The sequence below is a fragment of the Paracidovorax wautersii genome, assembly GCF_900113035.1.
Lineage (GTDB): Bacteria > Pseudomonadota > Gammaproteobacteria > Burkholderiales > Burkholderiaceae_C > Paracidovorax > Paracidovorax wautersii.
Genome location: NZ_FONX01000002.1, coordinates 224,511 through 280,495, shown reverse-complemented (window position 1 = coordinate 280,495; position 55,985 = coordinate 224,511). Strand labels below are relative to the sequence as shown.

Genomic DNA, 55,985 nt, shown 5'->3' with positions numbered 1-55,985 from the left:
GGCGGCGATGAAGCCGTAGAGCATGGTGGCGCCGACGCTGGTCTTGAGCGTGGCGATGGCGGTGAGCGGGCCCGGATGCGGCGGCACCATGCCGTGCATGGCGGCCAGCGCGGCGATGACGGGCACGCCGATATAGACATAGGCCGATCCGCCGCCGCGCTGCTCGGCCTCCAGCTTGCGGGCTACGCCGAAGATCAGCGGCAGCAGCACGACCAGCCCCACCTCGAAGAACATCGGAATGCCGACGATGAAGGCCACGCCGGTCATGGCCCAGGGCAGGAGCTTGCGCGAAGCCCGCTCCAGGATAGCGCTGGCCAGGCTGTCGGTGACGCCGGAATCCGCCAGGATCTTGCCCAGCATGGCGCCCAGCGCCACGACCAGGCCCACCGCCCCCAGCGTCTTGCCCGCGCCGCCCGAGATGGCGTGGACCAGCTTGTCCAGCGGCATGCCGGTGAGCAGGCCGGTGGCGACGGAGACGAGCAGCAGTGCCAGCAACGGGTGCAGCCTGGGCCGCGACACGATGAGCGCGACCAGCCCCAGCACGCTGGCCAGCGCGGTCGCCAGCAATTGGATGTCTTGGGAGTTCATGGGAGTCGTTGAAAGAAAAGCGATGAACGCAGCGCTGCACGGCCCGCCCGCCGCGGGGCGGGCCCGGGCCGGTCAGGCCGCCATTTCCAGCTGCATGACGATCATGCTGACCAGCGTGCTCACGGTGGGCCGGCCGGTTTCGATGGTGAAGTGGGCGGCCTCGCGGTAGAGCGGGTCGCGCTGGGCGTGGAGCTCGCGCAGGCGCTCCAGCGGGTTGGCCACCTGCAGCAGCGGGCGGGCCTTGTCGTGGCGCACGCGCTTGAAGATCTCGTCGGGCGTGGCGCGCAGGTACAGCACGTGGCCGAAGTCGCGCAGCGCGGCGCGGTTGGCCGGCCGCAGCACCACGCCGCCGCCGGTGGAGAGCACCATGTCGCCCGGCTGCGCGGCCACTTCGGCCAGCAGGGCGGACTCGCGCTCGCGGAAGCTGTCTTCGCCGTGCTGCTCGAAGTACGCGCGGATGCTGGTGCCCAGCACCTGCTCCAGCCGGTGGTCCAGGTCCAGAAAGGGCACCTCCAGCCGGCGGGCCAGCTGGCGGCCGACGGTCGATTTGCCGGAGCCTGGCATGCCGACCAGTGCGCAGCGCGTGTGCATTCTTTCTTTCCTGTTTGTCTCGGGTGGATGGGGCTTCGTGGCAGCCGTCGAGTGTACGGCCCGCCGGGCGCCGCCGGCCCCTGCCGCGCTGGGGGCCGCAAGCATGCCCGCAGTGCCGGTGCTGTCGGCATCTGCTGACAGTCGCTGCCCGACGGCAGGGCGACAATCCCCGGCATGACGACCTCCCTCAAGGACCGGCTGGCCGATCGCGCCCAGCGCCTGCTGCGCCCCGTGGCGCCGTTGATCCGTGCCGCCAATCTGTGGATGGACGTGGACGGGCCGCGCATGAGCGCCGCCATGTCGTTCTACGGCATGCTCAGCCTGGCCCCCCTGCTCCTGCTGCTGGTGGGCGTGCTGGGCTGGTGGATCGACAAGTCCTACCTGGAGACCAACCTGATCACCCAGGTGCAGAGCGTGGTGGGCGACCGGGGTGCGGACGTGATCCGCGCCGCGCTGGCGAGCGCGCAGGCGCCGTCCGAAGGGCGGCTGGCCTCCATCTTCGGCTTCGTGCTGCTGCTCTCGGGCGCCACAGGGGTGTTCGTGGAGCTGCAGTCCGCGCTGGAACGCCTCTGGACGGGCGGGCAGCCGGTGCCGCAGGTCAAGGCCGCCTGGTGGCGCATGGCCTCGCTGCGCCTGCGCGGCCTGGGCTACGTGATGGCGATCGGCTTCCTGCTGCTCATCTCGCTGGTGGTCTCGACCGGCATCAACATGGTGAGCCACTGGGCCACCGGCACCCTGCCCGAGGGTGCGGGCACGCTGCTGCTGGTGGTCAACGAACTGGTGGCCTTCGGCATCGCGGTGGGCCTTTTCGTGGGGCTGATGCGCATCGGCGGCGGCCCCAAGCCGTCGATGACCTGCCTGGTGTTCGGCGCGGTGGTGGGCGCCATCCTGTTCACGGTGGGCAAGCAGCTGCTGGCGTTCTATCTCTCGACGGCGGCCGTGGTCTCGGCCTACGGCGCGGCGGGCTCGCTGGTGGTGCTGCTGATGTGGATCTTCTTCTCGTCGGCGGTGCTGCTCTTCGCCGCCGCCTGCGCACGCGCGCTGCAGGAAACGCGCGAGGAATACGCCAGGCACGCCGGCCTGCAGAAGCGCCAGGGCGAGGAGCGACAAGCCGCAGAGCAGGCACGCACGGCCTGAACGGCCGAGGCCGCATCCGTCGATGTGGCCTGCCTGCGACATGCGGTGCGCGGGCGAGGCGCCGGCCTACAGCGCTGCCACGCGCTCTTACGGCGGTTACAAATAGACCCGGCTTGTAAAGCATCCCTGGCGGTACGCTGCGGCGACAACTCCAAGGAGGACTTCATCATGAGTCTGATCGTTCAATCTCCCAATTCGGCTTCTTCTTCGTCCACGCCCGGCGCCACCGGCCCGGGGGGCGCATCAGCCAAATGGATGTGGGCGGCCATCGGCGCGCTGGGCGCCAGCGTGCTGGCCCTGGGCGCCACGCTGATCGTGCAGCAGACCCACCGCGATGCCGTGCCGGCCCAGCCCGTGGCTGCGCTCGCAGCACCGGCCGCGGCCGACACGCGCGTCGCCCAGGCTGAGGCAGCCACGGCACAGAATGCCCCCGCAGCCCAGGTGCAGCGCCCGCAGGCGGCTATCCATCAAGGAGCGACCCGCGTGCGCAGCGGCTCGGGCCGCGAGGATTACGCCCAGGGCGGCTATGGATCGCCTTCGTATTCCCGCCCGGTCTCGGCCCAGCCGGTGGCCCGTGCGCCCGTGTGCGCCAGCTGCGGCCGCGTGGAATCGGTGCAGGCCGTGCAGGAGGCCGCTCCGGCCACGGGCGTCGGCGCGATCGCCGGCGGCGTGCTCGGCGGCGTGCTGGGCAACCAGGTGGGCAAGGGCAACGGCCGTACCGCAGCCACGCTGATCGGCGCCCTGGGCGGCGGCTATCTGGGCCACACGGTGGAGCAGCGCACCCGCACCACCACGGCCTACCAGATCCGCGTGCGCATGGATGACGGCTCGATCCGCACCTTCACCCGTTCGCAGCCGGTGGCCCAGGGCACGCCGGTGCGCGTGGATGGCGGCTCCTTCCAGGTCTACCAGGGTGGCAGCGACGCCGGCTACTACGGCAACAACCAGCCGATGCGCGTGGTGAACAACACCTACTGACCCGCCGAAGCCGCCCCGGTGGCGGCAGGCAACGCAAAAGGCCGGCCCGGAAGCGATTCCGGGCCGGCCTTTTTCTTTTCTCGTGCGGCTGCGCGGCAGAAGGCTGCCTGCCGCACGCCGCGCGTGCCTTGCGGGCTGGGAGGGCTTATTTCTCGACGAAGGCGCGCTCGACGACGAAGTCGCCCGGCGTGCTGGTGTTGCCTTCGTTGAAGCCGCGCTTTTCCAGCATCTCCTTCAGGTCGGCCAGCATGGCGGGGCTGCCGCAGAGCATGACGCGGTCGTTGGCCGGGTCCAGCGCGGGCAGGCCGATGTTGGCGGGGAAGGTGCCGTCTTCGATCAGGTCGGTGATGCGGCCCTGGTTGCGGAAGGGCTCGCGGGTGACGGTGGGGTAATAGACCAGCTTGTCCTTGAGGATCTCGCCCAGGAATTCATGCTCGGCGAGGTCCTTCTCGAACAGCTGCTGGTAGGCCAGCTCTTCGACCTGGCGCACGCCGTGCACCACCACGACCTTGTCGAAGCGCTCGTAGGTCTCGGGGTCGCGGGCCACGGCCAGCCAGGGGGCCAGGCCCGTGCCGGTGCCGATCAGATACAGGTTCTTGCCGGGCAGCAGGTAGTCGATCAGCAGCGTGCCGGTGGGCTTCTTGCCGACGATGATGGTGTCGCCCACCTGGATGTTCTGCAGGCGCGAGGTCAGCGGGCCTTCGGGCACCTTGATCGACAGGAACTCGAGGTGTTCCTCGTAGTTGGGGCTGGCGATGGAATAGGCGCGCAGCAGGGGCTTGCCGTCCACCTTCAGGCCGATCATGGTGAAGTGGCCGTTGGAGAAACGCAGGGCCGGGTCCCGCGTGGTGGTGAAGGAGAACAGGCGGTCGGTCCAGTGGTGAACGGTCAGGACGCGTTCTTCGAGAAAAGCGCTCATGGAATGGCTGTATCCGGGTAGAAAGAGGAGATCGGGAAGATCAGGGGCGGCGGCGAACCCGTATCGGGGCAGGGCCGGTGGCCGGAAGGGACCGAAGGGCCGCGCGCCATAGGCGCCGCCTTCGCCGTTCCTGAAGCTGCCCCCTGCCGTGCGGGCAAACCCCAGCATTGTCGGGCAAACCGGCGGGGCGGGTACATTCCATTTCCGCTGAAGCTCATGCCGTCCTCGACCTAAGACCTCACACCATGCCTTCGACCCGCCGCTCTCACCTGGCCGCCCTGCTGGCCGCATTCGCCTCGTCCGCCCTGCTGCCCGCCGCCCATGCCCAGGCGCAAAGCGTGTACAAGATCGGCGAGATCAACAGCTACAAGGCCCAGCCGGCCTTCCTGGAGCCCTACAAGAAGGGCATGGAGCTGGCGCTGGAGCAGATCAACGCGGGCGGCGGCGTGCAGGGCAAGAAGCTGGAGCTGGTCACGCGCGACGACAACGGCAACCCGGGCGACGCCGTGCGCGCCGCCGAGGAACTGCTGGCCCACGAGAAGGTGGACGTGCTCATGGGCAGCTTCCTCTCGCACGTGGGCCTGGCGCTGACCGACTTCGCGCGGCAGAAGAAGGTGTTCTTCCTCGCGGCCGAGCCGCTCACCGACAAGATCGTGTGGGAGAACGGCAACCGCTACACCTTCCGCCTGCGGCCCTCCACCTACATGCAGGTGGCCATGCTGGTGCCCGAGGCGGTGCAGCTGCGCAAGAAGCGCTGGGCCATCGTCTATCCCAACTACGAATACGGCCAGTCGGCCGTGGCCACCTTCAAGACGCTGATGAAGGCCGCCCAGCCCGACGTGGAGTTCGTCGCCGAGCAGGCCACGCCGCTGGGCAAGGTGGATGCGGGCAGCGTGGTGCAGGCGCTGGCCGATGCCAAGCCCGACGCGATCTTCAACGTGCTGTTCGCCGCCGATCTGGCCAGGTTCGTGCGCGAAGGCAACACGCGGGGCCTGTTCCAGGGCCGCAGCGTGGTGAGCCTGCTCTCGGGCGAGCCCGAGTACCTGGACACCCTCAAGGGCGAGACGCCCAACGGCTGGATCGTCACCGGCTACCCGTGGCAGGGCATCCAGACGCCCGAGCACAAGGCCTTCCTCGCGGCCTACCAGAAGCGCTTCGGCGACTACCCGCGCGCCGGATCGGTCGTGGGCTACAACGCCGTGCTCTCGCTGGCCGCCGGCCTGCAGCGCGCCGGTTCGGCCGACACCGAGCGCCTGATCGCCGCCTTCCGCGGCCTGCAGGTGAACACGCCCTTCGGCCCCATCACCTACCGCGCGCAGGACCACCAATCCACCATGGGCGCCTTCGTCGGCACGACGAAGAACGAGGGCGGCAAGGGCGTGATGGTGGACTTCCGCTACCTGGACGGCGCCAAGTACCAGCCCTCCGACGCGCAGGTGCGCCAGCTGCGGCCTGCCGCCGCGAACTGAGCGGCCCGCCCTTCCCTCCCTTTCGCGCATGGATCTCTCCGGCCTGCTGCTGCAGCTGCTGAACGGGCTGGCGGGCGCTTCCACCCTCTTTCTGGTGGCGGTGGGCCTGTCGCTCATCTTCGGCGTGACGCGCATCGTCAACTTCGCGCATGGCTCGTTCACCATGCTGGGCCTCTACGCGGCCTATTCGCTGGTCGATCGCCTGGCACCCGGCATCGGCTTCTGGCCCGCGCTGCTGCTGGCGCCGCTGGCCGTGGGGCTGCTGGGCGCGCTGGTGGAAGTGGCGCTGCTGCGCCGCATCTACCGCGCGCCCGAACTCTTCCAGCTGCTGGCCACCTTCGCGCTGGTGCTGGTCATCAAGGACGCAGTGCTCTGGGCCTGGGGCCCGGAAGAGCTGTTCGGCCCGCGCGCGCCGGGGCTGGAAGGCGCGGTGCCGCTGCTGGGCCGGCAGTTCCCGGCCTACGACCTGTTCCTGATCTGCGTGGGGCCGCTGGTGCTGGCCCTGCTCTGGCTGCTGCTGCACCGCACGCGCTGGGGCACGCTGGTGCGCGCCGCCACGCAGGACCGCGAGATGGTCGGCGCGCTGGGCGTGAACCAGGCCTGGCTCTTCACCGCCGTGTTCGCGCTGGGCGCGCTGCTGGCCGGCCTGGGCGGCGCGCTGCAGCTGCCGCGCGAGCCGGCGAACCTGGAGATGGACATGGCCACCATCGGCGCCGCCTTCGTGGTGGTGGTGGTGGGCGGCATGGGCTCGCTGCCCGGCGCCTTCGTGGCGGCGCTGCTGATCGCGGAGCTGAAGGCGGTGTGCATCTGGCTGGGCGTGGTGGAAGTGGCGGGCGTGGCCATCGCCTTTCCGTGCCTCACGCTGGTGGTCGAATTCCTGGTGATGGCCGCCGTGCTGGTCTGGCGCCCCTGGGGCCTGCTGGGCCGGCCGCAGGCCGTGCCGCGCCTCGCAGCCCCGGCCGAGGCCCCGCCGTGCCCGGCCAGCCGCGCGGCCCGCTGGGGCGCCGTGGCCGGCGTGGCGGCGCTGGCGCTGCTGCCCGTGGCGGCCAGCGCCTGGCCCTATGCCACGGTGCTGATGCAGGACATGCTGATCGCCGCGCTCTTCGCCGCCAGCCTGCATGCGCTGATGGGGCCGGCCGGCCTGCATTCCTTCGGCCATGCGGCGTATTTCGGCGTGGGCGCCTATGCGGTGGCGCTGCTGGTGCGCACGGCGGGCCTGCCCGTGCCGGCCGCGCTGGCGCTGGCGCCGCTGGCGGGCGGCGCCTTCGCGCTGGCCTACGGCTGGTTCTGCGTGCGCCTCTCGGGCGTGTATCTGGCGATGCTGACGCTGGCCTTCGCGCAGATCACCTGGGCCATCGCATTCCAGTGGGACGCGGTGACCGGCGGCAGCAACGGCATCACCGGCGTGTGGCCCCAGGGCTGGCTGGCCGAGGGCCCCGCCTTCTACTGGCTGGTGCTGGCCTGCGTGGCCGGCGGCATCTGGGCGCTGCGCCGGCTGCTGCAGTCGCCCTTCGGGCTGGCGCTGCGCGCGGCGCGCAATTCGGCCCTGCGGGCGGATGCCATCGGCATCGACGTGCACCGGCTGCGCTGGGCGGGCTTCGTGGCGGCGGGCATGGCCGCCGGGCTGGCCGGGGCGCTCTACGCGCTTTCCAAGGGCGGCGTCTCGCCCGGGGCGCTGTCGGTCGGCCAGTCGGTCGATGGGCTGGTCATGGTGCTGCTGGGCGGCGTGCAGTCGCTGGCCGGCCCGCTGGCGGGCGCGGCGGCCTTCACCTGGCTGCACGACACCATCGCCCGCCACACCGATTACTGGCGCGCCGTGCTGGGCGCGACCATGCTGGTGCTGGTGCTGCTGTTTCCGCAGGGGATTGCGGGCTTTGCGCAATCGCTGCGCGGGCTGCTTGCCATGAAAAACAAAGCGAAGCCGGAGGCGCAGCCATGAGCCTGCTGCAGGTGAGCGGCCTGGCCAAGGCCTTCGGCGGCGTGCAGGCGGTGGACGGCGTGGGCTTTTCCATCGCGCCGGGCGAGCTGCTGGCGCTGATCGGCCCCAACGGCGCGGGCAAATCGACCACCTTCAACCTGGTGGGCGGGCAGCTCAGGCCCGATGCGGGATCGATCCTGCTCGACGGCCGGAGCATCGCCGGCCTGCCGCCGCGCGCCATCTGGCGCCGGGGCGTGGGCCGCACCTTCCAGATCGCGGAGACCTTCTCCTCGCTCACCGTGCTGCAGAACCTGCAGATGGCGCTGCTGGCGGCCGACCGGCGCGTGTTCGACTTCTGGCGTCCGGCCCACACGCACCGCGTGGCGGACGCGCTGGCCCTGCTGGAGCGCGTGGGCATGCGCGCCCAGGCCGCGCGCCCCTGCAGCGAGCTGGCCTACGGCGACGTCAAGCGCGTGGAGCTCGCCATGGCGCTGGCCCATGCGCCGCGCCTCCTGCTGATGGACGAACCCACCGCCGGCATGGCGCCGGCCGAGCGCGTCGCGCTGATGGCCCTCACGCGCGAGCTGGCGCAGGAGCGCCGCATGGGCGTGCTGTTCACCGAGCACAGCATGGACGTGGTCTTCCAGCAGGCCGACCGCGTGATCGTGATGGTGCGCGGCCGCATCCTGGCCGAAGGCGCGCCCGCCGCCATCCAGGCCGATGCGCGGGTGCAGGCGGCCTACCTGGGCACGGGCACGCTGGCGGCCCGGCTGCGGCAGGCCGGGCAGGAGGCCGCGGCATGACGGGGCCGCACGCGAACACGGCTGCGCCGCTGCTGGAGGTCGAAGGCCTGCAGGCTTGGTACGGCGCTGCGCAGATCCTCTTCGGCGTGAGCCTGCAGGTGGGCCGTGGCGAGGTCGTGGCGCTGATGGGGCGCAACGGCGCGGGCAAATCGACCACCTTGAAAAGCATCGCCGCGCTGGTGGCGCGCCGCCAGGGCGCGGTGCGCCTGCTGGGGCAGGACGTGTCGCGCCTGGCGCCGCACCAGATCGCGCGGCGCGGCCTGGGCTACGTGCCGGAGGAGCGCCGCATCTTCACCGACCTGAGCGTGCTGGAGAACCTGGAAGTCGGCCGCCAGCCGCCGCGCCGCTGGCCCGACGGCAGCCCTGCGCCCCTCTGGACGCCCGAGCGGCTCTTCGCGCTCTTTCCCAACCTGGGCGAGATGCCCAGGCGCGCAGGCGGCCGCATGAGCGGCGGCGAGCAGCAGATGCTGACGGTGGCCCGCACCCTGATGGGCCAGCCCCTGGCCGTGCTGCTGGACGAGCCCTCCGAAGGCGTGGCGCCGCTCATCGTGGAGCAGATGGCGCAGACCATCCTGCAGCTCAAGCGCCAGGGCATCGGCATTCTGCTGAGCGAGCAGAACCTGACCCTGGCCGAAGCCGTGGCCGACCGCGCCTACGTGCTGGAAAAGGGCCGCATCGTGCATGCCGCACCCATGGCGGAGCTGGCGGCGGACGGCGCCGTGCGGCGGGCCTACCTGGGGGTGTAGGCCTGCCGGCGGGCAGGCCATGGCAGCCCAATCAGGCTACAGCCCTTGATACATCTGGGTATGCAGCTATCTTTTGAATAGCATCTCAACGGAATGGGAACGGCTGGAAGGTTCTGCCATCCACCGCGCCCTGCACTCGGCCTGCCGGTACCGCCGGGCCGACCGCCTCAGCGCGTCGTGGCGCTGTTGACCGCCTCCAGGATCACCGCCGCCACCTTGGCCGGCGCCGACTGCTGGGGCACGTGGCTGGTCGCCAGCGTGGTCACCTGGGCGCCGATGTCGCGAGCCATGGCCACCTGCTGCTCGGGCTGGATCATGTGGTCCTTGCTGCTCACGATGTACCAGGAGGGCTTGCTCTGCCAGGCCGCCACGCTCACCTTCTGCTCGAAGGCCTTGCCGTTGACGGGCCCCTGCGTCGCAGCCATCACGGCCGTGGTCCTGGCCGGCACGTCCTGCGCGAAGTGGCGCGCGATGCCTTCGGGCGTCATGCGCAGGTAGCCCGAGGCATCGGCCGTGATGAAGGCGAAGCCGGGCGCGGGCGGGTAGGCCTTGATCATCTCGCCGGCCGACTGGTTGGCCTGCGGCGCCAGCGCGGCCACATAGACCAGGCCCGAGACCTTCGGATCGGCACCGGCCTGGGTGATGACCACGCCGCCCCACGAATGGCCCACCAGCACGACCTTGCCGGGCTGCAGCGCCAGGGCGCGCTGGGTGGCGGCCACGTCGTCTTCCAGCGAGGTCAGCGGGTTCTGCACCGCCACCACGTTCACGCCCTTGGCCTGCAGCAGCGGAATGACCTTGGCCCAGTCGGAGCCATCGGCGAAGGCGCCGTGGACGATGACCACGGACGGCCTGGCCGGCTGTTGCTGCTGCGGTTGCGCCTGCGGCGCCGGTGCCTGCGCGAAGGCAGCGGAGCTGGCGGCGGCGGCCACGGCGAAGGCGATGGAGGCGAAGACGGCGGTGCGTTGGAACTTCATGGGGCGACTCACTGGAAAGAGAGAGGGAGGGAAAAGCGGAGGGGGCTCATCGGCATGCGCTGCCGGTGAGCCCGGATATTCACATTTAACCCAATTAAATTGAACACAATCTTTTCTATGGAGGCGTTTGCTGAAAACTTCCAGGCCCGCGCGCAGCCTCTCCCGCCCAGGGGCCCGGCGCACGTCCAGCGACCGCCCCGGGCCCGGGGCGCCCGATGTCAGTGCGCGCCGCGCAGCACCCGCCGGTACTGCACCGCCTCGCCCACATGCGCCACGCCGATGCGCTCGGCGCCGGCCAGGTCGGCGATGGTGCGGGCCACCTTGAGCGCCCGGTGCGTGCTGCGGGCCGACCAGCCCAGGCGCTGCGCGGCGTCCTGCAGAAAGCGCCCGGCGACATCGTCCAGCAGCAGGTGGGCGTCGATCTCGCGGCCCTGCAGCGCCTGGTTGGGCTTGCCCTGGCGGGCCACGGCGCGTTCCCGCGCAGCCTCCACCCGCGCGCGCACGGCGGCGCTGGATTCGCCGGGCGGCGCGCCCAGCAGTTCCTCGGCCGGCACGGCGGGCACTTCCACATGCAGGTCGATGCGGTCCAGCAGCGGGCCGCTGAGCTTGCCCTGGTAGCGCGCCACCTGGTCGGGCGTGCACCGGCAGGCGCGCTGTGGCGAGCCCTGGAAGCCGCAGGGGCACGGGTTCATCGCCGCGATGAGCTGGAACCGCGCCGGAAAGTCCGCCCGCCGCGCGGCCCGCGCGATGGTGATGCGGCCCGTCTCCAGCGGCTCGCGCAGCGCCTCCAGCGCGGTGCGGGCGAACTCGGGAAATTCGTCCAGGAAGAGCACGCCTTCGTGGGCCAGCGAAATCTCGCCCGGGCGCGGGGGCGAGCCGCCGCCCACCAGGGCGATCGCGCTGCAGGTGTGGTGCGGATGGGCCGTGGTTCGCTGCATCCAGCGGCTGGCGTCGAAGCGGCCGGCCAGGCTGGCCACGGCCGCGCTCTCCAGCGCCTCCTGCACCGTCATGGCCGGCAGCAGCGAGGCGAAGCGGTGCGCCAGCATGGACTTGCCCGAGCCGGGCGGCCCCACCAGCAAGAGGCCGTGGCCGCCGGCGGCGGCGATCTCCAGCGCCCGGCGCGCGGCGGCCTGGCCCTTGACGTCGGCCAGGTCGGCTTCGGGCGCCCGCACGGGCGGGGGCGCGGGCAGCACGCGGGCCCAGCCGCCCTCGCCTTCGTCGTCAGGCGCCGCAGCGCCCTGCCCTGCGGGCAGGAAGTGCCGCACCACGTCCAGCAGGTGGCGGGCGCGATAGACCTCGGTGTCCGGCACCAGCGCGGCCTCTTCGGCGCTGCCGGACGGCAGCACCATGCGCGGGGCCTCGCCCAGCGTGCGCAGCGCCAGGCTGGTGGCCAGGGCGCCGCGCACGGCGCGCAGTTCGCCCGAGAGCGACAGCTCGCCCGCGAACTCGTGTCCGGCCAGCCGCGCCGCATCGATCTGGCCGCTGGCCGCGAGGATGCCCAGGGCGATCGGCAGGTCGAAGCGGCCCGAATCCTTGGGCAGGTCGGCAGGCGCCAGGTTGACGGTGATCTTCTTGTTGGCCGGAAACTCCAGCCCCGCGTTCTGCAGCGCCGAGCGCACGCGCTCGCGCGCCTCCTTGACCTCCACCTCGGCCAGGCCCACCAGCGTGAAGCTGGGCAGGCCGTTGGCCAGATGCACTTCGACGGTGACCGCAGGCGCCTGCAGCCCCAGCAGCGCACGGCTTTGCACCAAAGCAAGACTCATATCGACACCCCTCCCCAGACAGGTGCATCGGGGACACATCCCCATGCATGGCTTTCTTGTTTGCACCATTACAGTGCATCACGTTACGGCATGCGTAAAGGGTAACGCGACGGTACAGGCCAGGACTGTAAGCCCGCCGGGCGGGCGGGGACACATTTCCGAGGGCGATGGCACGTTCCATGCTTTGTGCCCCCTATCCTGATACCCACTCACAGCAGGCGCGCCGCGCCCGACCCGGAGGAAACGCAAATGAAAATGGTGACAGCCATCATCAAACCCTTCAAGCTCGACGAGGTGCGCGAAGCCCTGTCGGACATCGGTGTGCAAGGCATCACCGTGACCGAGGTCAAGGGCTTCGGACGCCAGAAGGGCCATACGGAGCTGTACCGCGGCGCCGAGTACGTGGTGGACTTCCTGCCCAAGGTCAAGATCGAGGCCGCCGTGGCGGACGAGCTGGTCGAGCGCGTCATCGAAGCCATCGAAGGCGCAGCGCGCACCGGCAAGATCGGCGACGGCAAGATCTTCGTGGGCCACCTGGAGCAGGTGGTGCGCATCCGCACCGGCGAAACCGGCAAGGAAGCCCTCTAAAAGCCGGCCGCACACGCCCCGTACCCCGATACACATCCCGAGTACCGCCATGAAAAAACTGCTTGCTTCCTGCCTTCTGGGCTTGAGCCTGATGACCGCCGGCACCGCCGTGCTGGCCCAGGCGCCCGCCGCCTCCGAACCCGCCGCCGCGACGGCGCCCGCCGAAGCCGCATCCGCTGCAGCGCCGGCCCCCGCCGCCGCCGCCGAGCCGGCCAAGGCCGACGCAGCGCCCGCTGCCGCCGCACCGGCTGCCGCACCCGCGCCCAAGGTCGATTCCGGCGACACCGCCTGGATGCTGACCTCCACGCTGCTGGTCATCCTGATGACCATCCCCGGCCTGGCACTGTTCTACGGCGGCCTGGGCCGCTCCAAGAACATGCTGTCGGTGCTGATGCAGGTGTTCGTGATCTTCTCGCTGGTGTCGCTGCTCTGGGCCATCTACGGCTACAGCCTGGCGTTCTCGGGCGAGGGCAAGTTCTTCGGCGGCTTCGACAAGCTGTTCCTCAAGGGCGTGACCCAGGAGACCTTCGGCGCGCTGACGACCATCCCTGAATACGTGTTCTTCGCGTTCCAGGGCACCTTCGCCGCCATCACCGTGGCGCTGATCGTGGGTTCGTTCGCCGAGCGCATCAAGTTCGCCGCCGTGCTGATCTTCTCGGTGCTGTGGTTCACCTTCAGCTACGTGCCCATGGCCCACATCGTGTGGGGCGGCGGCCTGCTGGGCGCCGACGGCGCGCTGGACTTTGCCGGCGGCACCGTGGTGCACATCAACGCCGGTATCGCCGGCCTGGTGGGCGCCTACATGGTGGGCAAGCGCCTGGGCTTCGGCAAGGAAGCCTTCACGCCCCACTCGCTGACGCTGACCATGGTGGGCGCCTCGCTGCTGTGGGTGGGCTGGTTCGGCTTCAACGCCGGCTCCGCCGGTGCCGCCAACGCCAACGCGGGCCTGGCCTTCGTGAACACCGTGCTGGCCACCGCTGCCGCCACGCTGTCCTGGATCGGTGCCGAAGCCCTGCACAAGGGCAAGGCCTCCATGCTGGGTGCTGCCTCCGGCGCCGTGGCCGGCCTCGTGGCCGTGACGCCCGCTGCCGGCTTCGTGGGCCCCATGGGCTCCATCGTGATGGGCCTGCTGGCTGGCGTGGTCTGCCTCTGGGGCGTGGGTGGCCTCAAGCGCCTGCTGGGTGCCGATGACGCCTTCGACGTGTTCGGCGTGCACGGCACGGGCGGCATCCTGGGTGCCATCCTGACCGGCGTGTTCGCATCGCAGAGCCTGGGCGGCACGGGTGGCCTGACCCCCGACACGTTCAGCATGGGCGCACAGGTCTGGATCCAGGTCAAGAGCGTGCTGCTGACCCTCGTGTGGTCCGGCGTCGTGGCCTTCATCTCCTACAAGATCGCCGATCTGCTGGTGGGCCTGCGCGTCAGCGAAGAAGCCGAGCGCGAAGGCCTGGACATCACCTCTCATGGCGAAACGGCCTACCACCGTTGATGCCACCCGATCCCGCCCGGTGTCTGGTGGCATCGGGTGGGTGGTAAGCCGAACCCCCGACGGGGTTCATTGACGAGTGACTCCTCTATGGATATTTGGCCCGCCGCCCGGCGGGCCTTTTTTTTGCCCGCGCGGGCCGTTGAGGGAAGCAGGAAGAGGCAGCGACGGGCCGCGGAGCAGCGAAGGGCCGGGGGAATCGGCCGGCGGGATCAGGGACGCCGCTGTAGCCGCGGAGGCGGGCAAGCCGGTCAGGCAGGCTGGAAGCCGTTACCGTCCCGCAGCGGACTGCACCAGCGCCTGGATGCGCTGGCCGAAGACCTGCAGCTCGAAGGGCTTGGTCAGCACCTGCATGCCTGCGGGCAGGTGGCCGTGGCTGAGCACGGCGCTTTCGGCGTAGCCGGTCACGAACAGCACGCGCAGCGCCGGGTCCAGCTCGCGCGCCGCATCGGCCACCTGCCGGCCGTTCATGCCGCCGGGCAGGCCCACGTCGGTGACCAGCAGGGCGACGTCCGCATGGCGCTTGAGCACCTCCAGCGCCCGGGGGCCGTCTTCGGCCTCCAGCACCTGGAAGCCCATCTCGCGCAGCATCTCCACCATCAGCAGCCGCACCGGGGCCTCGTCGTCCACGACCAGGATGGTCTCGCCGCGGCCCACGGGGCCCACCGGCGCCGGCGGCGCGCCGGCGTCTTCCACCGGCAGGTCGGCGCCCTGGTAGCGGGGCAGGTAGATGCACACCGTGGTGCCGGCACCAACTTCCGAATAGATCCGCACCTGCCCGCCCGACTGGCGCGCGAAGCCATAGACCATGGACAGGCCCAGGCCGGTGCCCACGCCCAGGGGCTTGGTCGTGAAGAAGGGGTCGAAGGCCCGCGCCATCACGTCGGCGGGCATGCCGGTGCCGTTGTCGCTCACGGAGATGGAGACGTACTGGCCGGGGGAGATGTCGTCCTCGCTGGGGACGGGCCCGTCGATGGTGCGGTTGGCCGCCTCGATCACCAGCCGCCCGCCGCCCGGCATGGCGTCGCGGGCGTTGATGCAGAGGTTGAGCAGCGCGTTCTCCAGCTGGCCCGGGTCGGCCTGCACGGGCCACACGCGCTCACCGGCGATCACGTCCAGCGCGATCTGCGGGCCGATGGTGCGGCGCACGAGTTCGTCGAAGCCCGCGATCAGCTGGTGGACCTTCAGCACCTTGGGCTCCAGCGTCTGCCGGCGCGAGAAGGCCAGCAGCCGGTGGGTCAGCGCGGCGGCGCGCTTGGCGGCGTTCTGGCCGATGTCCACGTAGCGGATGCCGGGCGATTCCGGGCCCAGGTTGCGCCGCAGCAGTTCGAGCGCGCCGGAGATGGCGCCCAGGATGTTGTTGAAGTCGTGCGCCAGCCCGCCCGTGAGCTGGCCCACGGCTTCCATCTTCTGCGACTGGCGCAGCGCGGCCTCGGACTTCATCAGCTCGGCCGTGCGCTCCTGCACCTTGCGTTCGAGCGAGTTGGCCAGCGCATGCAGCTTCTGCTCGACGCGGCGCCGCTCCACGGCATGCCGCGTGCGGTGGGCCACGTCGCGGATGAGGCTCAGCTCTTCCGCCGTCCAGTGCCGGGCGCTTTCATGGTTGAGGTAGAGCAGGGCGACCAGGCCGCCCTCCTCGCTCACCGGCAGGTTGATGACCGACTGGGCGCTGATGGCGATCAGCGCATCGGCGTTGTCGCGGGTGCGCGGGTCGCGGCGCGCGTCGGCGAAGACCACCGTCTCGCCGCGCTTCAGGTCGTCGATGTAGCTGCCGTAGTCGCGAAAGCTCAGGGTGCCGGCCAGCGTCTGGATGCCGGGCGCGTTCCAGTCGCGTTCGATGGTGATGGTCTCCGACTTGCGATCGACCAGGCCGTAGCCGGCGCGGCTCACGTCCAGCGCGCGCCCCAGCGCCTCGGCGGCGCGGTAGGCGATCTCGCGCGGATCGGGGATGACGCCATAGACCTCGCGGTCCAGGTAGTCCAGCAGCTCGGCGCGGCGCAGCGACAGCATGGTGTCGGTGATCTCCTGCGAGATGCCGGCGATGTTGATCGGGCGGCCCTGGGCGTTCTTCTCGAGCCGGCCCACGACGCGCACCCAGGCCAGCTGCCCGTCGGGCCGCACGATGCGGTATTCGATGCGGTAGTCATCGCCCGAGGCCATGGTGTGCGCCACGGCGGCCAGCATGCGCGGGCGGTCGTCGGGATGGACGGCCTCCAGCAGTTCCTCGTAGGAAAAGGGCCGGTCTTCGTCGCGGCCGAAATGGCGCTTGCAGTGGGCGGACGCGATCAGCTCGTTGCGGACCAGGTCGAGCTGCCAGACGCCCAGGCCGCCCGCATCGGTGGCGGCGCGCAGGCGGGCCTGGCCGGCCTCCACCTCGCGCACGCGCTCGGCCAGCTCGGCCGTGAGGCGCTCGGCCTCGTCCTTGGCCGCGCGCAGTTCGCGCTCGGCGGCGGCGCGGGCCTGGCGCTCGGCCACCTCGCGCAGCGCGCGGTCCAGCACCGAGGCGAGGCGCGAGAGGCGGCCCTTGCTCACGTAGTCCCGGGCGCCGCGCTTGAGCAGCTCGACCGCGTTGTCCTCGCCGATCACGCCCGATACGAAGATGAACGGCACCTCGGGCGCGCGCTCGCGCGCGAGGGCCAGGGCCTCGGTGCCGCTGTAGCCCCCCAGTTCGTGGTCGGACAGGATGATGTCGATGCCGCCGCGCTCCAGCGCGGCCGCGAAGCCCGCGCCGTCGCCCACCAGCTCCAGCCGGGCGCGGGGATAGGCGGCGAGCAGCGCCTCGTGCAGCAGCTCGGCGTCGAAGGCCGAATCCTCCAGAAGGAGGACCTGCAAGGGCTGCTGGGAAGGCACTGGGGAGGCCGCCGCCGGCTCAGTCATAGCGGCGGCTGGCCCGCAGCGAACCCGGCGGCGGCTCGTTGAGCACCGCCCAGAACACGCCCAGGTCGGCGATCGCCGAGACGAACTGCTTGAATTCGACGGGCTTGACCACGTAGGCGTTGACGCCCAGCTCGTAGCTGCGCAGCAGGTCGGACTCTTCCTGCGAGGAGGTCAGCATGACCACCGGGATGCTGCGCAGCGACGGGCTGTTGCGCACGGCCTCCAGCACTTCGAGCCCGTTGACCTTGGGCAGCTTCAGGTCCAGCAGGATGACGGCGGGATTGCCCTCCTCGCGGACCGCATGCTCGCCCTCGCGGCGCAGATAGGCCAGCGCCTCGGCGCCGTCGCGCAGCACCACGACTTCGTTGGCCAGCTGGCTGCGCTCCAGCGCGAGCAGCGTGAGTTCCTGGTCGCGCAGGTCGTCTTCGACCAGCAGAATCGGTTTAAGCATGATCGGCCGAGGCTCCATCGGGGGAATGCATGCCGGCATTTTGCCGGGCTTCGGGCAGAACGAAGCCGAAGCGGGCGCCTTGTCCCGGCTCGCCCCAGGCCCAAACCTGGCCGCCGTGGCGCTCCACGATGCGCTTAACGTTGGCCAGGCCGATGCCCGTGCCCTCGAACTCATCGCTCTGGTGCAGCCGCTGGAAGACGTTGAAGAGCTTGCCCACGTACTGCATCTGGAAGCCCACGCCGTTGTCCTCCACCTCCAGGCCCTCGCCCTCGGGGCGACGCAGGGCGCGCACGGTGATGACGGCCGGGTCGCGGTCGCGGCTGTACTTGACGGCATTGCCCATGAGGTTGCGCACCGCCACCTGCAAGAGCAGCGGGTCGGCGGTCAGCTCGGGCAGGTCGGGCGCGATGCGCCATTCGATGCGGCGCCCGGGCTCGTGGCGCGAGAGCTCGCGCGCCAGGCCCTGCACCAGACCGGCGGTCTCCACCCGCTTGAGCTTGAGCGCGGTGCGCCCCATGCGGGAGAAGTCGAGCAGCGCATCCACCAGCTGCCCGGCGAAGGCCGCGGCGCTCTTGACGTGGCGCATGTAGCGGTGGGCGCGCTCGCTCAGGGCCGCGCCCTCGGTGTCCATCACCAGATCGACATAGCCCGCGATGTGGCGCATGGGCGCGCGCAGGTCGTGCGAGACGGTGTACGAGAACGCCTCCAGCTCCTTGTTGACCCGGCCCAGCTCGTTGGCGATGGCGGCCAGTTCCTCGGCGCGCCGCAGCACGATGCCGATCAGCGCCTGCCGCAGCTCGCCCGCGGCGGACACCTCGGCGCCCGACCAGGGCAGGCAGCGGCCGCCGATCTGCTGGGCCCAGCGCTGGAAGCTCAGGCGCGGGTGGATGCGCCCGCCCGCATCGGGCTGCGACGACTTGCGCGGATCGCCCGCCCAGGTCACGGTCTGCACCACTTCGGGCCGGAACCACAGGATCACGTGGCGGTGCACCTGCGAGATGGAGATGGCCAGCACGCCGGCTGCCGTGCCCTGCCAGCCGGCGGCCGGCGCGTAGTGGGCCGCGAGCTCGTCGCTCTGATAGACCTCGGAGCCCAGCCCCGCGATCCAGCCGGCCAGCTCCAGCAGCGCCGGGGGCGGTGGCGTCTCGCCCGTGGTCCAGGCCTGCTCGTCCAGCACCACGGCGGCGCCGCTGGCGCGGGCCATGCGCAGCAGCACGGCGGGCTCCTCCAGGATGCGGCGCAGGCTGGCGTCGCTGTCCGCGAGGTGGGCGACCAGCTGCAGGGTGAGCTGGCGCAGGTCCAGGCGGGCCTCCACCTCGGCATTGGCCTGCTTGGCCTCGATCTGCATCGACAGCAGCTGGCCCAGGTGGCTGCAGGCGGCGCGCACGCTGGATTCGAGCAGGCGCGGCTCGTGGTGGTGGCAGGACACCAGGCCCCAGAGGCGCCCATCGACCACGATGGACACCGACATGGATGCCAGCGTGCCCATGTTGCGCATGTATTCCAGGTGCACCGGCGAGACGCTGCGCAGGAAGGCCTGCGACAGATCGATCTCCCCAGGGGCGGGGCCGTCCGGCGCGGCCAGCAGCGGCACGGCCTGGTAGTTGGCGTCAGGGATCAGCCGGAAGCGGTTGGACAGGTAGAGCGCGCGCGCCTGCTGGGGAATGTCGGAGGCCGGGAAATGCAGCCCCAGGTAGCTCTCGTAGCCGGGCATCAGCGCCTCGCCCAGCACTTCGCCGTGGCCTTCGGCGTCGAAGCGATAGACCAGCGTGCGGCCGAAGCCCGTCAGGCGCTGCAGCTCCTGCGCGGCCAGATCGACCAGCGCCTGCACCGTGCCTGCGGCCTGCAGCCGGGGCAGGAAGTCGCGCGCCAGGCCGTAGATGGGCGCCTCGGGCCGCGGCACTTCCGCCTGCGGCTCGCATTCCACGATCAGCTGCGTGGCATTGCGGTGCGCCCAGCAGACGTGGCGGCGGCCGGCCAGATCCATCACGCCCACCTGCACCGAAGAGCCGTCCGCCGGGGTGTCGCCCAGCAGCTGGGCATCCAGCACGCTCAGGGCGATGGGCGCGATGTCGGCCCAGTTGGCGCTCCAGGCCTGCAGCGCCTGGGTGGTGCCGTCCAGCACCAGCATGCGGCCGTGCGGCTGGATGGCGCCGGGCACTCGGATGGGCTCGCGGTCGCAGAAATGGAGGTCGGGAATCGGTTTCAAGACGTAAGGCCGATGAAAATCAGCGCGCAGGACAAGGCCGGGGAACGGGGCCGGGAACCAGGCGCCGCCGTCGCTCCGGTGACGCCGCGAAGCGCCGATCATGCCAGCGCCGAGCATGGGAGGTTGGGTTAGATTCCCTCGGCAGGCCCCCTGCCCCCGCCTCAAACCGCTTTCAAGGAACCCCGCCGCATGACCTGGACCGCCGCCACCACCGAGCCTTCCCAACTGGGTGAATCGCCCTTCTGGCACCCCGACGAGCGGCGCCTGTACTGGGTGGACATCTCCGGGCGCCGGGTGTCGCGGCTGGACCCGGCCTCCGGCGCCGTCGAGCACTGGCCCATGCCCACCGAGCCCGGCTGCATCGCCCCGGTGCCCGGCGGCGGCCTGGTGCTGGCGCTGCGTGCCGAGGTCGTTTTGGCCCGGCAGTGGCAGGGCACGCTGGAGCCCATCGCCCGCCTGCCCTTCGACCCGGCCACCCAGCGCGCCAACGACGGCAAGTGCGATGCGCTGGGCCGCTTCTGGGTCGGCTCCATCCACGAACCCCAGGCCGGGCCGCGCCAGCGCGTCGCGGCGCTCTACTGCATCGACGCGCGCGGCACCGGCCCGGCCACGGTGCGCCGCGTTCTGGACGGCGCGGCCACCGCCAACGGCCTGGCCTGGTCGCCCGACGGCGGCACCATGTACTGGTGCGACACGCCCTCGCACACCGTCCATGCCTGGGCCTGCGATGGCGACCTGATGCCCCAGGGCGCGCCCCGCGTGCTGCGCAGCTTCGAGCCCAAGCCGGCCGGCTGGCAGCCCGGCCAGACGGGCTATGGCGGCCGCCCCGATGGCGCGAGCGTCGATGCCGAAGGCGCCTACTGGAGCGCGCTCTACGAAGGCGAGCGCGTGGTGCGCCTCTCGCCCCGGGGCGAGGTGCTGGCCGACCTCGCCCTGCCCCTGCGCTGCCCGACCATGCCCTGCCTGGGCGGCGACGACGGGCGCACGCTGTTCGTCACCTCCGCCAGCCACGGCCGCCCGGCCGACGAGCTGGCCGCGCTGCCGCAGTCGGGCTGCATCGTCTCGACGCGGGTGGAAGTGCCGGGCCTGCCGGTGGCCTTCTTCGACGCCGGCGCGCACTGAGGCTCGCCGCCCTCCGGGCAAACCTCACGCGCCCCGTTCAAAAAATTCAAGCCCGGCCGCCGGCCCCTGCGCGGGGCACTGCCGTACTATCCCCGGCATGGATTCAGCCCTCAGCCAGATCGTGGAGCGCGTGCGAGCCAGCGCCTCCGACCGCCGCCCGCTGCGCTTGCGCGGCGGCGGCACCAAAGACTTTCACGGCGGTGCCGTGCTGGAAGGCGAGGTGCTCGACCTGCGCCCGCTCGCAGGCATCATCAGCTACGAGCACAGCGAGCTGGTCGTCACCGCCCGCGCCGGCACGCCGCTGGCGGAGCTGCAGGCCCTGCTGGCCTCCCAGGGCCAGTGCCTGCCCTTCGAGCCCCCGCATTTCGCGCCCGGCGCCACCGTCGGCGGCATGGTGGCCGCGGGCCTCTCGGGCCCGGCGCGCGCCAGCGTGGGCGCGGTGCGCGACTACGTGCTGGGGCTGGAGATCGTCAACGGCCGCGCCGAGCTGCTGCGCTTCGGCGGCCAGGTGATGAAGAACGTAGCGGGCTACGACGTCTCGCGCCTGATGGTGGGCGCCTGGGGCACGCTGGGCGTCGTCACCGAAGTGAGCCTGAAGGTGCTGCCCGTGCCGCCGGCCGACGCCACCCTGCGCTTTGCCTGCACCCAGGCCCAGGCGCTGGAGCGGCTGCACGCCTGGGGCGGCCAGCCCCTGCCCCTGAACGCCAGCCGCTGGCAGGCCGATGCCCCGGGCAGCGCCGGCTCCGACGGCCCGGGCACGCTGCACCTGCGCCTGCGCGGGGCCACCGCCGCCGTGCAGGCCGCCTGCCGCACGCTGGGCGGCGAGCGCGTGCCCGACGCCGAGGCCGTGCAGGCCTGGGCCGACTGCCGCGACCAGGCCCTGCCCTGGTTCGCCGCCCGCACGCCCGGCCAGGCGCTCTGGCGCCTGTCGGTGCCCGCCACCGCGCCGGTGCTGGCGCTGCCCACCGGGGTCGCGCCGCCGCTGGTCGAATGGCACGGCGCGCTGCGCTGGGTGCAGGCCGCGCCGGAACACGGCGAGGCGCTGCGCTCGGCCGCCCGCGGCATGGGCGGTGACGCTACGCTTTTCATAGCTGCAAGCGCAGACCCAGCAAGCGCAGAAGGCACTTTTGGCCTGCAATCCCCGGCGCTGGCGCAGATCCATGCGCGGCTGCGCCAGGCTTTCGATCCCGCCGGCATCTTCAATCCCGGCCGGCTCGGTTGCTGAGCCCGTCTGTCGCCATGCGGCTGCTGCGCCACCTGACCGGACTCCACCGGACGCACTTCACCAACCGCATGCTGGGCCTGCTGCTGGCCTTCAACGCCGGCGCGGTGAATGCGGGCGGCTTCCTGCTGCTGGCCCGGTACACCTCGCACATGACGGGCTTCACCTCGCAGGTGGCGGACTCGCTGGTGATGGGCGACATGCAGATGCTGCTCGGCGCGCTGGGGGCCATCGTCTCCTTCCTGGCCGGCGCGGCCACCGCCGCCATCCAGATCAACTGGGGCCGGCAGTACCGGCTGCGCCACCTCTACGCCCTGCCCCTGCTGCTGGAGGCCGCGCTGATGCTGCCCTTCGGCCTGATGGGCGCCATCACGCTCGAATGGACCACGCCCTTCGCCGTGCCGCTGACGGTGCTGCTGCTGTCCTTCATGATGGGCGTGCAGAACGCGGTGGCCTCCAAGGTCTCGGGCGGCAAGATCCGCACCACGCACATGACGGGCAACTTCACCGATCTGGGCATCGAGATCGGCAAGGCCCTCTACTGGAACCGCAAGCGCACCCAGGCCAACCGCGTGCAGCCCAACCTGCAGCGCGTGCGGCTCTTCGGCGGGCTGATCCTGGCCTTCGTGCTGGGCGGCGTGGCCGGCGCGGCCGGCTTCAAGTACGTGGGCTTCATCTGCGTGCTGCCGCTGGCCGCGCTGCTGCTGTGGCTGTCGCTGCCCGCCTACCTGGACGACCTGCGCCGCAACCGCGCCCTGCGCGAATGGACCTTCGGCTGGCTGCGCCTGCGGCGCCCGGCCCGGCACGCCTCCGACGACGCCCCGCCGCCGCGCTGACCGCGCCCTCTCCCGCCCGCTCCCCACCCACAAGACCACGATGCAAACCACGCTAGCCCCCCAATACCAGGGCACGCCCGAAGGGCAGGAGGCCGAAGCCATCCTGCGCAAGTGCGTGCATTGCGGCTTCTGCACCGCCACCTGCCCCACCTACCAGCTGCTGGGCGACGAGCTGGATGGCCCGCGCGGCCGCATCTACCTGATCAAGCAGGTGCTCGAAGGCGCCGAGCCCACGCGCAAGACGCAGCAGCACCTGGACCGGTGCCTGACCTGCCGCAACTGCGAGAGCACCTGCCCGAGCGGCGTGCAGTACGGGCACCTGGTGGACATCGGCCGCAAGCTGGTGGACGAGCGGGTGCCGCGCCCGCTGGCCGAGCGCGCCAAGCGCTGGGCGCTCAAGGAAGGGCTGCCCTCGCCCCTCTTCGGCCCCGCCATGAAGGCCGGCCAGGCCGTGCGCAGCCTGCTGCCCGAGTCGCTGCGCGCCAAGGTACCCGCGCCGCAGCAGGCCGGCGCCTGGCCGGTGCGCGAGCACGCCCGCAAGGTGCTGATGCTGGCCGGCTGCGTGCAGCCCGCGATGATGCCCAACATCAACCGCGCCACGGCGCGCGTGCTCGACGCCGCCGGCATCCAGACCGTGATCGCCCCGCAGGCCGGCTGCTGCGGCGCGGTCAGGTTCCACCTGAACGACCAGGCCGGCGGCCTGGACCAGGCGCGCGCCAACATCGATGCCTGGTGGCCCTACGTGGATGCCCAGGGCGGCGTCGAGAGCATCGTGGTCAACGCCTCGGGCTGCGGCGTGATGGTCAAGGACTACGGCCACCTGCTGCGCGGCGATGCGCAGTACGCCGAGCGCGCCGCCCGCATCAGCGCCCTGGCCCGCGACCTGTCGGAGCTGCTGCCCGATCTGCTGCCCGAACTGGCCGAGCGGCTGCAGGGCCGCATCGACCCCGCCCAGGCGCTGCTGGCCTACCACCCGCCCTGCACCCTGCAGCACGGCCAGAAGCTGCGCGGCGGGGTGGAGGCGCACCTCACCGCGCTGGGTTTCCGCGTGCGCACGGCGCGCACCGAATCGCACCTGTGCTGCGGCTCGGCCGGCACCTATTCGGTCCTGCAGCCCGAACTGGCCTACCCGCTGCGCGACCGCAAGCTCGCCGCGCTGGACGACGCCTTCGCCGAAGGCGAGAAACCCGCCGCCATCCTGTCGGCCAATATCGGCTGCATCACCCACCTGCAAAGCGGCACCGACGTGCCCGTGCGCCACTGGGTGGAGGTGCTGGACGAGGCGCTGATCGGCCGCTGACGCCGGGGCCTCTGCGGCTACACCGTCGGCACGGTGCCGCCGTCGATCCGGTACTCCGCTCCGCACAGCGAGCCGGCGCGGGGCGAGACGAGAAAGGCGATCAGGTCGGCCACTTCCTGCGGGGTCGCCGGCCTTCCGATGGGAATGCCGCCCAGCGACTGCATGACGATGCGCCGTCCGCCCTCGTAGTCGGTTCCGGCCTGCGCGGCCAGGCGTTCGGCCAGGGCCACCGAGGCGTCCGTCTCCACCCAGCCGGGGGCGACGCTCAGCACCCGCACGCCTTGCGGCGCCAGTTCCTTCGACAACGCCTTGCTGTAGGTGGTCAAGGCCGCCTTGGCGGCCGCATAGGCCGTCGTGGACTCAGGCAGCGGCAGCAGGCGCTGGATCGAGCTGACATGCACCACCACGCCAGCGCCTCGCGAGCGCATCGTGGGCAGCAGGGCGCGGTCGAGCCGCACCGCGGCCATCAGGTTCTGGTTCAGCGCGTCGGCCCACTGCGCATCGTCCAGCACCGCGAAACCGCCGGGCGGCGCGCCCGATCCGCCCAGCACGTGGACCAGCACGTCGAGCGCGCCCCACCGGTCCAGCACGGCCTGTGCAACGGCTTGCGCACCGTCGGCCGTCGCCAGATCGGCAGCCACATAGGACACGGTGGCGGTCTGGTGCGCGGGGGCCGAGCGCGCGACGGCCATGACTGCGGCGCCGGCCTCCTGCAGGCTCCGCACGACGGCAGCGCCTATGCCCTTGGTTCCGCCGGTGACCAGCGCCCTTAGAACGTGTTTACGATCTCGCAGGGGATCGCGTTGGAACGCAATCGGGATGAGTGGATGCCTCGGATGCGCCGCATGGGCTGGTGCCCATGCAAGCAGCCGGGGCGTTCAATCGCCCGATTTCGCTCCAACCCGAAGGGCAGCTACGTCGGCGGGCGGTCTGCGGCGTTGCCGCGCTTGTGGATAGCCGTGCTATCCACTGCGCACCGCGCCTTGCATCCCATCCCGCAGACGTAGCTGCGCGACCCCGGGGAGATCGTAAACACGTTCTTACGCCCTGCAGTTGGAGGTCCAGGCTCATGGCGCGACCTCCAGCGCGGCGATCAAGCCCTGCTCCAGCTGGAAGCGGTAACGCAGATCGACCGGGCTGCCGGGGAAGCTGCCTTCCACCCGGCTGGTGACGATGCACCAGGCATCGCGGTGTTCCAGCGCCTGGGGCGTGGAGGTGTAGGCGTAGCGGGCCGACGCTTCGGCCTGCCATGCCTGGATGGCCTCGCGGCCCTGGTACGTCCGGCCTTCGTCGCGCACGGTGGCGTCTGCGGCGAAGCAGCGGGCGAAGGCGTCCGGCGCCTTTCCATGGGCTGCGAAAAAAGCGGCCAAGGGTTCGGGGAGCTTCAAGGGATGCATGGCGATGACTCCTGTGGGATGAGGGAAGCCGCCAGGATGCGCCGGCCTCATCCATTAGTGAATCATCTAGAGTTTTAATGGGTTATGTAGAAGGAAATACACAATGCGCGGCGCCGAATTTGCAGAACTGAAAGCCTTTGCCACGGTCGTGGAACGGGGCAGCTTCGCGCGTGCGGCTGCGCAGCTGGGACTGTCGCCCTCCGCCTTGAGCCAAACCATCCGCCACCTGGAGACCAGGCTGGGGGTGCGGCTGCTCAACCGCACCACCCGCAGCGTGGCCCCCACGGCACCGGGGGCGCAGCTGCATGCGCGCCTGGCCCCGCTGATGCAGGAAATGGCCGACGCCGTGGCCCAGGCCAGCGCGGCCACGGGCCAGGCGCGTGGCACGCTGCGGATCAACACCCTGGGCATGGCCGCGCGGCAGGTCGTGATACCGCGGCTGGCCCGTTTCCACCGCGCGCATCCGGAGGTGGTGCTGGACCTGGTGGTGGACGACGGGTTGACCGATATCGTCGCCGGCCGGTTCGATGCCGGCATACGCGTCGGCGGCCGGCTGGAGAAGGACATGGTGGCCGTTCGCCTCACGCCGGATGTGCAGATGGTGGCGGTGGCCTCGCCCGGGTACTTGGCGCGCTGCGGCACGCCCCGCTCACCCGCCGAGCTGCGCGGCCATGCCTGCATCCAGTGGCGCCTGCAGAGCGACGGGTCTGCCTATCGCTGGGAGTTCGAGAACCAGGGGCAGCGGCAGGAGGTCGCCGTGGAAGGCCCCGTCGTCACCAACGATTCGGACGTCGGCGTGGCCGCTGCGCTGCAGGGGCTGGGCATCGCCTATGTGTTCGAGCGGGACAGCGTCCAGGCGCATCTGGCCGAAGGCCGGCTGCTGCCGGTGCTGGAGGCGTGGGCGATCACCCGGCCGGGACTGTTCCTGTACTACCCCCACCGCCGGCATCGCCCTGCCGCATTGGGGGCTTTCATCGACTGCCTGCTCGACCGCGATGGGGCCGCGCCCCCACCGCCAGCGCGCGCCACGGGTGCGGAGTGAACCGCGCGCCTGCGGCCCCGGGCCCCTGCCGCGCAACGCTCCGCCCCACCCAAGATGGCATGATGGCGGGTTTTGACCGTTGCGCAGCCGCGCTTGAACCGCGTTTTCCTTGCCATGACCGACCCCGTGATCGCACCTGAACCACAGAACCCCGCTCCCGTGCCGGCGCCCCATGCGAGCGCCGCCGAGCCTGCGAACGGGGCCGTGGCGGCCCCGCAGCCAGCATCTGCCGACAGCGGCGCGGTGGGCACGGAAGCCGCCGATGGCACCCCAGCCCGCGCGGGCCAGGGCGCCCGCCGAGGTGGCCGCAACCGCCGCGGCGGCAAAGGCCGCCAGCCCGCCACCGCGCAGCCGGCCGGTGCCATCGCAGAGGCTGGCGCAGTGCCGCAGGCGCCGCGCCAGACGGGCGGCCCGCGCCGTACCCACCCGGTGCTGGAACAGCTCGCGGGCTTCTACCCCCACCTCTTCGGCGCACAGTTCCTGCCGCTCAAGCGCGGCATCTTCCAGGACCTGCAGGACGCCCACCCCGGCGCCTTCGAGAAGGAAGACCTGAAGGCCGCGCTCGGCATCCACACCCGCTCCACCCGCTACCTGCAGGTGGTGGCCGAGGGCCGCCAGCGCCACGACCTGCAGGGCCAGGCCGTGGAAGCCATGGCGCCCGAGCACATCCACCACGCGCTGCTGGAAGTCTTCCGCCGCAAGAAGCCGCGCGACGGCGAAGACCTCGTCGCCAAGCTGCGCCGCCGCATCGCCCAGGCCTATGAAACCTCGGGCCTCACGCGCGAGGCCTACGACGCGCTGGTGCGCGGCCGCGACGAGCGCGCCAACGCCCTGCTCGACGAAGCCTTCGCCGAAGTCGCCGAACGCGACGCCAAGGCCGAAGCCCTGCTGCGCGCCTACGAGGCCAGCGGCAGCACGTCGGTGGAGCAGTTCGCCGACATGTACGGCATGGAGCAGCGCAACGTGGGCCAGATGCTGGCCCGCGCGCGCCAGCTGCGCGGCCCGGCCGCGGCCTGATCCGGCCAGGCCCGGGCAGCCCGAGAGCAGCCGTGCCCACCGCCACCGCCCAGCGGCCCTTCGGCCGCCAGATCGACATCAACATCGCGGTCGCCGTCGCGGCCCTGGTGATCGCGCCCCTGGTCAATCCGCAGGGCGCCAGCCTGGGCGGCCCCGTGCATGCCGCGCTGCTGGCGCTGGTGCTGCTGTCGTGGTGGTCGCTGCGGCGCACCCGCAGCCCGCGGGCGCTGCTCTGGTGGAGCCAGCTCTCGGTGCTGGGCTGCGCGCTGGGCCTGCGCCTGCAGCTCGACGCCTTCGGGCCGGTGAGCGCCTACTGGCGCGCCTTCGCGGCGGTGCAGACGCTCATCACCATGGCCATCCTGTTCCCCCGCGCGCGGGACTATGCGGTGGCCGTGGCCATCACCCTGGCCGCATCGTTCATCGGGGTGGATCGCAGCTACTACCAGGCAGTGAACCCGGTCTTCTTCGCGCTCACCATGTACGGCGCCATCCGCGTGGGCAGCATGATGAACATCGTCATCATGCGGTCGCACCGCGAGATGCACGAAGCCACCGAGAAGTACCGCCGCCTCGCGCGCACCGACCCGCTGACAGGCCTGGACAACCGCCGCGCCTTCATGGAGCGGCTGACCGAAACCATCGCCCAAAGCACGCCCGGCCGGCTGCACATGGCGATGCTGGACCTGGACCATTTCAAGCGCATCAACGACACGCTGGGGCACGACGCCGGCGACGCCGTGCTGGTCGCCCTGGCCGGCTGCCTGCTGCGCCGCTGGCCCGCGGGCACGGCGGCGCGGCTGGGCGGCGAAGAATTCGCCCTGCTGCTGGCCGACCAGACGCCCGGGCAGGCGGCGCAGGCCCTGGAGCAGCTGCTGCAGGAGGTGCAGGGCATGGAGGTGGCCGGCACCGGGTTCAGCTTCAGCGCCGGGCTGGTCACGGCGCGCGTGGGCGAAGCGCCCTCGTCCCTGCTCACCCGGGCCGATACGGCGCTCTACGCGGCCAAGCGCGGCGGGCGCGGACGCATCGAAACCGTCGCCGGCTGAAGGCCGAGCCGACCAGCGCGCCCCGGGCCGGATCGTCGAAGTCCTCCGCAGCTCCGCGGCCGCACCGGCTCTGCTGACAAGACGTTGTCAGCAGGCCCCCCGCACCATGGCGTCCTTCGCAACTTCACTGCAGACAAGGACACCGCCATGAGCGCTTCGACCCCTTCCGCCATCACCACCACCGCCATCAACTGGTTCGAGATCCCCTGCGCCGACCTGCCGCGCGCCCAGGCGTTCTACGAACAGGTGCTGGCCCGCCCCATGCAGCACGAGGACTTCGGCGGCGGCCCCATGGTGCTGTTCGCCCGCGATGGCGGCGCCACCGGCGGGTGCCTGTGCACCGGCCCGGACTACCGCGTCGCCCCCGGCGCCGGCGTGCGCATCTACCTGGACTGCAGCCCCAGCCTGGACGCCGCCGTGGCGCGCATCGCCCCCGCGGGCGGCCAGGTGGTGGGCGAGGTGCTGGAGCTGCCGCGCGGCATCGGCTACATCGCCCACATGGTGGACGTGGACGGCAACACCATCGGCCTGCACGCGCAGACACGGTGAGGGCGCCGGCCGTGCCTATCATCGGCCGCCGGGCGCGAGCGCCCCTCACGCGGGAGCCGGAAGCCCTCCGGCGCTCCTGATTCGATAGCTGCACGCCCTCATATGCATTGGGCTGCAGCCGTTTTCCATCCCTTATTCGTGTGGATTAGTGCATGCGCCGTGCGGACCGCCTCTTCCAGATCGTGCAGCTCATCCGGGGCCGGCGCCTGTCCACGGCCGACTTCCTGGCCGGGCGGCTGGAGGTGTCGGTGCGCACCATCTACCGCGACGTGGCGGACCTGCAGCGCCAGGGCGTGCCCATCGAAGGCGAAGCCGGCGTGGGCTACCGCCTGGGCCCGGGCTTCGAGCTGCCGCCGCTGATGTTCAGCCAGGGCGAGGCCAACGCCCTGGTCGCCGCAGCGCGGCTGGCCCAGGCCTGGCTCGACCCGGGCCTGGGCGCCGAGGTGGAGAGCGCGCTGGGCAAGATCCTGTCCGTGCTGCCGCCCGCGGCCCGCGCCGCGGCCGAGGCCCAGGCGCTGTACGCCCCCGCGGTGGGTCTGGGCGAACGGGAGCAGGCCACGCTGCAGGCGCTGCGCGAGGCCGTGCAGCGCCGCCAGATCGTGCGCATCGACTACGCCGACGAGCAGGGCCGCCCCAGCGCGCGCCGCCTGTGGCCGCTGGGCTGCTTCTACTGGGGCCGCGTATGGACCATGGCCGCCTGGTGCGAACTGCGCGGCGACTTCCGGGGCTTCCGCATCGACCGCGTGGCCGCACTGCAGGTGCTGGACGAGCGCTTTCCCGTGCAGCCGGGCCGCACGCTGGCCGACCTGCTGCGCAAGGAGAAACGCAGGATGGCCGACCGGGCGGCGGCCCGCGCCGACGTGGCCGGCGAGGCGCCGCGGCCCCTCGGAACGTGTTGACGATCTCGGAACGTGTTCACGTTCTCAGCGCGGCCGGCGCATGAGGAAGCGCGCCTCGGGCGTGATCTCGAAGTAATCCGCCGGCCCGCCGCCGCGCAGGATGGGCCGCGCCGCCGCCGTGTCGTAGAGGCCGCCGGGCAGCAGCGCCTGCGCGATGTGGACCTGCACCACCTCGGCCAGCACCATCCAGGTATCGAGCGCGCGGCCCTGCAGGTCGGCCAGGCGCTGCACCTGGGTCACGCGGCATTCCAGCGACACCGGGCTCTGCGCCAGGCGCGGCGCGGCCACCTGCACGCAGGGCGCGGGCGTGAGGCCTGCGAGCGCGAATTCGTCCTGCTCCGAAGGCTGTTCGCTGCTGGTGGCGTTCATGGCCTCGGCCAGCTCGCGCGTGGCCAGGTTGAAGACGAATTCGCCCGTCGCCTCGGCATTCGCCACCGTGTCCTTGTAGCCCACGCTGGAGAACGCCACGATGGGCGGGCGGTAGTTGAAGATGTTGAAGAAGCTGTAGGGCGCCAGGTTGATGCGGCCCGCGGCGCTGCGCGTGGAGATCCACCCGATGGGCCGGGGCCCGAGGATGGAGGGCAGCGGGTCGTGCGGCAGGCCGTGGCCCTGGGCCGGCACGTAGCTGTGCAGAGCGTCGGCACCGAGGTCCGCGTCGGGGTATTTCAGTGAGGAAATCATGCTTGCAGTCTGCCCGCACGAAACGCCGCTGTGGCTGGCCAGCATGCATTCCTGCACGAATCGACTGGCCGGCGCAGGCATTGGACAGAGCAAAGAGACCCGTGGCCACCGCGCATGCCACCGAACTCAAGCGACTCAGTCAGTCCGCGGGGCCGTAGCGGTCGATGAGCTCGTGCAGCGCCGCCTTCAGCGCCTCGGACTTGCGCGCGCCCAGCGAGGCCAGCACCATCTTCTCGTGCAGCTCGGCCTGGGCGAGCAGGCCCGAGACCAGCTTGCGCCCGCTGCGCGTGACGCGCACCCGCGTGACGCGGCCGTCCTTGGCGTCGGGCACGCGCTGCACGTGGCCCTGGGCTTCGAGCCGGTCGAGCAGCCGGGTGACGGTGGGCTGCTTGCTCACCGTCTTCTGCGCCAGCCGGCTGATGCCCATGGGGCCGTTGCCCACCAGGGTGGAGAGCACGCGCCACTCCAGCACCGACAGGCCCTGCGATTCCACCACCGCATGGAATTCGGACGACACGAGGTGCCAGGCCTGGCCCAGCAGGGCGGGAAGGTAGTGATCGACGAAGGGTTCGGACTCGGACATGGGCGGGGGTGCGGCAACGGCCTCGGTACCGGCGGGCTCTGCCGCCGTCCCGCCGCTGCCGGGCAGGATTGCGCCCCATTCTAGGGCGCCCCCCGGCCCCCGCCCGGCCGCCGCAGGCGCCGGCTGTGATGCCGCGCTGCCTGCCGCTGCCGCCTGGGCGGCAGCCCCGGCCTCTTCAATAGCGTCCGCTGAGCAGCGCGCCATAGCCCGGCACCTGGGTGGAGAGGCCCAGCTTCTTGAGCATCTGCCAGGTGGTGGCCACCGACGAGCACAGCACCGGCAGGCCCACGCGGTCTTCGATGGGCTGCACCGAGGCGAGCGAGGGCATCTGCACGCAGGCCGATGCGACCACCGCATCCACGCCGGCGGTCTTGAGCTTCTTCGTGATCTCGATGGGCGCGCGCGGGTCCTGGCGGCCGACTTCGAGGTTGTCGGGGATCTCCAGCGAGATGCTGTCCACCACCTCGATGCCTTCGCTCTCGATGTAGTCGATCACCAGCTGCGTGAGCGGCTTCATGTAGGGCGTGAGGATGGACACCTTCTTCGCGCCGATGGCGTGCAGGCCATCGACCAGCGCCCCGGCGCTGGTGACCACGGGCGCGGCGCCGCCGTTGTCCACCGTGCGCTGGTGCAGGCGCGCTTCGGAGACGCGGTGGTAGCCGCGGCCCATGCTCATGATGGCGACCAGGCATGCGTAGCCCAGCACATCGACGCGCGCGTCCGACAGCTCCAGCGCGCAGCGGTCGCTGTCGCCGTCCATCGCGGCCAGCTCCTCCTTGGTGACGTGCTTCATCCGCATGCGGCTGGAATGGAAGGTGAAGCGCTCCGGGTGCAGCGCCTCGCGCGCGCGCAGGACGGCCGGGATCTCCGTTTCCATGGTGGTGTTGGAGCTGGGCACGATCTGCCCGATGCGGAAGGCGCGGAGGGTGGCGGTGGTGTTGCTGGTCATGGCTGGATTTCCTGAAAGGCGTCCGCGCCGTCCTGCGTCGGCTGCAGGGCGTCGGTCTCTGCCGGCGCATCGTCGAAGCGCGCGGCCTGCAGCGGCCGGCGGTTCACGCGCAGGTCGAAGACGTCGAAGCGGTTGTAGTGGCCGGTGATGTCGTGCATCTGGCGCGGCTGGATGCAGCGGCCCAGGTCGATGTCGGCGTAGGTGATGCCCTCGGCGTCGATCAGCGGCTGGCCGATCACGCGGCCATCGGGGCCGAGGAAACCGGAGAACGCGCTGTTCTTGCGCGTGAGCAGCTCGCGCGCCTTGGGGTTGAGCGGCTCCATCGCGGCGATGATCTCTTCCGACACGGTGGAGCAAGAGACGATGGTGAACAGCTTGCCCTCGAAGCAGTGGGCCGCGGCGCGCACCTTGATGGCCTCGGCCATGTCGTAGTCGGGCGGCGCCACGGGCAGCGAGATGTAGCTCGCCACATGCACCAGCTCGCCCTGGGCCAGCAGCGCGAAGCGTGCCAGCGTGTTGGTGTTCTCGCCGCAGGCCAGCGCCCCCAGCGGGCCGATGGAGGTGCGGTGCACGCGCAGGGCCGAGGCATCGCCCGGCGCCCAGGTGAGCTTCTCGGCCCAGGTGGGCACCAGCTTGCGGTGGCGGCCCAGGATGCGGCCGTCGTCGGCGATGGTCACCACCGTGTTGTAGATCGTGCCGATGCCGTGGCGGCTGCGCTCGTTCACGCCGATCACCACGTGCGTCTTGTGGCGCGCCGCGGCCTGGGCTATTTTTGCGATCTCGGGGCCGGGAATCTCGATGGCCGAGCGCGCCAGGCGCTCGAACCAGGGGCTGCCCTCGATCGGGTTGGCGATCCAGCTCCAGTACGGGTAGCCGGCCACGAACACCTCGGGGAAGGCGACGAGCTGCGCGCCGTTGCCGGCGGCTTCGGCGATGAGGCGGCAGACCTTGTCCACCGTGGCATCGGTGTCGAGGAAGACCGGGGCGGCCTGCACGGCCGCCGCCTTGAAGCGGGGAAGTTCAAGCATGGAAGACCTTTCTTGCGTGGTTAAAGGGGGACGTCAAGGCGTGGCCTCGGCGTCGATGGCGCGTGCCGGCGCGTTGGGCAGCAGCAGGCAGCCCAGCACGCCGACCACCGCGGTCACGGCGACCGGGTACATCAGCCCGCCGAAGATGTTTCCGCTGGCCTGGGCCAGGTAGGTGGCGGTGAAGGGCACGATGCCGCCGACGATGCCGGCGCCGATGTGGTAGGGGAAGGACAGCGCCGTGTAGCGAATGCGTGGCGGGAAAAGCTCCACCAGATAGGCAGCCACCGGCCCGTACACCATGGCCACCACGGCCGTCATCAGCACCAGCAGCGCGATGATGCGGACGCGGTCCACGCGCGCCGGGTCGGCCGTCTTGGGATAGCCGGCCTGCGCCAGTGCCTGGGCATAGGCCTTGGGATCGAAGCCATCGACGGTTTGCCCGCCCACGGTCATCGCCAGCGCCTGGCCGGGCAGCGGCGGGGCGTACTCGAAGGTCACGCCCTGGGACACGAAGAACTTCTTCGCCTGCACGCAGGGCTTCTTGTGGTCGGGGTGGGTGCTCACCAGAGCGGCTTGCAGGCCGAAGTCGCAGCGGCCGTCCTGCGTGTCCGCATGGATCTGCACCGGCGTGGTCCGCATGACCTCGGCCAGCGCAGGATTGCCGGCGGCGAGCAGCGCGCCGAACAGCGCGTGGTAGCTGAGGGCGGCCGTGAACAGGCCGGCCACCATGATCCACTTGCGGCCGATGCGGTCGGAGAGCCAGCCGAATAGCACGAACGTGGGCGCGCCGATCAGGAAGCCGATGACGACCAGCTCGTACACCAGGGTCTGATTGAGCTGCACGGCCTGCTGCAGGAAGATCATCACGTAGAACTGGCCCGTGAAGTAGGTCGCTCCCTGGCCCGCCGTGACGCCCACCAGAGCGATGAGCACCAGGCGCAGACTGCTCCATTGCCCGAAGGTCTCCTTGACCGGGTTGCCGGCCAGGCGCTTTTCCTGCTTCATGCGCAGGAACACCGGCGACTCGTGCAGCTTGGAGCGCACGTAGACGGATATGGCCAGCATCACGATGGACAGGATGAACGGCAGGCGCCAGCCCCACTGGCGGAAGTCCTCGGGCGACATGCTGGCCTGGGTCGCCAGGATCACCAGCAAAGAGAGGATGAGGCCGGCCGACGAGGTGATCTGGATCCAGCCGGTGAGCAGGCCGCGGCGGCGGGGCTCGCAATGCTCCGCCACATAGATCACGGCACCGCCGTACTCGCCGCCCACGGCCAGGCCCTGGATCACGCGCAGCGTGAGCAGCAGGATCCATGAAAGGTGGCCTGCCGACTCATAGGTGGGCAAGCAGCCTATGAGCACCGTCGCGCCGCCCATCATGACGACGGTGGTCAGGAAGGTGACCTTGCGGCCGAGCTTGTCGCCCAGGTAGCCGAAAAGCACCGCGCCCAGCGGGCGAATGATGAAGCCCACGGCCAGAGCCCCCAGGGCGGCGAGCAGGGCCACGGTGGGGTTGCCGTGGGGAAACAGCACCTGGCTCATGAAAACGGCCAGCGTCCCGTAGATGAAGAAGTCGTACCACTCGAACAGCGTGCCCATCGTGGAGGCAATGACCACCTGCCGCTCTTCGCTTCGGGTCATGGGCCGGCTTGAAGATTCCGTGATGCGATTTCCCACTGTCGTGTTCATGAACGCTCCCTGTTGAATGGATTTTGTTTGATGATCTCAAAAGCAAAATACATTGTCAAAGAACCTTCCAGGGGCTGGCAGTACGCCCCACGGGTGTGCGCGCGGCCGACGACAATGCGGCGACCCCATTGCACCGAGCGGCTACCGCTCGCACCCGAACGCCAATGACCACCTCCCCGCCCAAGCCTCAGACCGCCGCACCCTCCGCCCCCCACGCTGCCAAAGCCCCTCGCGCAGCCCGCAAATCGCGGCCCGACGAAGGGGGCAAGGCAGGGCGCCGGGGCATCCAGTCCATCGAGACCGGATTCGCGATCCTGGAAGTGATGCGGCGCGCCGGCGGCCCGATCGCGCTGAGCCGCATCGCCGAAGGCGCGCAGCTGACGGTTGCCAACACGCACTACTACCTGGTGAGCTTCCAGAACATCGGACTGGTGCAACAGGACGGCGACACCGGCCACTACGGCCTGGGCGCCTATGCGCTCAAGCTGGGCGTGGCGGCGCTGGAGCAGTTCGACGTGTACAAGCTGGCGCGCCCGGCCATGGCTGCCATCAGCGAGCAGACGGGTCTTACCGTGTTCCTCGGCGTCTGGGGCAACAAGGGGCCGACCATCGTGTACCGTGCCGAGGGTGGCAAGAGCCTGCCGCTGCTGGAGCTGCGCCTGGGCAGCGTGCTGCCCCTGCTGTCCTCCGCGCTGGGGCTGAACTTCTTCGCCCATCTGCCGGTGGAGATGACGGCGGGCATGCTGGAGGACGAACTGCGCGTGCCCATGTCGGCTTCCGGTTTGGCCCGCGGTGACGCCTGCCGCACCAGGGAGCAAGCGATGCAGTTGCGCGAGGACATCCGGGCCCACGGCTTCAGCCGCTGCCAGGACACCCTGCTGCCCAACTTCACCTCGCTGTCGGCGCCGATCTTCGACCTGTCGGGCGGCATCATTGCCGCCCTGACGGTCATGGGCCCCAGCCGCCTGCTGGAAGGAACGGCGGAGGCCGATGTGCTCGGCCTGCTGCAGCGCAACGCCAGCGAGATCTCGCAGACGGCAGGCATGTACGCCTAGCCTCGGCGGCCCGCGGCGTCCTGGCGGTGCGGTAGGCATGGCGTCCGTTCCTGCGCAAGGGGCAACGAGATGCCGCTTCAGTCGCGGCCGGCGCGCGGGTCGTTGCCCACGGCCACCACCGGGTGGCGCAGGCTGCCGATCTTCTCGACGGTGGCGTCGATCACGTCGCCGGGCCAGACCCATTCCTGCGGGCTGCGGCCGGCGCCCACGCCTTCGGGGGTGCCCGTGGCGATGATGTCGCCGGGCTCCAGCGTGATGCCGGCGCTGATGTCGGCGATCAGCGTGTTCACCTTGAACAGCATGTGGCGGGTGTTGGAGCTTTGCTTGGTCACGCCGTTGACCTGCAGGCTCAGGTCCAGCACCTGCGGATCGGGGATCTCGTCGGCGGTGACGATCACGGGGCCGAAGGGCGCATACGTGTCCTGGCCCTTGGAATAGATCCACTGGCCGGCGCGGCGGTTGTCGCGTGCGCTCATGTCGATCATCAGGCTGTAGCCGAAGACGTAGTTCAGGGCCGAGGCCTCGTCCACACGCTTGGCGCGGGTGCCGATGATCACGGCCAGCTCCACTTCCCAGTCCAGCTGGCGGGTGATGTCGGCGTTGTGCTCGATGGCGTCGCCGGGGCCGATGACGGTCGTGGGCGGCTTGGAGAAGATCACGGGCTGCTTGGGCAGGTCCTTGGACGTGTCCAGCGCGCGGCTGGATTCGGCCACGTGCTCCACGTAGTTCAGGCCGATGCCGAAGATGTTCTTGCGCGGGCGGGGGATGGGCGCGAGCAGCTTGACGTTGGCCAGCGGCACGGCCACGCCCAGCGGCCAGCGGCCCTTCTGTTCGGCCAGCAGCTCGGTGGTGGCGGCGATGGCGGCGGGGCCGAGGTCGATGAAGTCCAGCATGTCGTCCGGCAGGTCGTGGCCGGTGTGCTCGCCCAGGCGCTGCAGATCGACGACGAGGCCATCGACGAGGGCGCCCAGGCGGGCGGCGGCGGCGACGTGGGCGCGGTAGGTGACGAGTTTCATGGTGCGGGTCTCCAGTGGGGGTGAATCGGTTGAAAGGGGATGAACGAGGGTTTCGGTGGTGATCAGGCGGGCGCGGACACGGGCTGGTGGCCGCCGTTGTCGGCCAGCGCCTCTTCGCGGTAGAGGTCCAGCTTTTCCATCACCGGCAGGTCGCTGAAGCAGAACAGGCAGGCGTCCTCGGTCTGCGAGGCGTTGGCGTGCTCGTGCCAGGCCCAGGAGGGCACGCAGAAGATGTCGCGCTCCTGCCAGTCGAAGCGCTGGCCGTTGATGATGGAATGGCCGCGGCCCTTGGCCACCTGGTAGAGGAAGCTGCCGGTGTGGCGATGCGCCTTGCCCGCGAAGCCCGGACGCAGGCGCTGCATGCTGGCGCCGATGGTGGGCATGACGTGGCCGCCCGTGACCGGGTTGGTGTAGTGCATGAGCACGTCGTCGAAGGGGTTGCCGTCCGACACCGATGCGTGGCGCACCAGGGCCTCGTAGGTGGGCGCCCATTCGTACTTGAAGAGCGGCGAATAGGGCTTGTTCCAGCCCAGACCGTGCGGGCGCAGGGCCGGCGCGCCCCAGAGCGCGGTGGAATCGTCCACCGGGTGGCCCACGGCCTGGCGCAGGTCGGGGTGGACGACGTAGAAGCCCGCCTCCATGGCGTTGACCAGGGGGATGTCCAGCCCGTCCTGCCAGATGCAGGGCAGGCCGCCGGCTTCCACGCCGTGCTCGTGCCAGGTGCCGTTGGGCGTGAGCACGAAGTCGTTGGCGCCCAGGGTCATCTTGTGGCCGTCCACCACGGTGTAGGCGCCCCGCCCTTCCATGATGAAGCGCAGCGCCGAGGCCGAATGCGCGTGGGCGGAAGCCGCCTCGCCCGGGTGCATCACCTGCAGGCCCGAGTAGAGCCAGCCCACGGCGGCGGAGACTTCCTGCCGGCCCGGGTTGTTCAGGTAGATGACGCGGCGGCCGGCCTTCTCGGGCGTGACCAGCTCGACCGAGCGCAGCACGTGCTCGCGCAGGTCGCGGTAGCGCCAGAGGACCGGCACCGAGGCCGACTTGGGCTGCCAGGGCTCGATCTTGTTGGCCACCGTCCATAGGGCGCCGGCCTTGAGTTGTTCGAGATCGCGGTAGTAGGCGACCAGCTCGGGCGTGTCTTCCACGTCCGCACGGCCGGCGATGCTTTCGCGGTACTGGTCGTAGTTGCCTGCGTCTTTCGTAGCGTCTTGCGTTTGTGCCATGACGATGCTCCTTTGCTTAGCTGTGCGATGAACTGGCGGGTTCTTTCACACCTTCTCAGGCCTGGCCGGCGCGGGCGTAGCCGCGTTCGAGCTGGTCGCGCCCCCACTCGTAGGCGGCGGGCCACTGCACGTCGCGCCAGCCGTGGCGGGCGCTCTGGTCCAGCAGCCAGGCGGCGTTGGCCAGGTGCGGGCGCGAGAGGGCGCACAGGTCGGCACGGCCCGAGGCCACGATGCCGTTGACCTGGTCGGCCTCGGTGATGGCGCCCACGGCGATGGTCGGCACCTGCGCCTCGTTGCGGATGCGGTCGGCGAAGGGCGCCTGGAACATGCGGCCATAGACGGGCTTCTGCTCGGGCGTGACCTCGCCGGACGAGGCATCGACCAGATCGGCGCCGGCTTCCTTCAGGCGGCGGGCGATCTCCACGGCCTCATCGACGGTGGTGCCGCCTTCGGCCCAGTCGGTGGCCGAGATGCGCACCGACAGCGGCAGGTGCTCGGGCCACACGGCGCGCACCGCCGCCACCACTTCGAGCGGGAAGCGCAGGCGGTTCTCCAGCGAGCCGCCGTAGGCGTCGGTGCGCCGGTTGGTCAGCGGCGAGATGAAGGACGAGAGCAGGAAGCCGTGGCCGGCCTGCAGCTCCAGCCAGTCGAAGCCGGCCTCGGCCGCACGGCGCGCTGCCGCCACGAAGCCGTCGCGGATGTGCTCCAGATCGTGCTGCGTGGCTTCGCGCGGCACGGCGGAGATGCCGGGCCGGTAGGCCAGCGCGCTGGCCGACACCAGCGGCCAGTTGCCTTCGGCGAGCGGGTGGTCGGGCTTTTCCCAGCCCAGCTGGGTGGAGCCGCGCCGGCCCGCGTGGTTGAGCTGCACGCCGATGCGCGCGCCGCTCTGGGCATGCACGAAGTCGGTGACCTTCTTCCAGCCGGCGACCTGCTCGTCGTTCCAGAGGCCCGGGTCACCCGGGGTGATGCGCGCCTCGGGCGCCACGGCTGTGGCCTCGGCGATCAGCAGGCCGGCGCCGCCCAGGGCGCGGCTGCCCAGGTGCACGAGGTGGAAGTTGCCGGGCACGCCGTCCTGGCTCGAATAGAGCATGGTGGGCGAGACCACGATGCGGTTGGCGAGCGTGACGCCGCGCACGGTGAAGGGCGTGAGCAGCGGCGGGCGCGGCGGCTGGCTGGCGGGCGTCTCGACGCCGGAGCGTTCGGCCAGCCAGCGTTCGTAGCCTTCAAGCCAGGCCGGGTCGCGCAGGCGCAGGTTCTCGTGGCTGATGCGCTGGCTGCGGGTGAGCAGCGAATAGGCGAACTGCTCGGGTTCCAGGCCGGCGTAGCGCGCCACGTTCTCGAACCATTCGGTGGAGTTGCGGGCGGCGTTCTGGATCTTGAGCACCTCCACGCCGCGCACCTGCTCGTAGTGCTGCAGGCGCTCGCGCAGGTCGCCGCCGCCCTTCAGCGTGTTGGCCAGCTCGATCGCGTCTTCCAGCGCCAGCTTGGTGCCCGAGCCGATCGAGAAGTGCGCGGAATGCGCGGCATCGCCCATCAGCACCACGGGCACGTCGCGGCCTTGCGCGCCGTCGGGCTGCGTCCACTGCACCCAGTGCTGGCAGATCACGCGCGGGAAGCGGATCCACACGGCAGAGCCGCGCAGGTGGGTGGCGTTGCAGATCAGCGGCTCGCCGTCCAGCCAGGGCGCGAAGAGCTTTTCGCAGTAGGCGATGCCTTCTTCCTGCGACATCTTGTCGATGCCGGCGGCCTGCCAGGCGGCGTCGGTGGTCTCGACGATGAAGGTGGAAAGGCCGTTCTCGAACTGGTAGGCATGGGCCTGGAACCAGCCGTGCTCGGTGGGCACGAAGATGAAGGTGAAGGCCTCGAACACCTTGCGCGTGCCCAGCCACACGAAGCGGCAGTTGCGCTGGTCGATGTCGGGCTGGAAGGTATCCGCATAGCGCGTACGGATGGGGCTGTTGATGCCGTCGCTGGCGATGACCAGGTCGGCGCCGTACTGGCGGGCGATCTCCTGGTCGTCCTGCACCTGGGTCTCGAAGACCAGTTGCACGCCCAGTTCCTCGCAGCGCGACTGCAGGATGTTGAGCAGCTTCTTGCGGCCGATGCCGATGAAGCCGTGGCCGCCGCTGCGGATCATGCGGTCCTTGAAGTGGACGTCGATGTCGTCCCAGCGGCTGAATTCGGCCGCGATGGTCTCGGCCGAGACGGGGTCGGCCGTGCGCAGGTTCTCCAGCGTGGCGTCGGAGAACACGACGCCCCAGCCGAAGGTGTCGTAGGGCCGGTTGCGCTCGATGACCACGACCTCGTTGGACGGGTCCTGCAGCTTCATCAGCAGGCCGAAATACAGGCCGGCGGGGCCGCCGCCGATACAGGCGATTTTCATGGTGCGCTCCTTCTTTGTCTCAATGGGTGTCGTCGGGGGTGCCGGGCTCGTCGCCCGCCTCGGGCGCCAGGGCATGGCGCAGCACGTCGGGAATGGCGACGGCCTGGTGCGTCTCCAGCGAGGTGGTCACCACCACCTGCCGCACACGCATGCGCGGCTCGCCGTCGGCACCCTTGCAGGCCAGCTCCAGCGTGATGGACTTGCCGCCCAGCTGCGCCACATCCAGCGTCAGCGTCACGTCGTCGCCCATGCGGCTGATGGCGCGGAAGTCGGCCTCCAGCCGCACGGTGGGCATGCCGAAGCGCAGCTGGCCGATGTAGCCGGCGAAGCCCACCTGCGGCAGCAGCTGGTCCACCCAGGCCTCCAGCAGGTCGTTGAACATCACGAAGTACTGCGGGTAGAAGACGATGCCGGCGGGGTCGCACTCCGAGAAGCGGATGCGGTGCGTGCGGCTGAAGTGGCGCGGGTTCATGCGGGGATTCCTTGGGGGATGAGGGCATGCAGGCGCAGGCTCTCGTCGAGCTTGCGGCCGTGTTCGTCGGCCAGCGCCGCGTCGCGCAGGGTGCGCAGCGTGGCGGGGGCCAGGGAGGCGGCGTGGCGGTCCACCACGGCCATCAGGGTTTCGTAGTTCTTCAAGCCCCGGGCATGGGTGTCGCTGTAGCCCTTGACGAGGCGCTGGCAGCGCGCGGCCTCCAGCGCCAGGGCCGGGTCGATGGCGGCCAGGCGCTGGATGCGCGCGAGCCAGGTTTCGATGCGCTCGGTCTCCAGCTGGTAGCGCAGCGTGCTGCGCCGGCCGCGCCGCCAGCGCGCCAGCAGGTAGAGCGTGAGGAAGCCGCCCAGACTGCTGGTGCGCACGATGCGCCCTTCGCGGGTGAAGCGGCCCACCAGGCGGTGCACGGCGTGCGGGCGGGCCAGCCAGCGGCCCAGGCCGGCGGGCAGGGTCTCGCAGATCTCTTCCAGGCGCGGGTGCATGAATTCCTGGATGTGCAGCACCTGGTCCTGCTTGGCGTGCACCTCGTCGGTCACCCGCTCGAAGCGGCTGGCGCGGGTCTTCAGGTCCGCCACGCGGATCACGTCTTCGTACGACATCCAGAGCGCCAGGTGGCGCGCGGTTTCGGCCAGCAGCGCGGCGTCGGTGCCGCGCGCGGTGGCCAGCGCGTCGAGGCGCTGCAGGTAGAGGGCGGCGTAGTCGATGTCCTGGTAGTCGATCAGGCGGCGCACGCCTTCGACGGCGATGTCCGCCGCCTCGGCCGGATAGGCCGCTGCGCGGGCCACCAGGCGGGCCACGGCGGGGTGGCGGGGCTGCACGCTGGCGGCGGGGCGCGGCTGGGGCTTGTCGGAGGCGATGCGCTCGGGCGCTTCCTGGCGCGACTGTTCGTAGCCCACGCCGAAGGCCTTCAGGCTGGGCTTGACGCCCACGCCGCCGCGCTCGATGGTGGCCTCGAACTGCTGGCGGTTGAAGGGCAGCACGCCCGCACCGCAGAGCGCGCCGAACAGCACGGCGCTGATGACGCTGCCACTGCGCTCGGCGGCGGCGGCCATGTCGAACGAGACGAAGCGCTGCGCGGCGCGGCGGGCCTGGGCCAGCAGCGCGTCGCTGTCCACGCGGCCGTCGCCCATGGCGGACTTCTCGGCGATGGAATAGACGCGGTGGGTGGAGGCGATGAAGGCCGTGCGGTCCGGCGTGACCAGGCCGCGCTGCACGGCACGGCCCGCTTCCATGAGCTCGGAGGCCAGCACGATGTCCACGTCGCCCGGCATGGGCGCCTGGGCCAGCACCGGCACGCGGGCGCCGGTCTGGTCGGCGCCGGGGAACAGCTCCACGTAGTAGATGGTGGCGCCGGTGCGCTGGGCCACGCCGGGCACCGAGGTGGTCTGCGCGAAGTACCCGTTGGATTCGCCCAGATCGACGATCCAGTCGGCCAGCACGCCGCCGCCCTCGCCGCCCATGGCGAGGATCGCGATCTTGATCGGTTCAGTGGTCATGGAAGGCTCCGAAGAAAGCAAGCAAGGAAGAAGGGAAAGCAAGGGAAGGCGGTGCCGCTCATGCCTGCGCGGGGCGCGCGGGCAGCAGGAACACGGCGATGGCGGCGATCGCCCCCACCGCGGCGAAGACGATGAAGTTGGCGGCGACGCCCAGGCCGGCGCTGGCCACGTAGCCGCCCACGAGCGGCCCGGCCATGGCGCCGAAGCGCGAGAAGGAGAGGCCCCAGCCGGTGGCCGCGGCGCGCACCTGGGCCGGGTAGTAGCCGGCCAGGTGGCCGGTGAGGATGAGCGAGGCGGAAATGCTGCCCAGGCCCGCCAGCGCCACCAGCAGGTAGTTCACCCACAGGCCGTTGGGGGACATCAGCGCCAGCACGGCGGCGGCGCCCACCAGGTAGAAGCAGCCCACCGTGCCGCGCACGCCGAAGCGGTCGGCGATGCGGCCCAGGAACAGGCCCCCCAGGGCCGAAGCCAGGCTGAAGACGACCAGGAAGCCGAGGCTGGAGCCCAGGTCGTAGCCGCTCTTGCGCATGATGGACGGCAGCCAGGTGTTGAGCCCGTGGATCAGCAGCAGGCCGCAGAAGAGCGCCACCCAGAAGCAGGCCGTGGCGCGCAGGTGGCGGCGGGCGAAGACTTCGGCCAGCACCTGGCGCCAGCCGAAAGCGGCCTGCCCGGTGGCGGAACGCACCGGCTGCGGCACCAGCATGCCCAGGCGCTGCGCCAGCTCGCCGGCCTCGCGCTGGCGGCCCTTGCCCACCAGGTATTCGAGCGATTCGGGCAGCGCCCGCGCCATGGGCCAGAGGGCCAGCAGCGGCAGGGCCCCCGCGCCGACCACGCCGCGCCAGCCGATCTGCGGCATCCACTGCATGGCCAGCAGCGCCGCGGTCAGGATGCCGAAGGAGTAGCCCGAATACATCAGGCCGTAGTTGAAGCTGCGGCGCGCAGGCGGCGAGTATTCGATGGTGAGCGCGGCGGCGGCCGGGATCACCCCGCCCAGCCCCACGCCGCCCAGGAAGCGGAACGCGCCGAACCACAGCGGCGTGGGCGCCCAGGCAGCCCCCGCCATGGTGAGCGAGAAGAGCGCCACGCAGGCCAGCAGCATGCGGCGGCGGCCCAGCAGGTCGCTCAGCGTGCCCACCAGCAGCGCGCCCACGAACATGCCGGCCAGCGCATAGCTGCTGAGCACGCCCAGCTGCAGCGGGCTCAGGTTCCAGGCGCGGTCTTCGGCCATGGCGGGCAGCACCGCGCCCATCACGCCGACGTCGTAGCCCTCGAACAGGATGGCCAGCCAGCAGGCGAACAGCACGCGCCGGGTGACGGCCGGGCGCACCGGGTTGGCGGTTGCCGTGGTGGGGATGGGTGCGGCCATGGTGGGATCTCCTGCTTCGGGGGTGCTGCCGGGTCAGAACGCGTAGCGGGCGCGGCGCTTGGCCTCGCCGCGCTGCAGCCAGCCGATGACGGCGGAGCGCACGCGCTGCAGCAGGCGGTCGCGGCGCGTGGGGTGGCTCACGATCTGCGCGCGGTAGAACGAGGGGCACAGCACGGCGGCATGCGAGACCTCGCCGCAGTTGCCGCAGCCCACGCAGCTGTCGATCACGGTGGCCACCGGGTCCTGGCGCAGCGGGTCGGGGTTGGTGCGCACCGACAGCGAGGGGCAGCCCGAGAGGCGGATGCAGGAGTGGTCGCCCGTGCAGGTGTCCGGGTCCACGCCGAAGCGTTCGCGCACCACGCGCTCGCCGGCCTGCAGGGCACGGCGCACTTCCTTCTTCTCGCGGCGCTGCTTGTTCAGCATGCATTCGCTCTGCGCGATCAGCACCTTGGGGCCGGGGGTCTGGGTGGTCAGCGCCTCGCGCAGGGCGTTGGTCATGGCCTTGAGGTCGTAGGTGCGGCGGATGGTGCGCACCCATTCCACGCCCACGCCGCGCACGGCCTGCTCGATCTCGTGGCCCGTGCTGCGCGTGGGGTTCACGGCGCGCGAGGAGGGAATGTCCTGACCGCCCGTGGCCGAGCTGTAGTTGTTGTCCACGATGATGGTCAGGTTGTCGCTGCGGTTGAACACCCCGTTGGCGATGCCGGTGGTCAGGCCGTTGTGCCAGAAGCCGCCGTCGCCCATCACCGCGATGGCGCGCTTGCCCGCCGGCGCGCTGCCCGGCGCCACGGTGAAGGCCGCAGCCGCCGCGCCGCCCAGGCCGTAGCCCATGGTGGTGTTGCCCAGGTTGAAGGGCGGCAGGATGGAGAACAGGTGGCAGCCGATGTCGGCGCTGTAGTGGTGCGGGCCCAGCTCGCGCTCGATGAGCTTGACGGCGGTGAAGATCGGCCGCTCCGGGCAGCCCGTGCACAGGCCCGGCGGGCGGGCATGCACGATCTCTTCGAGCGGCTTGAGCGCCGTGGCAGGCGCGGCAGCGCCCTCTCCGCCTGCCGCCCAGTCGTTCTGGCGCGCCAGGCTGCGGGCCGGAATGGCGTTGCCTTCGCCGTCGTCGGCGGTGATGACGTCGCCGTCCTCCTCGTCGTCGCCATCGGCCAGGGCCAGCGCGGGGGCAGGCACGGCGGCGGGTGCGGCAGCGGCGGCCTTGGCGGCCACCAGCGGGATCACGCGGCGCTGCACGGGGGCCTTGGCCTCTGGCTGCACGATGCCGTAGCGCTCCAGGAAGGCGCGCAGGCCGGCCAGCACCACGGCGGTGTTGTAGTCGCCGGCCAGCGGCAGCACGTCCTTGCCGTGCAGGGCGGTGTCCAGCCCGCGCTGGCGCAGGATGGCGGCCACGTTCTGCTCGACGAAGTTGGGCTGGCCCTCTTCCACCACCAGCACGGCGCGCTTGCCCTGGCAGAAGCGCTCGAACTCGTCGTCCACCAGCGGGTAGGTGACGTTCATCACGTAGAGCGGCACCTGCGTGTCGCCGTAGGCGTTGGCCAGGCCGAGCTTCTGCAGCGCGCGGATGACGGTGTTGTAGTTGCCGCCCTGCAGCGCGATACCCACGTCGGACGCACCTTCGGCGAAGAATTCGTTGAGCTTGCGTTCCTGGATGAAGCGGATGGCGGCGGGCCAGCGCTGATGCACCTTCTCGCGCTCGTGCAGGAAGCTCGCGGGCGGCAGCACGATGCGGTCGAGGTCGCGCACCGGGTTCTCCATCGCGTCCTTCACGGTGAAGGCCGGCGGCACGTTGTCGGCGGTGGTGAACTGGCCGTGCAGGTGGCAGGAGCGGATACGCATCTGCAGCATCACGGGCGTGTTGCTGGCCTCCGAGAGGTCGAAGCCGTCCTTCACCGCCTGCACGATGCAGGGCAGGTTGGGGCGCGGGTCCAGCAGCCACATCTGCGACTTCATCGCGAAGGCGTGGCTGCGCTCCTGCATGATCGAAGAGCCCTCGCCGTAGTCCTCGCCCACGATGATGAGCGCGCCGCCCGTCACGCCGCCCGAGGCCAGGTTGGCCAGTGCGTCGGACGCCACGTTGGTGCCCACCGTGGCCTTGAAGGTGATGGCGCCGCGCAGCGGGTAGTTGACCGAGGCGGCCAGCGTGGCGCCGGCCGTGGCCTCGCTGGCGCTGTTCTCGAAGCGGATGCCGTATTCGGCCAGGATGTCCTGCGCGTCGGAGAGCACATCCATCAGGTGCGAGATCGGCGAGCCCTGGTAGCCCGCCACGTAGGCCACGCCGGATTCGAGCAGGGCCTTGGTGACGGCGAGGATGCCCTCGCCGCTGAACACCTCGCCAGCGCCCATGCGCAGCTTCTTGACTTCTTCGACAAACGAACGTTCTGCCATCGTGGTTCCCCTGGTTCTTGGCCATGCCGGTTCGGCTCAGCCGCCTTGGGAAGCACTTTCGTTGCGCTTCATCGCTCCGTCAATGCATGATTAATCATACGAATACGTTTCCTGCAGGCGAAGGACAGAAAGCTGCACAAACGGGATAGCGGCAGGCCATCCACCCCGAAGAAGCCCATGAATTCCCGGGATTCCTCGCAATTCCTGCGCTTTTCTTCAGGCACCTCCGTGCATCCACCGCCGTGCATCGCCGTGGAGCACGGTGTCCAGACTGGTGCGCCGCTGCACCGTATGAAGGCTGAAAATGAATGATTCATCATGCATTTTTTGTGCTGATTGCGGGTTTTCCTTGATTCGCGCGGACGGGGCCGGTCCTACGATCGTTTCCCCAAGAAAGGAATGACCGCCTCTGCTGTGGCATGCCGGCCGCCCCGCGCCCCAGACGCCTTCCAGGCCCTGGCAACCCGCTCCGGCACCGATTCACTTGAAATTTCATGGGAATTGGCATGCGACTTGCAAAGCTCCTTCGCCGCCGGCGGTTGCACCCGCCGCCAGCAGCCGGGCATTCCAAGAAAACGCTGAATCTCCTCAAAGGAGGCCGCACATGCTCTCCCCGATGAACTCTCCCGCCGCCGGCGCCCATGCCGCCATGCCGCTGGCGATCGACCGCTTCTCCGGCACCGCCGATCGGCTGCTGTTCGCTTCCGGCGACATCGACGAGACCCGCTCCATGGTGGGCCGCGTGATGAAGCCGCACGAGCTGCGGCAGATCTCGGCCGGCGAGCGGCTGGACGCGCGCATGCACCACGTCTCGCTGGGCGACGTCTCCATCAGCCGGCTGCGCTACGGCGCCTCCGTCGATATCCAGCCTGGCCCGCTGGAGAGCTTCTTCCTGGTGCAGATGCCGCTGGCCGGGCGCGCCCACATCGACAGCGGCGGCCAGCAGGTGGATTCCGCGCCCGGCATCGCCTCCGTGCTCAACCCCGACGACGCCACCCGCATGCACTGGTGTGCCGGCACCGACCAGCTCATGCTGCGCATCGCCCGCGCCCAGGTGGAACGCACGCTGGTCGGCCAGCTGGGCCGCCCGCTCACCGAGCCGCTGCGCTTCGACCTGGCCTTCCGCTGGCAGGACTGCGCCCCGTGGAGCTGCCTGCTCTCCTATCTGCTGGACTGCGCGACCCAGAACCCGGGCCTGGCGCAGAACAAGCTGGTGGTGGCGCAGATCGAGCAGCTGGTCTCCCTGGTCCTGCTGACCTCGCACCAGCACAACTACAGCGAAACCGCCCCCGCGCGGCGCAGCACCATCCTGCCGCGCCATGTGCGGCGTGCGCAGGACTTCCTGCAGACCCACGCGCACGAGCCCATCTGCGTGGACCAGCTCGCCGACGTGGCCGGCGTGAGCGTGCGCAGCCTGTATGCCGGCTTCAAGGAATTCCTGGGCGTGAGCCCCATGCACTACCTGCGCGACCTGCGCATGGACCATGTGCGCACCGAACTGCTGACCGGCGAGGCCAGCAACGTCGCCGGCATCGCGCTGCGCTGGGGCTTCGCCCACCTGGGCCGCTTCAGCAACGAATACAAGCAGCGCTACGGCGAATCGCCGAGCCAGACCCTGCGCCGGCACTGAACGCCGCGCCCCCCTCCCCCATGGCCCCATTCCACCCGTCCCGGGGCGGGCCTTCGCCCGCCCCCGCCGCGCTATGACAGCCGGGGCGCCCACCGCACGGGCGCTGCGGGCGCAGCCTCAAGCGCCGGCTCGAACGCCGTAGCCGCCATGGCCGCAGCGGGCGCCGCATCCCAGCGCCATTCGCCCAGCATGCCGGCCAGCGCCTGGGAATGCTCCTGCAGCAGGTGCGCGGCGGCCGTCACGTCCTGCACGGTGGCGGCGTTCTGCTGCGCGGCCTGGTCCAGCCCGGCGATGGCTTCGCGCACCTCGGCGATGCCCTCGCCCTGGGTCTGGCTGGCGCCGGCGATGGCCGCGATGAGGCCGCCGATCTCGCCCGCATTGCGCACCATGGCCTGCATGGCGGCGTCGGCATCGGACGCGCGCTGCCGCCCCTGATCGACCTGGGCCGTGGCCGCCGCGATCAGCCCGCCGATCTCGCGGGCCGCGCCCGCGCTGCGTGCGGCGAGCGCCCGCACTTCGGACGCCACCACGGCGAAGCCCTGGCCATGGGCTCCGGCACGGGCGGCTTCCACCGCGGCGTTCAGCGCCAGGATGCTGGTCTGGAAGGCGATGGATTCGATCACGCCGGTGATCTCCGCCACGCGGCGCGAGGCGGTGCCGATGGCCTCCATCTGCCGCGTCAGTGCCTGGGTGGCCGCCTCGGAGCGGTGCCCGATGGCGTTGCCCTCGCCCACCAGCCGTTCGGCGCGCAGCGCGCTGTCCGCGTTCTGCTGCACCGAGGCGGTCAGCGCCTGCATGGCGGCTGCCGTCTGCTCCAGCACGGCGGCGCGTTCGCGCGCGCGGCCGGCGAGGTAATCGTTGCCCCGGGCCATGCGGGCCGCGGCCATGGCGATGCGCTGGGCTGCGCCGTCGATGCGCGCCAGTCGCAATGCCAGTTGCCCGCACAGCCCGCGCACCGCGTGGCCGATGCCGCCCAGCGCGGGGCCGGGCGGGCCCTCCTGCACGGCGCGCAGGTCGCCGCCCGCTGCACGCTCGGCCAGGGCGCAGGCGGCGGCCAGCGCAGGGGCGACGCGCCGCTGCCACCACCATGCCAGGCCCACCCCCGCGGCCAGACCAGCCGCCGCCAGCAGGGCCAGCGGCAGTGCCGCCGCGCTCCCCGTCGTGGCATCGCTGCCCAGCACCCAGGCCAGCAGGCCCAGGCAGCACAGGCACCAGGCGCCCACCAGCGCCCTTGCGCCCACCGCGCCCATTGCGCCGGCACCGGCCGGCGATCGCATACGAAGCTGCTGTTCCATGCGGGTCGCTCCTGCGCACGGCCTCAGGGGCCGCGCATGCTCAGTCAGTCAAGAGATCCAAAGTGCGCCGGACCGGCGTGCCGTCCGTGCCGGCGCTGAAGAGCGGGCGGGTGAGCGGGCGCTGCAGCAGGCGCCCGCCCTGCCCCGGTCAGAACGGAATCGTGGCCTTGACCAGCAGGCCGCTGCCTTCGGGGCGGTTGCGCACGTCGAAGTCCTTCTGCCACTTCACCGTGACCAGGAAGCCCTTGTCGTTGGCGTAGCGGATCGCGGGACCGAAGCCGATGGCGCGGGCCTTGCCCTGGGCGCTGCCGGGGCCGCTGTCGTTGGTGACCTGGCTGAACACATGGCCGCCCACGCCCACCACCCAGCCGTTGCCCAGCCCCCAGCCGGCCGAGTAGTCGGCATGCAGGGCCTGGCCGGAGCGGGTGTTGGTGTCGCTGTTGCGGCGGTTGATGTCGTACATCAGCTTCACGTCGCCGTTGAAGCCCGAGGGCTGCATGTAGGTGACGGCATAGACGGGCTGGAAGGTCCAGTAGTTCTTGCCCAGGCTGGAAGGATCGGTGGCGCTGTACTTGCCGGTGGGCGCGACGATGTCCAGGCCGACCACCTGGTGCAGCTGGGGCGAGAGGTGGTAGCCCAGCGCGGCGCCGAAGGTGATGTCGCCCAGGCCCGAACTCTTGAACGTGGCGCCGCCCGCGCGGAACTTCACGTCCAGCAGCGGCACCACGGTGTGGAAGGCCAGCTGGCCGCCCGCGACGGTCTGCGGCGTGACCCACACCACGCGCGGGGCCAGCAGGTTCACGTCCACCTTGAAGTCCGGCACCAGCGACTGGCCGTCGTTGCCGCGCAGCTTGTCGTAGCGGTAGCCGCCGCCGTACATCATCACGTGCACGCCGGGCGGCGGCAGCGCGCCCACGAAGTAGCTCTCCAGGCCGTCGGGGTAGACGCCCAGCCCCCCGTTTTCCGTGGCGTGAGCCGCGCCCGTGGCTGCCAGGCCGGCTGCCACGCCCATCAGGCCCGTCAGGCCCCTCTTCAATGCGGTCTTGCGCATGGTTTTTTTCCTTCGTCGTCAGTGGGTGGTTGAAAAGATCGATGCAGGGAGAAAAGTGAGAGAGAGAGAGAGAGAGAAGAAAGGGATCGCGCCGTCAGCCGGGTGCCAGCCGCTGGGCCACCTGGTAGCCCGAGCCCGCGCCCAGCCCCGGCCCCGGATGGGTGCTGGCGCCGATGTGGAAGACGTTGGCCAGCGGCGTGCGGTGGCCGCGCGCGCCGTCGCTGCCGGCGAAGGGCCGCAGCCAGAAGAACTGGTCGGGCGAGCACAGGCCGCCGTAGGGGTCGCCGCCCACCAGGTTGCAGTTGAGCCGTTCCAGGTCGGCCGGCGAATAGGCGCGGCGGCCGACGATGCGCTGGGCCAGGCCCGGCATGACCAGCTCCAGCCGCGCCTGCACGCGGTCGGCCACGGCCTCGCGCACGGCCTCGTTCCAGCGGCCGTCGGCGGGCACGGCGATCTCGCCGGCCGCGTCGCCGCGCAGCTGCGATGGCATCTCCTGCATCTGGATCCAGAGAATCCAGCCGCCTTCGGGCGCGCGGGAGGGGTCGGCCGCCGTGGGCTGGCCGATGCCCAGCGTGGGCCGCGCGGGCAGCAGGCCGTTGTTGGCCTCGGTGACGGCGGTGCAGACCTGCTCCATGCTTTCCGTGAGGTGCACCAGCGGCACCTTGAGCAGCTCGGGCTCCTTCCAGGCAGGCGGCGCGTTCAGCGCGAAGTGGATCTGCATGTCGCCGCGCCCGTGCTGGAAGGCTTCTGCGCGCTCGCGCACCGCAGGCGGCGCATCGGGCAGCAGGCGGCCGTAGAGCTGGCCGGGCGTGACGCTGCAGACCACCGATTCGCTGGCGCCCCACGTGCGCCCGTCGGCCAGCCGCACGCCGGTGGCGCGGCGCTTGCGGCCGGTGCCCACGGTCTCGATGCGGTCCACCTGCGCGTTGCTGACGAGTTCGCCGCCGTGCTGGCGGATGACGGCGGCGAGCGCTTCCACCAGCCGGCTGCCGCCGCCCTCGACCACCGGCATGCCGCCGCTGACCACGGCGGCGAAGGTGAGCTTGCCGATCAGCGCCGAGGTGGCGTCGTCCGGGCCCAGGCCCGAATGCAGCGTCCACGGCGCCATCAGGGCGCGCGCCATGTCCGAGCGCAGCGTGCGCTGCGACCAGCGGCGGAAGTTCTCCATGGCGCCGCCGGCATAGGCCAGCAGGCCGTCGGTGCCACGCTTGCGCCATTCGGACCACAGCAGCTTGATGAGCGGCCAGCCGTACGGGTCGCCGCCCAGCAGGCCGAAAGTGAGTGCGGCGTCGCGCCCGAAGAGGTCGGCGGCCATGGCCTTCAGCGCCGCGCCGTCGCCCGGCGCCACGGCGTCGATGCGGCGGGCGGCGTCGTCCAGGTCCTGCCGCAGGGCGATGCCCCGGCCGTCGGGCCCGACCCAGCCGGTGGTGTATTCGGGCTGCACGAAGCGCAGCCCGGCCTTTTCCAGCGCGGGCTTCAGCTCGGCATAGCCCGGGCTGCCGCAAAAGAGCGGATACCACGAGGCCATGACCTCGTGCCGGTAGCCGGGAAAGAGTTCTTCGGTGCGGATGCAGCCGCCGAAGCGGTCGTTGCGCTCCAGCACCAGCACGCGCTTGCCGCGCACGGCCAGCAGCGCCGCCCCCACCAGGGCGTTGATGCCGCTGCCGACGAAGATCACCTGGGGGACTGCGGCGTTGCCCATGGCCGTCACTCCACCAGGGCCAGCACGCGCAGCGGGCTGCCCGAGCCGCCTTCGATCTTCAGCGGCGCGGACAGGATCAGCGCGCCCTGCGGCGGCAGCTGGTCCAAATTCTTCAGGCACTGCAGGCCGTAGCGGTTGGCGCCGTGCATCAGCGTGTGGCAGGGGTAGGGCACGGGCCAGGTGTAGGACTGGCCGGCGTCGGTGTTGATGGTCTCCACGCCGAAGCCGTGCACCTGGCGCTGGTGGATCAGCCACTCCACCGCTTCCTGCGTGGGGCCGGGGGTGTGGGCGCCGTCGTCCTTGAGGTTGAGGAAGGCGCCCGCGTCATTGGCCTTGAGCGACCAGTCGGTGCGCAGCAGCACCCAGGCGCCGGCCGGGATGCGGCCGTGGCGCGCCTCCCAGGCTTCGAGGAAGGGCACGGTGAGCAGCCAGTCGGCATCGGCCGCGACCTCGGCGCTGGCATCGACCACCACGGCGGGGGCGACGAAGTTCTCCGGCGCGATGGTGTCCACGCTGTTGTCGGGGTGCTCGCGGCCGGTGATCCAGTGGGCCGGCGCGTCGAAGTGGGTGCCGGTGTGCTCGCCGCACGAGAAGTTGTTCCAGTACCAGCCGGGGCCGCTTTCGTCGTAGTGCGAGATGCGCTCGATGGTGAAGGGCTTGACCTGCCCGAACTGCGGCGGCAGCTGCAGCGTGGGGAACGAGGGCGAGAGCGTCTGCGTCAGATCAACGACGCGGACGCGGCCGCCCGCCAGCTGCGCGGCCAGCGTGGCGAGGGTGGAAGAAGGCGAAGGGGCGGCGGGCGTGCTCATGGCGGGCTCCAGCGGGAGGAGAAGGAAACAGGGGGCGGAACACAGGCCTGCCCGCGGCGCCGGCAGGCCTGCAGCAGGACGGCGGTGGCGTCAGGCGGCCGGCTGGGGCACGTCCAGCGCCGTGAAGCGGCCGGCGTGGAAGACCAGCGGCGTGCCGGGCGCGCTGTGGGTGCGCACCACGCGGCCCACCATCAGCAGGTGGTCGCCGGCATGACGGCTGTGGTCGGCCTCGCTCGCGCAGACCAGCGTGGTCACCGCGCCGGTCAGCACGGGCACGCCTTCGGGCGCGTCGATCAGGTCCACGCCCGCGAACTTGTCGGGCACGGCGGGGCTCGCGAAGCGCTTGGCCAGCTCTTCGTGCTCGCGCGGCAGGATGTGGATGGCGAAGTGCGCGCAGTCGCGGAACACGGCCAGGCTGGGCGAGTGGTTGACCAGGCTCCAGAGCACCAGCGGCGGGTCGAGCGACAGCGAGGCGAAGGAGTTGATGGTCAGGCCCACGGGGCGGCCTTCCGGCGTGCGCGTGGTCACGATGGCCACGCCGGTGGGGTAGCTGCCCAGCAGGTTGCGCAGGGTGCGCGGCTGCAGGTCGAGGCTGCCCCAGGGGGCGGGGCTGGCGGCTTGCACGGCCAGGTTTTCGGGGGCAAGGCAGGCGGACATGGGTTTCTCCTCGTCGTCGTTGCGCATCTCAGGCGGCCACGGCCTCGGGCGCCTGGTGGCGGGCGATGAGCTGGTCGGTCTCGTCGGCGTCGGCCCACCACGGGAAGTAGCTGGGCGGATGGTTGAAGCCGTTGGCGATGGTGTGCGCCAGCGTAGGCATGGCGGCAGCGGTGCCCAGCAGCTTGAGGATGTGCGGCGGCGGGGGCGTGAGCAGGGAATTGGTCCACTGCACCACCCACTGGGCGTAGTCCCAGAAGCGCTCGAAGGTCTGCTCCATCCAGGCGCGGGTGTAGGGCTGCTCGCCGTGCTCCAGGATCGCATCCAGATACACCTTGGCGGCCTTGGTGGCGTTGTTGGAGCCCTGGCCGGTGATGGGGTCGTTGGTGGCCACGGCGTCGCCCAGGCCGAACACCAGGCGGCCCGAGGGCAGCGTGAGCACGGGCTTGCGCACGGTGGGTGCGAAGGCGCCGGCCAGGACGCCGTTGGCGTCGGTCAGCTCCACATCGCTGGCACGTTCGGCTTCCCAGGGCAGGAACTGCTGCAGGAAGCGCTTGCTGGTCGCCAGGTGGTCTTCGGGCGTCTTCACGTCGCGCCAGCAGTCCAGCGGGCCGCCGGGCACGCCTTCGAACACCATGATGTCGCAGGGGCCGCTGAGCGTGAGCGAGGGGAAGACGAAGTATTCGCCCACGCCCGGAATCAGGTTGAACGAGACGCGGGAGTAGTCCGCCGTGGGCTTGAGGCCATGCACGTAGGTCAGGGCCAGCGAGCGCTGGGGCTTGTCGAAGGGCGAGCGGGCGGCGTCGCGCTCGAAGAGGCGCACCACCTCGCCCTTGCCGGCCGCGAGGATCACCAGGTCGTGCGAATCCGACAGCGCTTCCAGCTCGGCGATGCCGGCGTCCTGGATCAGCACCTTGCCGCCGCGCTTTTCGAGGTTTTCCAGCCACACGGGCATCTTCAGGCGCTGGTCCACCGACTGCGCGGGCTTGTCCAGCCTGGCGCTCCAGTCGATCAGCTTGGCGCCGGCCTGTTCGGGGTTGGGCACGGCGAAGCCGATGCCTTCCACCGGGGGACACTCGGCCTCCCAGTGGTTGATGTCCAGGTCGCGCTCCACCTGCAGCGCGGGGTCGAACATGCACTGGCTGGACATGACCTTGCCGGCGCGGATCTGGTCGGGCGTGCGGTTGGTCACCACGGTGACCTCATAGCCCTTGTCCAGCAGACCGAAAGCCAGGGGCAGGCCGGCCTGGCCGCCACCCACGATTGCAACTCGACGCATAGCAGTCTCCTTGAAGAAAAGGAAGAAAGGAAAGAAGGAAGAAAGGGAAGAGGGAAAGGCAGGGCGCGGGAAAAGCGGGCGCCGCCCTCACGCCGCCAGGCGCGGGATCGCCGGGACGGCCTGCTCGGGGCCCATGGCGGAATAGCCGCCGTCCACCGCGTAGTCGGCGCCGGTCACGAACGAGGCGCGGCCCGACAGCAGGAAGGCCACGACCTCGCCCACTTCTTCGGGGTTGCCCACGCGCTTGAGCAGGTGGTAGTCGGCCGCCACGCGGTCGGTCTTGGCGCGGTCGCCCTGGGTGAGCTCGTCCATCACGCGCGACCAGGTCCAGCCCGGCGAGACGGAATTGACGCGGATGCCGTCGCCCGCGAAATCCATGGCCATGTTGCGGGTGACCTGCACCAGCGCGGCCTTGGAGACGGGGTAGAGCCAGCGGCCGGTCTGCGCGACCTTGGAGGAGATGCTGGTGAAGTTGACGATGGCGCCGCCGCCGGCTGCCGCCAGGTGCGGGCGCACGGCGCGGGCGGCCATCACGGCGCTGACGAGGTTCACGTCCAGCGCACGCAGCCAGTCGGTGCGCTCGGAGGCGGCGCCGTCGTCCAGATAGGTGGCGGCCAGGTTCACCAGCCCGTCGATGCGGCCGAACTGCGCGGCCACGTCGGCCACGCCGGTTGCCAGCTGCTCGTCGTCGGCGATGTCCACGGGCCGGAACTGGATGTTCGTGGGGTCTTCGGCCGCGATGCGGGCGCCGCCTGCGGCGTCGATGTCGAAGAGGACGACGCGGGCGCCGTGGTCGCGCAGCGTGCGGACCACCGCCGCGCCGATGAGCGTGGCGCCGCCGGTGACGATGGCGACCTTGCCTTGCAGATCTTTCATGGAGCGTTTCTCCTTAGCCTTGCACATGGAACCGACCGGAGGCCGTGCCGTGGGGCGCTGGCCGGCGCCTTTCGGCGCTTTTTCCGGTGATTTCGCAGCGGTTCGCTGCTTGGGCTCCATGGTGGGGCGAAGGCCTGCGGGCGCCTTATCCGGCGTCCGCAACCGCTATCCAGCACCTGCGGGTATCGCGCTCCGGCTTGATCCAGATGCTTGCCAGCGCGCTGCCTGCGCGCTGTTTCTCAGGGTTTACACTAAGAGAATGAGCCTTTGCGATGGGCTCGGGGGCGGGATCAGCTGGCCAGCGCGGCCTCGATGTCCTGCGCCAGCGACTCGGGCTTGTCGGTGGGCGCATAGCGGCGGATGACCTCGCCGCCCCGGCCGATCAGGAACTTGGTGAAGTTCCACTTGATGGCCTTGG

General features: G+C 70.8%; 49 protein-coding genes (2 of these 49 cut by a window edge). 19 read left to right on the top strand and 30 right to left on the bottom strand.

The features are described from left to right. Both BM070_RS03830 and BM070_RS03825 read right to left on the bottom strand, forming a co-directional pair. Positions 1-588 carry the start of a GntP family permease gene (locus BM070_RS03830; protein WP_092937759.1) on the bottom strand. Its footprint begins 816 nt before the window's first position, so the window shows 588 of its 1,404 coding nt (coding positions 1-588); it begins with the start codon at positions 586-588; its stop codon lies off the left edge, out of view. A gap of 72 nt (positions 589-660) precedes the next feature. Continuing rightward, positions 661-1,179 carry a shikimate kinase gene (locus tag BM070_RS03825; RefSeq protein ID WP_092937757.1) on the bottom strand — a complete coding sequence of 173 codons (519 nt, stop codon included), beginning with the start codon at positions 1,177-1,179 and terminating at the stop codon, positions 661-663. A 174-nt stretch (positions 1,180-1,353) separates the two neighbouring features. Between BM070_RS03825 and BM070_RS03820 the strand changes: the two genes are divergently transcribed. Both BM070_RS03820 and BM070_RS25240 read left to right on the top strand, forming a co-directional pair. Further along, complete coding sequence (locus BM070_RS03820; RefSeq protein WP_092937755.1) at positions 1,354-2,316, top strand: YihY/virulence factor BrkB family protein; 963 nt, start codon at positions 1,354-1,356, stop codon at positions 2,314-2,316. 168 nt (positions 2,317-2,484) lie between these two features. Then, positions 2,485-3,294 (top strand): outer membrane lipoprotein, encoded by an 810-nt coding sequence (locus tag BM070_RS25240; RefSeq protein WP_092937753.1) that lies wholly within the window; start codon positions 2,485-2,487, stop codon positions 3,292-3,294. Positions 3,295-3,439: 145 nt separating this feature from the next. Here the strand turns inward: BM070_RS25240 and BM070_RS03810 are convergent, their stop codons facing one another. After that, positions 3,440-4,213 carry a ferredoxin--NADP reductase gene (locus tag BM070_RS03810; RefSeq protein ID WP_092937751.1) on the bottom strand — a complete coding sequence of 258 codons (774 nt, stop codon included), beginning with the start codon at positions 4,211-4,213 and terminating at the stop codon, positions 3,440-3,442. Between the two features lie 245 nt (positions 4,214-4,458). Here BM070_RS03810 and BM070_RS03805 point away from each other — a divergent pair, with 245 nt between their 5' ends. Genes BM070_RS03805 through BM070_RS03790 form a run of 4 tightly spaced genes read left to right on the top strand, consistent with a single transcriptional unit; the run spans position 4,459 to position 9,149 of the window. Next, entirely contained in the window at positions 4,459-5,682 is a 1,224-nt protein-coding gene (locus tag BM070_RS03805) for an ABC transporter substrate-binding protein (RefSeq protein WP_092937749.1), read from the top strand. A gap of 28 nt (positions 5,683-5,710) precedes the next feature. Continuing rightward, positions 5,711-7,621 (top strand): ABC transporter permease, encoded by a 1,911-nt coding sequence (locus tag BM070_RS03800; protein WP_092937747.1) that lies wholly within the window; start codon positions 5,711-5,713, stop codon positions 7,619-7,621. Then, positions 7,618-8,403 (top strand): ABC transporter ATP-binding protein, encoded by a 786-nt coding sequence (locus BM070_RS03795; RefSeq protein ID WP_092937745.1) that lies wholly within the window; start codon positions 7,618-7,620, stop codon positions 8,401-8,403. The genes BM070_RS03800 and BM070_RS03795 overlap by 4 nt, the downstream gene beginning before the upstream one ends. After that, positions 8,400-9,149, top strand: a complete 750-nt coding sequence (locus BM070_RS03790; protein ID WP_092937743.1) for an ABC transporter ATP-binding protein — start codon at positions 8,400-8,402, stop codon at positions 9,147-9,149. Before BM070_RS03795 ends, BM070_RS03790 begins: the two co-directional genes overlap by 4 nt. A 167-nt stretch (positions 9,150-9,316) precedes the next feature. On the opposite strand, the gene BM070_RS03785 is transcribed toward BM070_RS03790, so the two are convergent. Next, complete coding sequence (locus tag BM070_RS03785; RefSeq protein WP_092937741.1) at positions 9,317-10,126, bottom strand: alpha/beta fold hydrolase; 810 nt, start codon at positions 10,124-10,126, stop codon at positions 9,317-9,319. Between the two features lie 218 nt (positions 10,127-10,344). Then, entirely contained in the window at positions 10,345-11,889 is a 1,545-nt protein-coding gene (locus BM070_RS03780) for a YifB family Mg chelatase-like AAA ATPase (protein WP_092937739.1), read from the bottom strand. Between the two features lie 249 nt (positions 11,890-12,138). On the opposite strand from BM070_RS03780, the gene glnK reads away from it, so the two are divergent. Together glnK and amt are read left to right on the top strand one after the other, a co-directional pair. Continuing rightward, on the top strand, positions 12,139-12,477 hold the full coding sequence (gene glnK / locus BM070_RS03775) for a P-II family nitrogen regulator (RefSeq protein WP_092937737.1): 339 nt from the start codon (positions 12,139-12,141) through the stop codon (positions 12,475-12,477). A gap of 49 nt (positions 12,478-12,526) precedes the next feature. Continuing rightward, positions 12,527-13,966, top strand: a complete 1,440-nt coding sequence (amt, locus tag BM070_RS03770; RefSeq protein WP_092937735.1) for an ammonium transporter — start codon at positions 12,527-12,529, stop codon at positions 13,964-13,966. A gap of 267 nt (positions 13,967-14,233) precedes the next feature. On the opposite strand, the gene BM070_RS03765 is transcribed toward amt, so the two are convergent. Genes BM070_RS03765 through BM070_RS03755 form a run of 3 tightly spaced genes read right to left on the bottom strand, consistent with a single transcriptional unit; the run spans position 14,234 to position 19,500 of the window. Then, on the bottom strand, positions 14,234-16,795 hold the full coding sequence (locus BM070_RS03765) for a response regulator (protein ID WP_353615600.1): 2,562 nt from the start codon (positions 16,793-16,795) through the stop codon (positions 14,234-14,236). Between the two features lie 37 nt (positions 16,796-16,832). After that, on the bottom strand, positions 16,833-17,291 hold the full coding sequence (locus BM070_RS03760) for a response regulator (protein ID WP_092937731.1): 459 nt from the start codon (positions 17,289-17,291) through the stop codon (positions 16,833-16,835). After that, complete coding sequence (locus BM070_RS03755) at positions 17,284-19,500, bottom strand: ATP-binding protein (protein WP_245785097.1); 2,217 nt, start codon at positions 19,498-19,500, stop codon at positions 17,284-17,286. Before BM070_RS03755 ends, BM070_RS03760 begins: the two co-directional genes overlap by 8 nt. Positions 19,501-19,689: 189 nt before the next feature. Here BM070_RS03755 and BM070_RS03750 point away from each other — a divergent pair, with 189 nt between their 5' ends. The 4 genes from BM070_RS03750 (at position 19,690) to glcF (ending at position 23,980) form a co-directional block, all read left to right on the top strand. Then, the gene (locus tag BM070_RS03750; protein WP_092937729.1) at positions 19,690-20,622 is read left to right on the top strand and encodes an SMP-30/gluconolactonase/LRE family protein; all 933 of its coding nucleotides are present in this window, start codon (positions 19,690-19,692) and stop codon (positions 20,620-20,622) included. A 97-nt stretch (positions 20,623-20,719) separates the two neighbouring features. After that, positions 20,720-21,847, top strand: coding sequence for a glycolate oxidase subunit GlcE (gene glcE, locus BM070_RS03745; RefSeq protein ID WP_092937727.1), 1,128 nt, complete (start codon positions 20,720-20,722; stop codon positions 21,845-21,847). A gap of 14 nt (positions 21,848-21,861) precedes the next feature. Continuing rightward, a complete protein-coding gene (locus BM070_RS03740) occupies positions 21,862-22,680 on the top strand; it encodes a YoaK family protein (RefSeq protein ID WP_092937725.1) in 819 nt (272 codons plus the stop codon). 40 nt (positions 22,681-22,720) lie between these two features. Then, positions 22,721-23,980 carry a glycolate oxidase subunit GlcF gene (glcF, locus tag BM070_RS03735; protein WP_092937723.1) on the top strand — a complete coding sequence of 420 codons (1,260 nt, stop codon included), beginning with the start codon at positions 22,721-22,723 and terminating at the stop codon, positions 23,978-23,980. Between the two features lie 17 nt (positions 23,981-23,997). On the opposite strand, the gene BM070_RS03730 is transcribed toward glcF, so the two are convergent. Both BM070_RS03730 and BM070_RS03720 read right to left on the bottom strand, forming a co-directional pair. Further along, a complete protein-coding gene (locus tag BM070_RS03730) occupies positions 23,998-24,774 on the bottom strand; it encodes an SDR family oxidoreductase (protein WP_092937721.1) in 777 nt (258 codons plus the stop codon). A 273-nt stretch (positions 24,775-25,047) separates the two neighbouring features. Then, complete coding sequence (locus BM070_RS03720) at positions 25,048-25,377, bottom strand: nuclear transport factor 2 family protein (protein WP_092937717.1); 330 nt, start codon at positions 25,375-25,377, stop codon at positions 25,048-25,050. Positions 25,378-25,480: 103 nt separating this feature from the next. Here BM070_RS03720 and BM070_RS03715 point away from each other — a divergent pair, with 103 nt between their 5' ends. The 5 genes from BM070_RS03715 to BM070_RS03695 all read left to right on the top strand — a co-directional run bounded on the left by BM070_RS03715 (position 25,481) and on the right by BM070_RS03695 (position 29,927). Further along, positions 25,481-26,419, top strand: a complete 939-nt coding sequence (locus BM070_RS03715) for a LysR family transcriptional regulator (protein WP_092937715.1) — start codon at positions 25,481-25,483, stop codon at positions 26,417-26,419. A gap of 114 nt (positions 26,420-26,533) precedes the next feature. Continuing rightward, positions 26,534-27,436, top strand: a complete 903-nt coding sequence (locus BM070_RS03710; protein ID WP_092937714.1) for a ProQ/FINO family protein — start codon at positions 26,534-26,536, stop codon at positions 27,434-27,436. 32 nt (positions 27,437-27,468) lie between these two features. Beyond that, on the top strand, positions 27,469-28,479 hold the full coding sequence (locus tag BM070_RS03705) for a GGDEF domain-containing protein (RefSeq protein ID WP_092937712.1): 1,011 nt from the start codon (positions 27,469-27,471) through the stop codon (positions 28,477-28,479). 147 nt (positions 28,480-28,626) lie between these two features. After that, entirely contained in the window at positions 28,627-29,028 is a 402-nt protein-coding gene (locus BM070_RS03700) for a VOC family protein (protein WP_092937710.1), read from the top strand. 152 nt (positions 29,029-29,180) lie between these two features. Next, a complete protein-coding gene (locus BM070_RS03695) occupies positions 29,181-29,927 on the top strand; it encodes a helix-turn-helix transcriptional regulator (protein ID WP_092937708.1) in 747 nt (248 codons plus the stop codon). Between the two features lie 24 nt (positions 29,928-29,951). On the opposite strand, the gene BM070_RS03690 is transcribed toward BM070_RS03695, so the two are convergent. From BM070_RS03690 to BM070_RS03670, 5 genes are all read right to left on the bottom strand, one after another. After that, positions 29,952-30,608 carry a flavin reductase family protein gene (locus BM070_RS03690; protein WP_092937706.1) on the bottom strand — a complete coding sequence of 219 codons (657 nt, stop codon included), beginning with the start codon at positions 30,606-30,608 and terminating at the stop codon, positions 29,952-29,954. Between the two features lie 139 nt (positions 30,609-30,747). Then, positions 30,748-31,191: a MarR family winged helix-turn-helix transcriptional regulator gene (locus BM070_RS03685; RefSeq protein ID WP_092937704.1), complete on the bottom strand. Its 444-nt coding sequence runs from the start codon at positions 31,189-31,191 to the stop codon at positions 30,748-30,750. 175 nt (positions 31,192-31,366) lie between these two features. Then, entirely contained in the window at positions 31,367-32,140 is a 774-nt protein-coding gene (locus BM070_RS03680; protein ID WP_092937702.1) for a maleate cis-trans isomerase family protein, read from the bottom strand. Next, the gene (locus BM070_RS03675) at positions 32,137-33,168 is read right to left on the bottom strand and encodes a carbon-nitrogen hydrolase family protein (protein WP_092937700.1); all 1,032 of its coding nucleotides are present in this window, start codon (positions 33,166-33,168) and stop codon (positions 32,137-32,139) included. Before BM070_RS03675 ends, BM070_RS03680 begins: the two co-directional genes overlap by 4 nt. 33 nt (positions 33,169-33,201) lie before the next feature. Next, positions 33,202-34,809, bottom strand: a complete 1,608-nt coding sequence (locus tag BM070_RS03670) for an MFS transporter (RefSeq protein WP_245785096.1) — start codon at positions 34,807-34,809, stop codon at positions 33,202-33,204. A gap of 212 nt (positions 34,810-35,021) precedes the next feature. Between BM070_RS03670 and BM070_RS03665 the strand changes: the two genes are divergently transcribed. Next, complete coding sequence (locus BM070_RS03665; protein ID WP_092937696.1) at positions 35,022-35,912, top strand: IclR family transcriptional regulator; 891 nt, start codon at positions 35,022-35,024, stop codon at positions 35,910-35,912. A gap of 77 nt (positions 35,913-35,989) precedes the next feature. On the opposite strand, the gene BM070_RS03660 is transcribed toward BM070_RS03665, so the two are convergent. The 7 genes from BM070_RS03660 to BM070_RS03630 all read right to left on the bottom strand — a co-directional run bounded on the left by BM070_RS03660 (position 35,990) and on the right by BM070_RS03630 (position 46,271). Beyond that, a complete protein-coding gene (locus BM070_RS03660; RefSeq protein ID WP_092937694.1) occupies positions 35,990-36,928 on the bottom strand; it encodes a fumarylacetoacetate hydrolase family protein in 939 nt (312 codons plus the stop codon). Between the two features lie 62 nt (positions 36,929-36,990). Beyond that, positions 36,991-38,148 (bottom strand): cupin domain-containing protein, encoded by a 1,158-nt coding sequence (locus BM070_RS03655; RefSeq protein ID WP_092937692.1) that lies wholly within the window; start codon positions 38,146-38,148, stop codon positions 36,991-36,993. Between the two features lie 55 nt (positions 38,149-38,203). Then, on the bottom strand, positions 38,204-40,531 hold the full coding sequence (locus BM070_RS03650) for a bifunctional salicylyl-CoA 5-hydroxylase/oxidoreductase (RefSeq protein ID WP_092937690.1): 2,328 nt from the start codon (positions 40,529-40,531) through the stop codon (positions 38,204-38,206). 19 nt (positions 40,532-40,550) lie between these two features. Continuing rightward, positions 40,551-41,003 carry an acyl-CoA thioesterase gene (locus tag BM070_RS03645; protein WP_092937688.1) on the bottom strand — a complete coding sequence of 151 codons (453 nt, stop codon included), beginning with the start codon at positions 41,001-41,003 and terminating at the stop codon, positions 40,551-40,553. Continuing rightward, positions 41,000-42,517 (bottom strand): indolepyruvate oxidoreductase subunit beta family protein, encoded by a 1,518-nt coding sequence (locus tag BM070_RS03640; RefSeq protein WP_092937686.1) that lies wholly within the window; start codon positions 42,515-42,517, stop codon positions 41,000-41,002. The genes BM070_RS03645 and BM070_RS03640 overlap by 4 nt, the downstream gene beginning before the upstream one ends. A gap of 58 nt (positions 42,518-42,575) precedes the next feature. Beyond that, a complete protein-coding gene (locus BM070_RS03635) occupies positions 42,576-43,883 on the bottom strand; it encodes an MFS transporter (protein ID WP_092937684.1) in 1,308 nt (435 codons plus the stop codon). 33 nt (positions 43,884-43,916) lie between these two features. Further along, positions 43,917-46,271, bottom strand: a complete 2,355-nt coding sequence (locus BM070_RS03630; RefSeq protein ID WP_092937682.1) for a thiamine pyrophosphate-dependent enzyme — start codon at positions 46,269-46,271, stop codon at positions 43,917-43,919. Positions 46,272-46,875: 604 nt separating this feature from the next. Here BM070_RS03630 and BM070_RS03625 point away from each other — a divergent pair. After that, positions 46,876-47,901: an AraC family transcriptional regulator gene (locus tag BM070_RS03625; RefSeq protein ID WP_092937680.1), complete on the top strand. Its 1,026-nt coding sequence runs from the start codon at positions 46,876-46,878 to the stop codon at positions 47,899-47,901. Positions 47,902-47,972: 71 nt separating this feature from the next. Here BM070_RS03625 and BM070_RS03620 read toward each other — a convergent pair whose 3' ends face one another. The 8 genes from BM070_RS03620 to BM070_RS03585 all read right to left on the bottom strand — a co-directional run. Continuing rightward, positions 47,973-49,196, bottom strand: coding sequence for a methyl-accepting chemotaxis protein (locus tag BM070_RS03620; RefSeq protein WP_092937678.1), 1,224 nt, complete (start codon positions 49,194-49,196; stop codon positions 47,973-47,975). A gap of 148 nt (positions 49,197-49,344) precedes the next feature. Beyond that, complete coding sequence (locus BM070_RS03615; RefSeq protein WP_092937676.1) at positions 49,345-50,247, bottom strand: SphA family protein; 903 nt, start codon at positions 50,245-50,247, stop codon at positions 49,345-49,347. Positions 50,248-50,341: 94 nt separating this feature from the next. Then, positions 50,342-51,949 (bottom strand): phytoene desaturase family protein, encoded by a 1,608-nt coding sequence (locus tag BM070_RS03610; RefSeq protein WP_092937674.1) that lies wholly within the window; start codon positions 51,947-51,949, stop codon positions 50,342-50,344. A 5-nt stretch (positions 51,950-51,954) separates the two neighbouring features. Beyond that, positions 51,955-52,758: a cyclase family protein gene (locus BM070_RS03605; protein WP_092937672.1), complete on the bottom strand. Its 804-nt coding sequence runs from the start codon at positions 52,756-52,758 to the stop codon at positions 51,955-51,957. A 90-nt stretch (positions 52,759-52,848) separates the two neighbouring features. After that, positions 52,849-53,415: a flavin reductase family protein gene (locus BM070_RS03600; RefSeq protein ID WP_092938133.1), complete on the bottom strand. Its 567-nt coding sequence runs from the start codon at positions 53,413-53,415 to the stop codon at positions 52,849-52,851. Between the two features lie 28 nt (positions 53,416-53,443). Further along, complete coding sequence (locus BM070_RS03595; protein ID WP_092937670.1) at positions 53,444-54,691, bottom strand: styrene monooxygenase/indole monooxygenase family protein; 1,248 nt, start codon at positions 54,689-54,691, stop codon at positions 53,444-53,446. Positions 54,692-54,778: 87 nt separating this feature from the next. Then, the gene (locus BM070_RS03590; RefSeq protein ID WP_092937668.1) at positions 54,779-55,567 is read right to left on the bottom strand and encodes an SDR family oxidoreductase; all 789 of its coding nucleotides are present in this window, start codon (positions 55,565-55,567) and stop codon (positions 54,779-54,781) included. A gap of 290 nt (positions 55,568-55,857) precedes the next feature. Then, positions 55,858-55,985 carry the end of a glutathione peroxidase gene (locus tag BM070_RS03585; RefSeq protein ID WP_092937666.1) on the bottom strand. The gene runs 358 nt beyond the window's last position, so 128 of the gene's 486 nt are visible here — the last part of the coding sequence; its start codon lies beyond the right edge, outside the window; the stop codon is at positions 55,858-55,860.

Bases quoted from the DNA above. Each gene is read 5' to 3' on its own strand.
- BM070_RS03825 (WP_092937757.1), bottom strand. From the start codon at position 1,179: ATGCACACGCGCTGCGCACTGGTCGGCATGCCAGGCTCCGGCAAATCG.
- BM070_RS03820 (WP_092937755.1), top strand. From the start codon at position 1,354: ATGACGACCTCCCTCAAGGACCGGCTGGCCGATCGCGCCCAGCGCCTG.
- BM070_RS25240 (WP_092937753.1), top strand. From the start codon at position 2,485: ATGAGTCTGATCGTTCAATCTCCCAATTCGGCTTCTTCTTCGTCCACG.
- BM070_RS03810 (WP_092937751.1), bottom strand. From the start codon at position 4,213: ATGAGCGCTTTTCTCGAAGAACGCGTCCTGACCGTTCACCACTGGACC.
- BM070_RS03805 (WP_092937749.1), top strand. From the start codon at position 4,459: ATGCCTTCGACCCGCCGCTCTCACCTGGCCGCCCTGCTGGCCGCATTC.
- BM070_RS03800 (WP_092937747.1), top strand. From the start codon at position 5,711: ATGGATCTCTCCGGCCTGCTGCTGCAGCTGCTGAACGGGCTGGCGGGC.
- BM070_RS03795 (WP_092937745.1), top strand. From the start codon at position 7,618: ATGAGCCTGCTGCAGGTGAGCGGCCTGGCCAAGGCCTTCGGCGGCGTG.
- BM070_RS03790 (WP_092937743.1), top strand. From the start codon at position 8,400: ATGACGGGGCCGCACGCGAACACGGCTGCGCCGCTGCTGGAGGTCGAA.
- BM070_RS03785 (WP_092937741.1), bottom strand. From the start codon at position 10,126: ATGAAGTTCCAACGCACCGCCGTCTTCGCCTCCATCGCCTTCGCCGTG.
- BM070_RS03780 (WP_092937739.1), bottom strand. From the start codon at position 11,889: ATGAGTCTTGCTTTGGTGCAAAGCCGTGCGCTGCTGGGGCTGCAGGCG.
- glnK (WP_092937737.1), top strand. From the start codon at position 12,139: ATGAAAATGGTGACAGCCATCATCAAACCCTTCAAGCTCGACGAGGTG.
- amt (WP_092937735.1), top strand. From the start codon at position 12,527: ATGAAAAAACTGCTTGCTTCCTGCCTTCTGGGCTTGAGCCTGATGACC.
- BM070_RS03760 (WP_092937731.1), bottom strand. From the start codon at position 17,291: ATGCTTAAACCGATTCTGCTGGTCGAAGACGACCTGCGCGACCAGGAA.
- BM070_RS03750 (WP_092937729.1), top strand. From the start codon at position 19,690: ATGACCTGGACCGCCGCCACCACCGAGCCTTCCCAACTGGGTGAATCG.
- glcE (WP_092937727.1), top strand. From the start codon at position 20,720: ATGGATTCAGCCCTCAGCCAGATCGTGGAGCGCGTGCGAGCCAGCGCC.
- BM070_RS03740 (WP_092937725.1), top strand. From the start codon at position 21,862: ATGCGGCTGCTGCGCCACCTGACCGGACTCCACCGGACGCACTTCACC.
- glcF (WP_092937723.1), top strand. From the start codon at position 22,721: ATGCAAACCACGCTAGCCCCCCAATACCAGGGCACGCCCGAAGGGCAG.
- BM070_RS03720 (WP_092937717.1), bottom strand. From the start codon at position 25,377: ATGCATCCCTTGAAGCTCCCCGAACCCTTGGCCGCTTTTTTCGCAGCC.
- BM070_RS03715 (WP_092937715.1), top strand. From the start codon at position 25,481: ATGCGCGGCGCCGAATTTGCAGAACTGAAAGCCTTTGCCACGGTCGTG.
- BM070_RS03710 (WP_092937714.1), top strand. From the start codon at position 26,534: ATGACCGACCCCGTGATCGCACCTGAACCACAGAACCCCGCTCCCGTG.
- BM070_RS03700 (WP_092937710.1), top strand. From the start codon at position 28,627: ATGAGCGCTTCGACCCCTTCCGCCATCACCACCACCGCCATCAACTGG.
- BM070_RS03695 (WP_092937708.1), top strand. From the start codon at position 29,181: ATGCGCCGTGCGGACCGCCTCTTCCAGATCGTGCAGCTCATCCGGGGC.
- BM070_RS03690 (WP_092937706.1), bottom strand. From the start codon at position 30,608: ATGATTTCCTCACTGAAATACCCCGACGCGGACCTCGGTGCCGACGCT.
- BM070_RS03685 (WP_092937704.1), bottom strand. From the start codon at position 31,191: ATGTCCGAGTCCGAACCCTTCGTCGATCACTACCTTCCCGCCCTGCTG.
- BM070_RS03680 (WP_092937702.1), bottom strand. From the start codon at position 32,140: ATGACCAGCAACACCACCGCCACCCTCCGCGCCTTCCGCATCGGGCAG.
- BM070_RS03675 (WP_092937700.1), bottom strand. From the start codon at position 33,168: ATGCTTGAACTTCCCCGCTTCAAGGCGGCGGCCGTGCAGGCCGCCCCG.
- BM070_RS03670 (WP_245785096.1), bottom strand. From the start codon at position 34,809: ATGACCCGAAGCGAAGAGCGGCAGGTGGTCATTGCCTCCACGATGGGC.
- BM070_RS03665 (WP_092937696.1), top strand. From the start codon at position 35,022: ATGACCACCTCCCCGCCCAAGCCTCAGACCGCCGCACCCTCCGCCCCC.
- BM070_RS03660 (WP_092937694.1), bottom strand. From the start codon at position 36,928: ATGAAACTCGTCACCTACCGCGCCCACGTCGCCGCCGCCGCCCGCCTG.
- BM070_RS03655 (WP_092937692.1), bottom strand. From the start codon at position 38,148: ATGGCACAAACGCAAGACGCTACGAAAGACGCAGGCAACTACGACCAG.
- BM070_RS03650 (WP_092937690.1), bottom strand. From the start codon at position 40,531: ATGAAAATCGCCTGTATCGGCGGCGGCCCCGCCGGCCTGTATTTCGGC.
- BM070_RS03645 (WP_092937688.1), bottom strand. From the start codon at position 41,003: ATGAACCCGCGCCACTTCAGCCGCACGCACCGCATCCGCTTCTCGGAG.
- BM070_RS03640 (WP_092937686.1), bottom strand. From the start codon at position 42,517: ATGACCACTGAACCGATCAAGATCGCGATCCTCGCCATGGGCGGCGAG.
- BM070_RS03635 (WP_092937684.1), bottom strand. From the start codon at position 43,883: ATGGCCGCACCCATCCCCACCACGGCAACCGCCAACCCGGTGCGCCCG.
- BM070_RS03630 (WP_092937682.1), bottom strand. From the start codon at position 46,271: ATGGCAGAACGTTCGTTTGTCGAAGAAGTCAAGAAGCTGCGCATGGGC.
- BM070_RS03625 (WP_092937680.1), top strand. From the start codon at position 46,876: ATGCTCTCCCCGATGAACTCTCCCGCCGCCGGCGCCCATGCCGCCATG.
- BM070_RS03620 (WP_092937678.1), bottom strand. From the start codon at position 49,196: ATGGAACAGCAGCTTCGTATGCGATCGCCGGCCGGTGCCGGCGCAATG.
- BM070_RS03615 (WP_092937676.1), bottom strand. From the start codon at position 50,247: ATGCGCAAGACCGCATTGAAGAGGGGCCTGACGGGCCTGATGGGCGTG.
- BM070_RS03610 (WP_092937674.1), bottom strand. From the start codon at position 51,949: ATGGGCAACGCCGCAGTCCCCCAGGTGATCTTCGTCGGCAGCGGCATC.
- BM070_RS03605 (WP_092937672.1), bottom strand. From the start codon at position 52,758: ATGAGCACGCCCGCCGCCCCTTCGCCTTCTTCCACCCTCGCCACGCTG.
- BM070_RS03600 (WP_092938133.1), bottom strand. From the start codon at position 53,415: ATGTCCGCCTGCCTTGCCCCCGAAAACCTGGCCGTGCAAGCCGCCAGC.
- BM070_RS03595 (WP_092937670.1), bottom strand. From the start codon at position 54,691: ATGCGTCGAGTTGCAATCGTGGGTGGCGGCCAGGCCGGCCTGCCCCTG.
- BM070_RS03590 (WP_092937668.1), bottom strand. From the start codon at position 55,567: ATGAAAGATCTGCAAGGCAAGGTCGCCATCGTCACCGGCGGCGCCACG.